Consider the following 55204-nt stretch of genomic DNA (forward strand, 5'->3'; position numbering starts at 1 on the left):
TCGATGCTGCCCGAGGTGCACGACTGCGCGGCCGATTTCGGCCAGACCAGCCTGTTTGGCGGGGCGATCCCGATTCTGGGCGTGGCCGGTGACCAGCAGGCCGCCACGATCAGGCAGGCCTGTTTCCAGCCGGGCATGATGAAATCCACTTATGGCACGGGCTGTTTTGCGCTGCTGAACACCGGCACGCAGCCGGTGGAGTCTAAGAACCGCCTGCTGACCACCATCGCCTATCAGCTGGACGGTCAGCGGACCTATGCGCTGGAAGGCTCGATCTTCATCGCGGGCGCGGCGGTGCAGTGGCTGCGCGACGCGCTGCAGATCATCGACTCGGCCCCGCAAAGCGGCGAACTGGCCGCGCAGTCCGACCCCAACCAGCATGTCGTGCTGGTGCCCGCCTTCACCGGGCTGGGTGCGCCCTATTGGAAGCCCGACTGCCGCGGCGCCATGTTCGGTCTGACCCGCAACTCGGGTCGGGCCGAGATCGCACGGGCCACGCTGGAAAGCATCGCCTTCCAGACCCGCGACCTGTGGCACGCGATGCAGGGCGATTGGGGCGCCGACGCGGACGTGATCCTGCGGGTCGATGGCGGGATGAGCGCGTCCGACTGGGCGATGCAGGGTCTGTCGGACATCCTGGGCGCGCCGGTCGACCGGCCGGTGATGCAGGAAACCACGGCGCTGGGCGCGGCCTGGTTGGCGGGGATGAAGGCCGGGGTCTATCCCGATCAGGCCGGATTTGCCGACACCTGGGCGCTGGACCAACGGTTCGAACCGATCCTGCCCGAGGCTGACCGCGAAGCGGCCTATGCGCGCTGGAAACGGGCGGTGCAGGCCACCATGGCATTCTGATCCACTCTGACCCGCGGCGCAGCCCGGGTCAGCCGTGATCCTTCAGCAGACGCTGTTTCTGGCGCGACCAGTCGCGCTTGGCCTGAGTTTCGCGCTTGTCGTGGATCTTCTTGCCCTTGGCGATGCCGATCTTCAGTTTGGCCCGGCCCTTGTGGTTGAAATACAGAACCAGCGGCACCAGCGTCATGCCCTTGCGCTGGGTGGCGGCCCACAGGTTCGACAGCTCCTTGCGGGAGACCAGCAACTTGCGCCGGCGGCGCTCGTCGTGCTTGAACGCCTTGGCCTGCTCGTAGGGCGCGATGTAGCTGTTGATCAACCACAGTTCGCCATCCTCGACAGCGGCATAACTTTCGGCGATGTTCGCCCCGCCCGCGCGCAGAGACTTGACCTCGGACCCTTCCAGCACGATGCCGCACTCGATATCCTCTTCGATCGCGTAATCGAAGCGGGCCCGCCGGTTTTCGGCGATCACCTTGTAATTGGGGTCTGTCTTCTGCTTTTGCTTGGCCATGACGCCGTGATGTATGCGGCTTCGTCAGCCCTTGCAAGATGGGCGCGTTAGGATTTGGCCGAGATGATCAGGTCGGGGCCAAAGATCGTGTCAGCGTGGTTGTGCAGGTAGATCTTCAGCCACGGGGTGAACCGTTCGGGATGACGGCGCACTTCGGCCAGCAGATCGTGATAGTCGATCCAGCGGATCTCCATCACCTCGTCGGGATTGGGCTCGATCTTCAGCGGCCCGCGCACATGCGCCAGGAACACGTCCACGACCTCGTTCTCGACCATCCCGTTGCCGACATCCGCATGATATTCCAGCCGGTGCCGGTATTCAGGATACAGCCCGGTGATGCCCAACTCCTCACGCAGACGGCGCACGGCGCAGTCCGAGGAGTTTTCGTCCCAGTCGGGATGGGTGCAACAGGTATTCGCCCACAGGCCGGGCGTGTGATATTTGCCCAGCGCGCGACGCTGCATCAGAATCTCGGTGCCCCGCACGACGAAGACCGAGACCGCCTTGTGCTTGAGCCCCTTTTCGTGGGCTTCCAGCTTGTCCACGGGTGTCAGCTCGCCATGAACCCAAGCCGGGATCATGATTCCCATCTGTCCTCTCCTGATGTGACTGCGTCGCTCTGGCGGCATCGGCGACTGGGCGCGATGCGCTGGTGGGTCGGGCGCAGCGTTGTTGGTCCGCGACGAATCTGGCGATGATCGACGTTTCAATCAAGCGCACGAAAGGCCGCAGGGCTGCGGCCTTTTGTACTTGTTCCGGTTTTTTGGCAAGTACGGCTTATTCGGCAGAAACGCTTTGCAGATAGGCAAAGACGTCTTCGCCACCCTTTTTCAACTTGAAGGTCATCTTCGACTTGGCCGAGGTTTCACCCAGGTAGTCTTTCAGGAACGCCTTGGGGTCCTGAACATAGGCGACGAAGCTTTCCTCGTCCCAGACCAGGCCTTTTTCACCGGCCGCAACCAGGCTGGCGCCGTATTTGAAGCCTTCCTCGGCGCCGGCGGTACGGCCCGCGATACCGTACAGGTTCGGCCCGGTCTTGCCGCCCTTGACGATCGTCTCGCCCTCGGGTGTTGCGATCATGTGGCAGGACTTGCACTTGTTGAAGGTCTTGGCGCCGGCTTCGGCGTCGCCTTCGGCCAGGGCCGGCACGGCCATCAGGCCGACGATGGCAGTCGCGATGATACGTTTCATTGGCGTTGCTCCGATAAGAATTGGCTGCCCTTTAACCAGTAGCAAACCCGCGCGAAGTCAATGCGCAATTTGACGCGCGGCGGTGACCTGACGCATTCGAAAGGGCTATTTTCAAGGCGTGCTTTTCAGGTCCGACCAGCACGGCAGAAGGTCGCCTGGCGCCGGTTTCGCATGGTAGACCGCGCGCGCTATGGCGCGGGTCAGGCACAGGGCAGCGGCGTGGCCCAGCAGAGCCAGATCAACATCGGCCGAAGGGGTCCGCCCCGTGCTGACGCCGAACACCAAGTCACCGTCGCCCGGCGTGTGGGCGGGCAGGATGGCGCGGGCGATACCGTCATGGGCGGCCACAGCCATGCGCTGGCACTGCGGTTTGGTCAGGGCCGCATCAGTGGCGACGATGGCGATGGTCGTGTTGGCCTTGTCGGGCGGGGGATGGCCCATTGCTCGGGCCTTGCGGCTGGGCGCGGGAACCCCCAGACCGGACGCCGCATCCGGCCCCAGCCCGCCGAACTCGGCCCCGATCTCGAACGGGGCGGCCCAAAAATGCTGGTCGCCCGGGGTGGTGACGCTGCCCAACGGGTTGGCCGCAACCAGTGCACCCACGGTCACGCCGCCCGGCAAAATCGCCGAAGCCGAGCCCAGCCCGCCCTTGCACATGGCCGTCAGCGCGCCGGTTCCGGCCCCGGCGCTGCCCAGATCGAACGTCTCCGCCGCGGCGTCAAATGCGGCCCGGCCCAAAGCGCGGTACGGGTTTTCACCCCACGCCTTGTCGCCGCCGTTCAGAATGTCGAACAGAATCGCACCGGGTACGATCGGCACCACGGCCGACCCTACCTGAAACCCACGACCTTGGGCATGCAGCCCGTCCATCACGCCCGAACAGGCATCCAGCCCGAAGGCCGAGCCACCCGAAAGCACGATCGCATCCACGCGATCGACGGTTTTGTCGGCCGCCAGCAGATCGGTCTCGCGCGTGCCGGGGGCGCCCCCCATCACATGCACCGAGGCCCGCAAGGGCTGATCCCCGGTCAGGACCGTGACACCTGATTTCAGGGCCGCGTCCTGAGCGTTGCCCACCAGCAGGCCGGGTATGTCGGTGATCAGGTTTCTGGGTCCGGGGGTCATTTGGGTTTGTCCTTTACTGCGGGAAAGCGCGCCGGTGCGCGCTGCCTCCGGCGGGGATATTTTGGGCCAGATGAAGGGGCAGTCAGATGCAGCGGCCGCCGTCCACCTCAAGCGCGGCGCCGGTGATCATGCTGGCCTCGTCCGAGCACAGGAAACAGGCGGCGTTGCCCATGTCCTGCGGGGTCGAGAACCGGCCCAACGGGATAGTCGACAAGAACCTGGCGCGGATTTCGGGCGTGTCCTCGCCCATGAAGGATTTCAGTAGAGGCGTTTCCCCCGCCACCGGGCAGATCGCGTTCACGCGCACACCGGACGGGGCCAGCTCGACCGCCATGGTCTTGGTCGCGGTGATCATCCAGCCCTTTGAGGCGTTGTACCAGTTCAGGTTCGGGCGCGGCGACAATCCGGCGGTCGAGGCGACGTTCAGGATCGCCCCCGACCCGCGCGATTTCATATGCGGCACCAGCGTCCGCGCGGTCAGAAAGACCGACTTCATGTTCACGCGATAGACGCGGTCGAAATCTTCTTCGCTGACCTCCTCCAGCGGCGTCGGCAGGTGGGTCACACCGGCATTGTTCACCAGGATGTCCAGATGGCCGTAGAGTCCCAGCGCCGCATCCGACATCGCCTGGACCGAGTCGCCGTCGGAGACATCCACCTGGCGGTGGTCGGCCAGAGGGCCCAGCGTTGCCGCCATGTGACGCGCGGCATCCCCGTTGATGTCGGCGATCATCACCCGTGCGCCCTCGGTCAGGAACTTCTGTACGATCCCGGCCCCGAACCCGGATGCGCCGCCGGTCACGATTGCGGTTTTTCCCTCCAGCCTCATGGCCTTGCCTCCCTGCCTCTTGTCGCGGTCAGACTAGCAACGGCAGGGAAAGATGCTAGATCAATCTTCCGCCACCTTGCCGCGCAGCACCTTGACGTCGGACCGGGCCTTTTTCGCCGCCAGTCGTCGCTTGACCGAGCCGTAGGTGGGTTTCGTCGCGATCCGTCGCTTGGGTTTGACCAGCGCTTTGCCGATCAACTCGGCCAGACGGGCGCGGGCGATCTCGCGGTTGCGGGCCTGGCTGCGGGTCTCGTCGCATTGGATGATTATCGCGCCATCCTTGGTCCAGCGCCGCCCGGCCAGCCGTTTCAGCCGCACCTTGACCGGATCGGGCAGCGAGGGCGAGCGCGCGGCCTCGAACCTCAGCTCGACCGCAGTCGAGACCTTGTTGACGTTCTGCCCACCGGGACCCGAGGCGCGGATGAAGCTCTCGGTCATTTCCCAATCGTACAGGGTGATATCATCGGTGATGCGCAGCATGGGCGTGACCTTACAGGCGTCACCCGAAAACAGAAAGGGCCGCCCCGGCGGGACGGCCCTTCGAAAGTTCAGGAGGTCGGGTCGGTTAGATCAATCGACCAGCCGGAGCGCGCGCTCCGCCAAGGGCTGCCCTAGCAGGCGGTCCCCCCGGTTGTTCCGACACCTCTCTCCAATCTCTTTCTCGACACTGGATCACCTCCTTTTCTATCTGTTGCGGTTGAAAAGGATGGTGACACAACTTGTGCCATTCTCAAAGCGTTTTTTTTACGCGGGCTGTGCGGTCAGGCGCGCGACGATCATCTTGAAGGGGATCAGCGCGACCAGGGCCAGCGACAGCTTCACCAGCCAGTCGGCAAAGGCCAGCGTCACCCACAGGGGCGCCTCGGGGCCCGACAGCATGAAGGGCACGGGCTCCCACGCCCAGTTGATGGCCGCATCCGCTTCGGCACCGAAGAAGGTCACCGAGGCCGAGAAGGCGATGGTGAAGAAGATCGCGGTATCCAGCGCCGATCCGACCAGTGTGGACACCAACGGCGCGCGCCACCAGCGGCCTTCGCGCATGGCGTTGAACACGGTGACGTCGGTCAGCTGCGCGATCAGGAACGCGGTTCCCGAAGCCACGGCGATGCGCAACGGCACGGCGGCGTAGGTAAACCCGTCGCCCTGCAGCATGATCTGGCTGCCGATCAGCGAGCAGATCACGCCGGTGACGAAGCCGGCAAACACGACCTTGCGGGCCGGACCCGCGCCATAGACGCGGTTCATGATGTCGGTGACAAGAAAGGCCAGCGGATAGGTGAAGGCACCCCAGGTCAGCAGCCCGTCAAAGATCAGGAACTGGACCAGGATGTTCGAGGCCACGACGATGGCGGCCATGGCAAGAATGCCGGGGAAAAAGCTGCGTTGCATGTTCTGATGCCCGTTTTGACAAGGTAGCGGCGACTTGGCCCCGGGGGTTTCCCAAAGCAAGCCGCGCTTTTAGGCCCGGGATCGGCCCGTGTCAATCCGGCAGCAGATATTCGACCAGTTCGGTGCGTTGCAGCGCCAGAAAATTATCATCCGAGATCATCGTGGCCCGCATCCGCCCCTGCCCGTCGCGCCAGACGGACAGCCCCTCGAGGTTGTCATGGGTTCCGGTTGCCGTCTGAAACAGGGTTTCTTCGGCCGTGGGTGTATCACCGTCGACCTGCCACCGACGCAGCCGCGACCGGAACCCGATCAGAGCCACCGCGCGTTCCAGCACGTAGAACCGCCCGTCCGGGCCGAAATCGGCGGCCACCGGCAGAAAGCGGCCCCGTTGCGGCAGGACGAAGGGGGTGGACCAGGCGCGCCCGTTCCAGCGATAGACCGGGATGTCGCCATTTGCCGTTCGGCTTTTCTCGGGCAGCGTGTACAGGCGGCCCTGCGCGTCGATGGCCAGACCTTCGAACGAACCGTTCCGCTCCAGCCCGTCGAACTCAGCAGGTCGCGGCAGAACGCGGCCGCGGGCCTTTGGCGTTGCGTAGTGGGCCACGCGATGCACACCTTCGAACGAGATGTAGAAGCTATCGTCGGGCGCCAGCGCCAGCCCCTCGGAATCGCCGACACCGCCGCGCAGCGCCCGCCCGCGGCTGGACTTCAGCGGTTCATGATACACGATGCGCACCCCGGCGATCCGATCGCCATCCCGGTCGAGGCGGGCCGATACCAGCATGGCCCGGTCGCTCAGCACCCAGGCCTGCTGCCCATCCTCCGAGACATGGATGGCAGAGAAACCGCCGAACCAGTCATGGCTGGCGCGCCATGCAAAGCTGCCCAGATATTCGGCCGATTTGACTTCGACCGCCCAGGCGGAACCGGCCAGAAACAGGCTGGCGATCAGTTGGACTGCAAGACGGCGGCGCATTGCTGGGGCAGATCCGCCAGAACATATTCACGCCGTTTCTTCGGAGGCGGCGCGTTGGGGTCGGGCGGCGGCGGGTTCAAGATGTTGCGCACCCACTGTTCGGCCTCAGCGCAGCCGTCGCCCTTGGGAGGCGGATCCTGATTGACGCAACCGCGCGAACCGCGCGGGCAGTTCAGCCGAACGTGGAAGTGATAATGATGCCCCCACCAGGGTCGAATCTTGCGCAGATAGGCACGGTTGCCGGTCTCGTCCTTGCACATCTGCACCTTGGCACCCGGAAACACGAAAATGCGGGCCACGCGTTTGTCCTTGGCCGCCTCGCGCAGGATGGCGTGGTGCTGTTTTGTCCAGTTGCCATTCACATAGGCGCCGTTCGCGCGGCGCAAGGAGATTGACGAGATATTCTCGCGCGCCTTGCGCGACAGGCGCATGTTGTCACCGGGCAGCATCCAAATGTCGATGTCCAGGCCCAGCTGGTGGCTGCGGTGGCCCGAGGTCATCGGCCCGCCCCGCGGCTGGCTGATATCCCCGATATACAGCCCGTTCCATCCCGGTTGCTTTGCCGCAAAACGGCTGAGGTCCTGCACGAAGTCGATGGCTTGCGGATGGCCCCAGTTGCGGTTGCGCGACAGGCGCATCGCCTGCCAGGTGGGTCCGGTCTCGGGCAGTTGCACCGATCCGGCCGCGCATCCGCGCGAATAACTGCCGAAAGCGGCCGGCTTTTGTTGCGAACTGTACTTCTGAGCCCCGAACAACTGCTTGGCCAGCGGTTGGGCCCCAGCCGCTCCGGCCAGCGCAATTCCTGCCAAAAATACCAAAAAACGTAATGAAATCATCTGCTCTGATCCCCTTCCGGTTTGACCCAGCGCATTAGGAACAATCCCAGAATAAACAACCCGACGATCGGAGACACCCCCAACCGCGCACTGCCGGTCGCGGTTGTTGCAATTCCGATCATCAATGGCGCCGCAAAAGCGGTGGCGCGGCCCGACAGACCATAAAGACCAAAGCTCTCGACCGGGGCGGTCGGGTCGGTGTGGCGCACCATCAACGACCGGCTGGCCGATTGCAGAATGCCACCCATCCCGCCGATCAGGATGCCGCAGCCAAAGAACACAATGTCCGGCAGGCCCGACCCTTGGGGCAGGGCGATCCCGAAGATCTGCGACCGGTCCATCGACACGATGGTGGTGCAAACCAGGATCAAGACCCAGATCGCAGTCAGGATCACCGGCTTGGGGCCGAATTTCCGGTCCAGCTTGCCGCCGATCCAGGCGAAGACCGCCGAAGCCAGCACGCTGATGATGCCGAAGATGCCGATCTTGATCAGGTCCCACTCCAGCACCAGCCGCGCATAGACGCCGCCGAAACTGTACAGCCCGTTCAGCGCATCCCGGTAGAACATCGATGACCCCAGATAGCTGGCCAGGCTGACCCGGTACCGCAGAGCGGCCACGGATTTTCCCAGCAGGCGCAGCGCTTCGGATACGCTGCCCTTTTTGTCGGCTGCCGGATCGTCGCGAACCCACAGGAAATACGGGACCATGAACAGGATGAACCACCCGGCGGTGAACGGCCCCACAAAGCGCGTGCCCTCGCGCGCGCCGGCGTCCAGCCCGAACAGCGGCTCCATCCCGATCAGCGTCTTGCCGTTGGGCTGCTCGACGAACAGCGCCAGCATGATCGCCAGGGAAATCAGCCCGCCGAAATAGCCGAAGGCAAAGCCCGAGCCCGAGATCTCGCCCACCTCGTTGTCATCACCCAGATCGGGCAATTGCGAGTTGATGAAGATCAGCGCGTATTCCGCCCCCACGAAGCCCAGACCGAAGGCCGACAGCATCAGCCACATGTTCGACCCGTCCGGCAGCGTGAACCACAGCGCCGCAGACCCCACGGCATACATCACGGAAAAGGCAAAGATCCATGGGATGCGCCGCCCCGAGACATCGGCCATGGCCCCCAACAGCGGCGCGCCGAAAGCGATAATCAGCCCGGTGATCGTCAGGCAGTTGGCCCAGACCGTCTGCGCCTGCGCGGCGGCAGCGTCGGCATCCATCCCTGCGGTTGCATAATATTCAGCCGCAACGCCGGCGAAATAAGGGCCAAAGACAAAGGTCACCAACAGGGTGTGATACGGCTGGCTGGCCCAGTCGAAAAACCACCAGCCCCAGATGCGCCTGCGCTTGGAAATCTCTGCCATCTCTGCCCCTTGCCTGCTTTTGATTTCATAAGACGGGCCTTCGGGCCATTTCGCAAGCGTTCTGTGACTGCGGGCTTGCCTATTGCCGCCCGGGCACTTAGGTCTCAGCCCGTACGGAAAACGAGGTGCCCATGCTGTCGCTGATCCAAATCCTGCTGCTGATCCTGGACATCGTCTGGTTCATCATCCTGGCCCATGTGATCATGAGCTGGCTGATCAACTTCCAGGTCCTGAACCTGCATCAACAGCTGGTCGCCCAGATCTGGTACGGCCTGAACCGCCTGCTCGAGCCGATCTATGGCCCGATCCGCCGCATTCTGCCCAACATGGGCGGTCTGGACTTGACGCCGCTGGTGGTGCTGATCGGGGTCTATGCGCTGCGGATCATCCTCATCAACAACGCGGTCTATTTCTACTGACCTCTTGTTCCCCGATTCCGACTGTGTGATTGTCCGTTCAAGAGCAGTCAAATCTTGAAACAGGGCACCCCCGCACATGTTCGACGCCGCGCCTCTGCTGCGAGATGTCTTTGGATTCGATGAGTTCCGCCCCGGGCAGGAAGAGATCGTCGATGCCGTGACCGCCGGCGAGAACGTGCTGGCGATCATGCCCACCGGGGGCGGCAAATCCCTGTGTTATCAGCTACCTGCCCTGCTGCGCGACGGGGTCACCGTGGTGATCTCGCCGCTGATTGCGCTGATGCGCGACCAGGTGCGAGGGCTGCAAGAGGCCGGTGTCGAGGCTGGTGCGTTGACCTCGGGCAACACGCCCGAGGAAACCGACGCCGTGTGGGAGGCGCTCGAGGCCGGGCGGCTGAAGCTGCTCTACATGGCGCCCGAACGGCTGGCGGCGGGCTCGGCGCTGGGGATGCTGCGGCGGATCAATGTCAGCCTGATCGCCGTGGACGAGGCCCATTGCGTCAGCCAGTGGGGTCATGATTTCCGCCCCGACTACCTGCGGATCGGAGAGCTGCGGCGCGCGCTGGACGTGCCGCTGGCCGCCTTCACCGCCACGGCGGACGCGGAAACGCAAGACGAAATCGTCGAGAAACTGTTCGACGGCAAGCCCCCGCGCAAGTTCCTGCGTGGCTTTGACCGCCCGAACATCCACCTGGCCTTCGCCGCCAAGGACAGCCCGCGCAAGCAGATCCTGGATTTCGCCGACGCACGCCGGGGCCAGTCGGGCATCGTCTATTGCGGCACCCGCAACAAGACCGAAGTGCTGGCGCAGGCCCTGCGCGAACAAGGCCACAGCGCCTGCCACTATCACGGCGGGATGGAGGCCGAGGACCGCCGCATCGTCGAAACCCGCTTCGCGCGCGAGGACGGGCTGATCGTGGTGGCCACCGTGGCTTTCGGCATGGGCATCGACAAGCCCGACATCCGCTGGGTCGCCCATGCGGACCTGCCGAAATCGATCGAGGCCTATTACCAGGAAATCGGCCGCGCCGGCCGCGACGGCGGGCCGGCCGAGACCCTGACCCTGTTCGGCCCCGACGACATCCGCCTGCGCCGCAGCCAGATCGACGAGGGTCTGGCCCCACCTGAACGCCGCGCCGCCGACCATGCCCGTCTGAACGCGCTGCTGGGTCTGGCCGAGGCGCTGCACTGCCGCCGCCAGACTCTGCTGGGTTATTTCGGGGAACAGGCCGAGCCCTGCGGCAAATGTGACCTGTGCGACAGCCCGCCCGAGCTGTTCGACGGCACCACGCCTGTGCGCATGGCCCTTTCGGCAATCCTGCGCACCGAGGAATGGTTTGGTTCGGGGCACCTGATCGACATCCTCTTGGGCAACGACACCGACAAGATCCGCGCGCGGCGGCATGACGAATTGCCCACCTACGGCATTGGCAAGGACTGGTCGCGCCCGCAATGGCAGGCGATCTTCCGACAGATGATGGGCCACGACCTGGTGCGCCCCGACCCCGAACGCCACGGCGCGCTGCGCATGACCGAGGCCGCCAAGCCGATCCTGAAGGGCGAGGCGCAGATCACCCTGCGCAAGGATACGCTGCGCAAGGCCACCCGGCGGCCCGCGGTCAAGATGATGGTTTCAGAGGAAGACGCGCCCCTGCTTTCGGCGCTCAAGGCCAAGCGCCGCGCGCTGGCCGAGGCCGCCCGCGTGCCCGCCTATGTCATCTTTCCCGACCGCACGCTGATCGAGATGGCGGAAAAACGCCCCATGACGCTGGACGAGATGGCCCGGATCGGCGGTGTTGGCGCGAAAAAGCTTGACCGCTATGGCGATACCTTCCTTGAGGTGATCGCGGGCGAGGCGCAGGCGCTGCATCCGGCGCGCCGCAAGCTGGCAGGGCGCGAACAGGGCGATATCTACGACCGACTGCTCGAGGTGCAGGCGCAGCTGGCCCGAGGCCCGCACGGGATCGACAAGCCGCTGAGCTGCTCTGCCGCGCAACTGGCCAAGGTGGCGCAGATGCGCCCTTGCGACGAACGCGCGCTGGAGCAGATTCTGGGCGACCGCCGCGCCGAACGTTTCGCCGCCGCATTTCTGGACGTGCTGCGCGCGGCGGGCTAGGTATCGACGGGCAGGCACGAAAAAGGGGGCAGACATGCTGGTGGTGATCTCTCCGGCCAAGCGGCTGGACTGGGCAGAGCGGGACGTGACACCGACCCAGCCCGATTTTCAGAACGATGCGATCCGGCTGGCGAAAACCGCGCGCAACCTGACGCTGGGGGATCTGAAAAAGCTGATGAGCCTCAGCGACGATCTGGCCCGGCTGAACCGCGACCGGTTCCGCGCCTTTGCCGACGCGCCGCAGCCCGAAGCCACCCGCCCGGCCGCGCTGGCCTTTGCCGGCGACACTTATCAGGGGCTCGAGGCGGCGTCGTTGGACGCCGACGAACTGGCCTGGGCGCAGGATCATCTGCGTATCCTGTCGGGGCTTTATGGCCTGCTGCGCCCGCTGGACGCCATTCAGCCCTATCGGCTGGAAATGGGCAGCCGGCTGAAAACCCGACGCGGCAAGAACCTGTATGACTACTGGCGCGACCAGCTAAGCAAGGCGCTGAACGCGCAGGCCGAGGCACTGGGCACCGATACGCTGGTGAACTGCGCCAGCCAGGAATATTTCGGCGCAGTCGATCCCACGGCCCTGAAACTGCGGGTCATCACCCCGGTCTTCATGGAGGACAAAGGCGGCGTGCCCAAGATCGTCAGCTTTTTCGCCAAGAAGGCTCGCGGCTCAATGGCGCGGTACATCATTCAACACCGACTGACCGATCCGGAGAGCCTGCAGGATTTCGACACCGGCGGCTATGTGTATCGGTCTGATTTGTCGGAACCGGACAAACCGGTATTCGTGCGCCCCTATCAGGCCTGATCCAGCATCGAGGCGTCATACGCCACCAGCTCGACCGTGTTGCCCTCGGGGTCCGTGGTAAACACGCCGCACCAACCGATCCAGCCGAACCGTTCGACGCGATAGGGCTGGCCGATTTGATCATACCAGCGCATGACGACCTCCTGTTCCGCAAACGGAAGAGACAAGGCGATATGGTGCAGCGACGATTGCGCCCCAGTCATGGGTTTGTCGGCAGCAGTGGGGTGAAAACCCGACCGCGGCGCTGCCCCATGGTGAAACAGCGCCAAAACCTGTGTGTGCCCGTCGAACCCTTCTGCAATCCGAAAGAATGCGATCGCCCTATCATGACCGCCATGCAGGCGGGTCAGCCCGATGACATTTTCATAGAAGTCAACCATCGCTGCCATGTCGGCGCAGCGTATTGCAATTTCGCCCAAGGCGCGGGGGCGAAAACCTCGTTCCTGTGACATGGCGCCCGCCTAAACCGCACCGGCTGGCTCGACAATGATGGGTTGAGCACCCGTCGGGCAATGCGCCTGGATCATTTCGCAGATCAGCTTCTTCTGCAGGGGCTTGGTCAGAAAATGATCCAAACCCGCCGCAAGGATATTTTCTCTGTCGCCCATCATCGCATGGGCCGTCAGGGCCACGATCGGGACGTGCCGGCCCGTTCCGATCTCTTTGCGCCGTATTTCCTCGGTCGTCTGCTTGCCGTCCATCTTCGGCATCGAAATATCCATGAAAATCAGGTCGGGTTCGAATTCGTCATAGGCCGCGATCGCCTCGAGCCCGTTGGCCGCCAGCCGTAGCTCGATGTTCAGGCCCTTGGTCATTTTCGTCAGGATCAGCTGGTTTGTCCGGTTGTCCTCGGCGGCCAGAACCCGCATGAGACGTCGTTTCCCGCTCGCCATGCGCACCGGGGCAGTGGCAAAGTCCGCCGCTCTGGGTCGCGGCAATACCCCACCCCCCAAATCCATCAGGCGCGAGAACAGTTCAGCCCGCGGGATCGGCTTCTTCAGAACGCCCTGGATCAGGTGGTGGTTGGGGTCAGCATGAATGATGCCCGGATTCGCCGAAATCAGCACGATCGGCACCTTGTCCCAGCCCCGGCTGCGCAACGTCGCCGCCAGTTCCAACCCATCCATGTCGGGCAGATCATGGTTGCACAGCACGAGATCCACCGACCCTTGCATCGCCGACAAGGCCTGGGTGCCGGTGGCGCAGTCCGTCACCTCGGCCCCGAGCCGTCGCAGCTGCTTGCCCAGAATCGCCCGGTTGACGGCAAGATCCTCGACCAGGACGACATGTTTCAGCCGGTCCGCAAGATCCGGCGGCGGAACGGGCTGCGCGCCCTCGACGGTGGGCAGCGTCAGGCGGAACCCGAAACAGGACCCTTTGCCAGGATCGCTTTCAACCCAGATGGCGCCGCCCATCATCGTGATCAGCCGCTTGCTGATGGCCAGCCCAAGCCCAGTGCCGTCGAACTCGCGGGATTTGGCGTCCTCGATCTGGTTGAACTCGCCGAAGATGTGGTCGATCTTGTCGGGCGGAATCCCGATGCCCGTATCCTCGATCGCGACGTGGATGTCGCAAGTCTTCCGTTCGGCATTCGGCACCCCGGTGACCCGGATCAGCACATGCCCCTGGGGCGTGAACTTGACCGCGTTTCCGACCAGGTTGGTCAGGACCTGCCGCACCCGGCCCGGATCGCCCACGAACAGCGTGGGTAGAAACAGGTCGTAGTCGACCAGAAGGGTCAGACCCTTGTCGCGCACCGTGGGTTGCAGCAACGTCGCGACCTCGAGGATGCAACGTTCCAGGTCGAATTTCTCGGGATGCAGTTCAAGCTTGTCGGCCTCGATCTTGGAATAGTCCAGAACGTCGTTGATGATGACCAGCAACGCCTCGCCCGAGGCGCGGATCGTATCGACATAGAGCCGCTGTTCGTCGTTCATCGGGGTTTCCGACAACAGGTCGGTCATCCCGACGATGCCGTTCATCGGGGTTCGAATTTCGTGGCTCATGTTGGCCAGAAAGGCCGACTTGGCCCGGTTGGCTGCCTCGGCCTTGTCGCGCGCGGCCTGCAACTGCGTCTCGTGCTGGACCGAGGCGGTGATGTTCAGCGCCAGGCTGACCACGTCGCCCCCTTGCCCACGCTGGTCGATCAGCTTGATGTACTGCCCGTTCCACAGCTGGATCACCTCGGGCGGAGGGGCCATCCGGGCCCAGCGCCGCCGCATACGGGCTTTCCACGTCTCGGCCTCTTCGTCGGCGATGATGATGATCCCCTCGTCGGTCAGCAGATCGAGTATGCGTTGATACGAGACGCCTGGCGCGACCTCATCCAGCCCTTCAAATACGCTCAGATAGGCGGTATTGGCGCTGATCAGGCGATCATTGCCGTCAAAGAATGCGAACCCGTCCTGAATGGTCTGGATCGAATGCCACAGGCGGCGCTCGGCCACTTCGATCTTGGCATGTGCGATGGTCAGGTCGGATTTGACCCTTTCATTCTCGTCCCGAACGGTCGCAACCTCGGCCTGGGTTTCGCCGATCCGCTTGGTCAGCGCCAGGGCGTATTCACCCAGCTTTTGATTGGCCGATGACAATTCGGCCTGTTTCAATGCCAACATGCGTTCGGCCGCCAACCGCGCGCGCCGTTCCTGTGCCAGTTTTTCAGCAAGGCTCATTGTTATTTTCCCGGTCCGTTCGGACACAGGATTCCGGCAGAGCGTGAAAATCTGTTTAAAACGCCTCAGCCACGCCCCTCACGCAGCCAGCCGGCCAACAGAAAGCCCCCCGCCAGCAGCAGAACCAGCCAGGGCGGGAGCAGGCCCGCCTGAGTCACGTCGCGGGTTTCATACGCCTCGCGCGGGGTCAGCCCGATCCAGCCGCGTCCGGCCGCCGGGCGTCCCGAGCGCACGTTGCGGATGGCCGGCAGCCCGTCCTCGACACGGATCGCACCGCCGCGCATGGCCGCCATGACCGGCGCAAGAATCTCGGGGGTGGCGATTGTGCGCTCGAATTCCCGCGGCGCGGCCGGGCCCAGGCCGATCACGGCAGTCAGGTCCCCTTCCTGCAAGCGGTAGAGGCCGATCTCTGGGCCGAAATACTGCGCCTCGAACCGGCCGGGCGACATCTCGCGCAGCGGCACCTCGAGCGTTTCGCCATTGGGGCGGGTGACGGTGACGGGGCCGACCTCTTCGTTCAGGGTCTGGCGGATGATGCGCATCGACTGACCGTTGGCCTCGGCCCACAGCGCCTCTTCCTCGAGCTCGGGTTCCTTCATCATCCAGTGAGCCAGACGGCGCAGCAGTTCCAGTTGCGGGCCACCGCCCTCGTATCCGCGGCTCCACAGCCAGGCGTGATCCGAGGCCAGCAGCGCCACGCGCCCTTCACCCACCCGGTCCAGCACCAGCAGCGGCCGGTCGTCGACCCCGGTCATCAACACCTCGCCCGCGCGTTGTTGGACGTCGATTTGCCGCAGCCATGCGCCCCATTCACCGTCCTCGCCCAGATCGGAGGTCACAGGGTGCCGCTGACCCAGGTCGGTCACCGTGGGCACATAGCGGTCCTCGATCACGCGGGCCGTGGGCTGTGCGGGCAGGATCGCGGACAGGGGTGAGCGGAAAATGCTGTCGGCGGTCGCGAAATCCGGCCCGGCCGCGATCAGCACCGCCCCGCCGTCATTGATATAGTTGGTCACGTTGTCCAGGTAGATCGCCGGCAGGATGCCGCGCCGCTTGTAGCGGTCAAAGATGATCAGGTCGAAATCGTTGATCTTCTCGAGAAACAGCTCACGCGTGGGGAATGCGATCAGCGACAGTTCGTCCACCGGAACCCCGTCCTGTTTCTCGGGCGGGCGAAGAATGGTGAAATGCACAAGGTCGACCGAGCTGTCGGATTTCAGCAGATTGCGCCAGGTGCGCCCGCCCGGATGCGGCGAGCCCGAGACCAGCAGAACGCGCAGCCGATCGCGCACCCCGTTCATCTGGATCAAGGCAGTGTTGTTGCGGTCGGTCAGTTCGCCATCAGCCTGCGGAACGGTGAACTGGATGACGTTGCGCCCGCCATGGGGCAGGGTCACCGGCAGCTCGACATCCACGCCGATCGGGATGCTGAATTGCTGCGGCTCGCCACCGTCCACGGCAATTTCCAACGGGGCCGAGACTGCACCGGCGGGCGCGGCGCCGCTGTCTTCGACCCGCAGGGTCAGCGTGACCGGCTCGCCGATGATGGCAAAGGCGGGGGCGTTGCGCACGATCAGGCGGCGGTCCCAATCCTGCGCGCGACCGGTCTGCAACAGGTGCATCGGCGCGGGCAGATCCGGGGCCTGATCGACGTCATGCACGATGCCGTCCGACAGGATCAGAATACCGGCGATGCGGGCGCGGGGTTCCTCGGCCAGCGCCGCATTCAGCGCTGCCATGACCTGAGTGCCTTCGTCCCCGTCGCCGTCGCCCACGGTGATGCGGCGCAGTTCGGTGTTGTCGCGGGCCTCGATCTCGGCAGCCAGGGCCTCGGCGGTCTGCGTGGTCTGTTCGGCGCGGTCAGATAGGGTTTGGCTGGCGCTTTCATCCTCGATCATCAGCACGATGTCGGTCAGCGGAGCGCGGTCCTCGATCTGGTAGACCGGGCCGGACAAGGCCGCCAAAAGTACCAGCGCCGCCAGACCGCGCAACGCCCAGCCCGACAGCCCGCGCCACAGCGCCAGGACCGTCGCGGCCAAAGCGATCGAACCAATGGCGACCAGAGCGGGCCACGGGATCAGCGGGTCAAAGATGACGGAACCGGTCATTGGCCCAACCTGTCAAGCAGAGCAGGCACGTGCACCTGATCGGATTTGTAATTCCCGGTCAGCACGTGCATGACCAGATTGACGCCGAACCGGTTGGCCAGCTCGCGCTGGCGTTCTCCGGCATAGCCGCGCCCGACCGGCAGCAACGCCTGCCCGTTCCGGTCGATTGCCCAGGCCCCGGCCCAGTCGTTGCCACCAATCACCACCGGAGTGACGTTATCGTTGAGGTTGCGGAAGGGCATGCCTTCGATCTGTTCAGCGTCTGGGGGCGCGGCCTCGACCCAGATCTCGGTTCCGGCATAGCGCCCTGGGAAATCCTGCAACAGATAGAAGGTTCGGGTCAGGACGTGATCGCGCGGAACAGGCTCTAACGCAGGGATATTCAGCGGAGTCGCCAGCTGCTGCAGCTTGCGCCCATTGGGACTGGCGGCGCCGAACCCGGCGATGTCGGCATCGCGCGTGTCGAACAGGATCATCCCTCCCGATCGCAGATAGGCGTTCAGTCTGGCATAAGCCTCAGCCGAGGGCTGGGGCTGATCCGGTGTGATCGGCCAGTAGAGCAGCGGGAAGAAGGCCAGTTCGTCACGTTCGAGGTCCACACCCATGGGCTCGGCCGGTTCGACGGATGTGCGATAGGTCAGGGTCTGCGACAGGCCGCGCAACCCGGCATGGGCGACATCATCGACCTGGGCATTGCCGGTCAGGACATGGGCCAGCACCAATTCCTTGGTCGCCCGCAGGGCGAATTCGGTCTCTTCCGGCGTCTGCGCCTTCGCCTGCGGTACGATCAGAACCGCGCCCAGCGCCACCGCCGCCGCCCGCGCCAGCCCCAGACGCCCCGACAGCGCCAGCGAGGCCACAACGTCAACCGCCAGCAGGATCAGGGCGAGGCTCAGCAGCAGACCCCCGATCGGGGTCTCGGCACTGACCTCCTGCCCCTTGATGGGCACATCCGCAGGCCAGCTTATCGGGCGCAGCGTACTGTCCTCGGTCAGCACGTTCAGGGCCAGCTTCTGCTTGCCGCTTTCATACAGACCCGGGCGCAGGTCGGGCCCCAATGCGCCGGACACCAGCGCGGGGCCATCGACACCGGCCAGATTGCCCGCGTCGGACAGGGTTCCGAACCCGTCCATCACCTGAATCGGCTCCCACGTGGTGCCTTGCAGCTGTTCGACCTGCCGCGTCTTGGCGGCCGAGGCCACGGCCAGCCGGTCGAGCATTTCGACGAACAGGCCCGACAGCGGCAGGGTCGACCATTCGGCATCGGCGGTGACATGGAACAGCACCACCTGACCCAGGCCCAGCGGCTTGCGCGTCACCAGCGGCGTGCCATCCGACAGCGCGGCGATCACCCGGTCGGCCAGGTTCGGGTCGGGCTGCGCCATCACCTGGGTGCTGACGGTCACATCGTCGGGGATGCGCAACCCGTAAAAGGGCGAGCCTTCCTGGAAAGGCGCCAACCCCTTGGCTTCGCCCCAGCTCATCGCGCCGCCGACCGAGCGGCCACCGCTGCGCAGCCGCACCGGCAGCAGGACGTCTTCGGCATCGCGGCCCAGATCACTGGCCGCCATGTGCGGACCGGCAAAGCGTAGCAGCAGCCCGCCCTGTTCGACCCATTCGACCAATCCGGCCTGTTCGGCGGGGGTCAGCTTGGCCACATCGGCCAGCACGATCACATCCGGGTTGGCAGGCAGAACCTCGGCCAGCCCGCCCTCGACGAAATCGGCAGTGGGGATCAGCACCTGCGTCAGGTAGTGCAGTGGCGAAAGCAGCTCCAGCCCCTCGCGGTTGACGGTTCCGGCGATCAGGGCGACCTCGCGCCGGCGCAGGCTGTCATCGGTCAACGACACCGCCCCGGCCGACCGCTGGCCCTGCAGCTCGAACCGAGTGATGCGGGCGCGCAGTTCGGACGGCAACGCCAGATCGGCCTGCGCCTGGGTCGTGCCGCTGTCGAAGCTGACCTCAACCGATTGCAGCAGGCGCATCACGCCCGCCGGGTCGCGCCCCTGTGCATTGATGGTGACGGTCTGCGCCGGTCCGGGTGTGGCGCGCACCGCGGTCAGCCGGATCGCCCCATCCTGATAGGTGGCCGGCAGCAGCGCCAGGGTCGGCGCCGCCGCGCGATAGACCGTGACCGCGCCCCGCGCCTGCAGCGCAGACAGTAGGGTTTCGCGGCCCGGATAGTCCAGCTTGTCCGTGAACCAGTGCGCGTCGAACCTGCCCTCGACCCCCGCCAAGTCGGCCAACGCCTGCTCGATCTGCGCCGCGTCCGGCTGCCACGGCTGCGGAACCAGCCCGGGCAGGCGGTTGCGCCAGGCCTCGGCGGTCTGGAAGACGGGCGGTTCCGGCTCGGTCAGGCGCAGGATCGAGACCGGGCGCCCGGCCCGTCCGGCTTCGGTCAGCTGCGCGTCGATCTGATCCAGTGTGGCGGGCCAGCGCGTGGCCCCGGCCCAGCTGGCATCCAGCACCAGCAGCAATGGCCCCGATCCAGTTTCGTCGCGCGACGGGTTCAGCACCGGGCCGGCCAGACCGACAATAATTGCCGCCGCCGCCAGCATGCGCAGCAGCAACAGCCACCACGGAGTGCGGTCGGATACGCTCTCGTCGTCCTTCAGGCCCAGCAACAGGGTCACCGCCGGGAACAGCCGTCGGATCGGCGCGGGCGGCACGGCGCGCAGGATCAGCCAAAGGATCGGCAGGGTCAGCAGACCCAGCAACACCCACGGCGCGGTAAAGCCGATGCCCGCCAGAACTGTCATCGCGCCCCTCCGTCCAGCGCACGATAAAGCCACAACAGGGCCGCCTGCGCGCTGTCTTGGGTGTGGTGCAGGCCCAGTTGCCAGCCAGTCACCCGGCACAGGCGGGTCAGGTCATCCTTGCGTCGCGCCAGCCGCGCCAGATAGCGATCGCGCAGGTCTCCGGCCTTGAGGGTCTCGTGCCGGACCGTGCCGCCGACGCTTTCGAAGATGGTGCGCCCGCGATAGGGGAAGCTCTCCTCGCCCGGGTCCAGAACCTGCAGCAACACGCCACGCACGCCGCGATCGGCGGCCTTGGTCAGGGCCAGTTCGACCTCGTCCAGCGGACCGAGGAAGTCAGAGATGAACACGGCGCGGGCATGGGGGATCATGGCGCGGTGTTCGGGCGGGGCGTAGTCGGCCTCGGTATCTTCGGACAGGGCCTGCGCCAGCCGGATGATCTGGGCATTGCCGCGCCGGGGCGGCAGGGTGGTTCCGGTCAGACCCACACGCTCGCCCCCGCGCACTAGCAGGATCGCCGTGGCCAGCCCCAGCAGGCGGGCCCGGTCGGCCTTGGTGGGCAGGGATTTGTCGGACGCAAAGCGCATCGAGGCACCCTGATCGACCCACAGCATGATCGACTGCGCGATCTGCCATTCGCGTTCGCGCACATATTGCTGATCGCCGCGGGCCGAGCGGCGATGGTCGATCATCCGCCGGCTGTCGCCGATCTGGGCCGGTCGGTATTGCCAGAAATCATCGCCCAACCCCGAACGCCGCCGGCCGTGATCACCCAGCAGCACGGTTCCGGCCAGGTGTTCGGCCCGCGCCAACAGCGGCGGCAGCCGGGACGCCTCGGCCTCGGATCTTTCGCGAAGGGTGCGGACCGCGTTCACGCGGCCGCCTCGGCCCGGACAAGCCCGGCCGCGGTGGTTTCGATCAGGTCGGCCAGGCTGTCACCGCGCGCCCGCGCGGCGAAGTTCAGCGCCATCCGGTGGCTCAGCACCGGGCGCGCCATGTCCAGCACATCTTCGGCATTGGGGGCCAGCCGGCCCTGCAGCATCGCCCGCGCCCGCACCGTCATCATCAGTGCCTGCGCCGCGCGCGGACCGGGGCCCCAGGCGACGGTCTCGGACACGCGCTCGGACACGCCGGGTTCTTCGGGGCGGAACGCGCGCACCAGATCAAGGATCAGTTCGACCACCGACTCGCCCACCGGCATCCGGCGCAGCAGAACCTGCGCGGCCAGCAATTCTTCCTTGGTGAAGATCTGGTGCGCTTCCTCCTCGGCCACGCCGGTGGTGGCCAGCAGGATGTCACGCTCGGTCTGGCGGTCGGGATAGTTCACGTCGATCTGCACCAGGAAACGGTCCAGCTGGGCCTCGGGCAGCGGATAGGTGCCCTCCTGTTCGATCGGGTTCTGGGTGGCCAGAACGTGGAACGGCACGCCCAACGCGCGATCCTCGCCCGCGACGGTCACCCTGCGTTCCTGCATCGCCTGCAGCAGCGCCGACTGGGTACGCGGGCTGGCGCGGTTGATCTCGTCCGCCATCAAGAGTTCACAGAAGATCGGGCCGGGAATGAATCGGAAATGGCGACTGCCATCCTCGGCGGTGTCCAGAACCTCGGACCCCAGAATGTCGGCCGGCATCAGGTCGGGGGTGAACTGGATGCGATTGCCATGCAGGCCCATGACGGTGGACAGGGTTTCCACCAGCCGCGTCTTGCCCAGGCCCGGCAGCCCGATCAGCAGGGCATGACCGCCACACAGCAGCGCGGTCAGCGTCAGGTCGACGACCCTCTCCTGCCCGATGAAGCGGCGGGTGATCGAGGATTTGGCCTGTTGCAGTTTCGCTTCCAGCGCTTCGATCTCGGACACGAGGTCGGCAGGTTCGGTCATGACTTTCCCTTCCGTGGACTTAGTATAGATGAAGTGTATCGCGCTGCGAGGAAATGGCAAAAACAATGAGCGGACAAAATCCTGTGAAACCGTCCCCTGAGGGTCTGGCGGCCTCGGTCAAGGCGGCCAAACCGCGGGGTCTGCCCCCTGTCGACAGCTGGAATCCTCCGTTCTGCGGCGATCTGGACATGCGCATCGCGCGCGATGGCACTTGGTATCATCTAGGGTCGCCCATCACCCGGTTCGAGCTTGTGAGGCTCTTTTCCTCGATTCTTAAGAAAGAAGGGGACGCCTATTTCCTGGTCACCCCGGTCGAGAAGGTCGGCATAACGGTCGAAGACGCGCCGTTTGTGGCGGTCGATTTCGACCGGACCGGCGCGGGCGAGAATCAGGTTCTGACTTTTACCACCCATGTCGGCGATACGGTGACGGCCGGGCCGGATCATCCGATCGGGGTGGTCATCGACCCCGAAACGAGTGAGCCGAGCCCCTACTTTTTGGTGCGATCGAACCTCGAGGCGCGGATCGACCGCAAAAGCTTCTATCGGCTGGTGGACATCGCCACCCATCACGACGGGCAGTTCGGCGTCTGGTCGGGCGGGCAGTTCTTTGCCATCGCGCCATCGGACATGGTGGGTGACGGCTAGGCCGTCTGCCGCCCGGGCCGGTCCTGCGCCAGCACCACGGCCAGCGCCACCACCGCCGCGCCCAGCGCACGGGTCCAGTTCCACTCTTCTCCCAACACCAGCATGATGACCATCACATAGAACGGGGCCACGTTGATGTGGAACGAGGCAAGCGCCACGCCCAGCTTGCCGACCGAGGCGATGAACAGAACCTGGCTGAGCCCCAGCGATATCAGCGCGTAGATGACCAGCATCCCGGCCTGCTGCGTGTCGATGGCACCCTGGGGCCGGAGGTCGAACCCGGCCAGGCTGGCCAGTCCGATCAGCACCGAGGCCACGATCGCGCCACCGGCCAGCGTGATCGTGGTGCGGCCGGTCTGGCTGAGGTCCGGGAAATCGCGTGCCGTGGCCATGCTGCCCCAGCAGAACAATGTCGTGGACCCGACCGCGCAGAGCGCACCCAGCCCAAGCTGCGCCGGCGCGATGGCGCTGGTGGCGATCAGCCCGCCGATGATCGAAACGACCACGCCCAGCGCGAAATTCGCGCGCAGGCGACGGGTTCCCGCGGCCAGTTCCAGCAGGGTGGCCACCAGCGGCGCGCACGAGGCGATGATGGCGACCGTCACCGGGTCGGTCAGCTTCTGCGCCAGGATGATCAGGAACATGCCCAGCCCCAGGCCAAAACCGCCGACCCGCACCGCATGTCTCCATCGGGCGCGCAGCACGGCGCCGGGTCCGTCGATCCAGATCCAGATCGGCACCATCACTGCCACCGCCAGCATCAGCCGCGCTGCCCATAGGGCGACGGGCGGCCAGGACTGCAACAGGATCTCAGCCGCCGGGAAACCGGCCGCCCAGGTCAGCATCGACGCCACCGCCAGCCCGTTTCCGGACAGGGCGGATCGCCGCGCACCGGTCGCAGTGAAACTGGGCCCGCGAACGGGGTCCGGACTCATCGCCATCGGTTTCAACCCTTTTGTTGGTGCAGCGCCACGAAAATGATTCGCTGCGACACCCCGACCCTTCACAATCGGCCCGCGCCGGTCTGGCCGATTTTCGACATATTGTCGTTTTCAAACCCTTCCTCTGCACGCCACCCGCCACTAAGGTCGGCGCGCCATCAAACCGAGAGGACAATGCCCAGATTTGCCGCCAATATCTCGCTGCTCTTTGCCGAGCTGCCCTATCTCGACCGGTTCAAGGCGACGGCGGATGCAGGGTTCAAAGCGGTCGAGATCCTGTTTCCCTACGACTTGGCGGCCAAGGAAACCCGCCGCGCGTTGCTGGCAAACGGGCTGGACCTGGTACTGATCAACGCGCCGCCGCCCAACTATACCGGCGGCCAGCCCGGCTATGCGGCCGTTCCGGGGGGCGAGGCGCGGTTCCAGTCCGACATCCGCCGCGTCCTGCGCTATGCCGAGGCGTTGAGGCCCGGCCTGATCCATGTGATGGCGGGCTATGCCTCGGGGGCGGACGCGCAGGACTGTTTCGTGCGCAACCTGCAATGGGCCGCGGATTTTGCGCCGCATCAGCAGTTCACGATCGAACCGCTGAACCCGGTCTCACAGCCCGAGTATTTTCTGAACGACTATGATCTGGCCGCCGCGTGCCTGGACCGGATTGACCGCCAGAATGTGGGCCTGCAATTCGACAGCTTTCATGCCCGGATGATCCATGGCAATGCGCAGGCCGTCTGGGACAGATTCCGCGACAGGATCGTGCATATTCAGATCGGATCGGCCCCCGACAGGTCGGAACCCGGCCGGGACGAGACCGATTTCACCGCCCTGTTCGCAGCAATCGACGACAGCGGTTATGACGGCTGGGTCAGCGCCGAATACATGCCCTCGACCCGGCGCACCGACGCCTCTCTGCACTGGATGCGATAGGCCTGTGCGCCTTCGCACTGGAAATCACATTTCGAATGCTGCATATGAAAAGGCAAATCAGCAGAGGAACAGCCGCATGATCCCAGCCCGTTTTGCCCCCGTTCTGTTCGGATTGATCCTGTCGGGGCTGATGTCCTGCATCGTGACCTGTATCGCAACAGTCAAAGAGATCGGGCTGGGGCCCGAGACCCTTGGCAGCTGGATGGGCGCCTGGAGCGTCAGCTGGCCGGTGGCCTTCGCGGTGGTGCTGTTCGTCGCCCCGCTGACCCGTCGGCTGGTGGCGCTGTTGGTCAGGCCCGAGGCCTGACCTGCCGCGAAGAGGGCCCACCGGGCCGGATGAGCGGCGCCCTGCCGCTCAATGCGCCTCCGCCCAGTTGGCGCCCTTGCCCGCATCCACCGTCAGTTTCACGTCCAGCTTCACCGCCGGATCGGGCGCGTTCTCCATCACGTCGCGCGCAATCTCGATGGTCTTGTCCACCGCATCCTCGACCACTTCGAACAGCAGTTCGTCATGCACCTGCAGCAGCATCTTGGCCGGCAGCCCGTCGATCGCCTGAGGCATCCGCACCATCGCCCGCCGGATCACGTCCGCCGCGGTGCCCTGGATCGGCGCGTTGATGGCCGCGCGGCGCGCGAACCCCGCATGCGGCCCCTTGGCGTTGATCTCGGGCGTGTGGATCTTGCGCCCGAACAGGGTCTGCACATAGCCATGCTCTTTGGCGAAGGCGATGGTGTCATCCATGTAGCGCCGGATGCCCGGGAAGCGTTCGAAATAGCGGTCGATGAAGCCCTGCGCCTCGGCCCGCGGAATGCGCAGGTTGCGCGCTAGGCCAAAGCCCGAAATGCCGTAGATCACGCCGAAATTGATCGCCTTGGCCTTGCGGCGGATTTCGGGCGTCATCTCGTTCAGCGGCACGTCGAACATTTCCGACGCGGTCATGGCGTGAATGTCCAGCCCATCGGCAAAGGCTTGTTTCAAGGCTGGAATATCGGCGATATGCGCGAGGATGCGCAGCTCGATCTGTGAATAGTCGAGCGACACCAGCACGTTGCCCGGCTCGGCGATGAAAGCCTCGCGGATGCGGCGGCCTTCTTCGGTGCGCACCGGGATGTTCTGCAGGTTCGGATCGGTCGAGGCCAGACGCCCCGTGTTCGCCCCGGTGATGGCATAAGACGTATGCACCCGCCCCGTATCGGGATTGATATGGGTCTGCAGCGCGTCGGTATAAGTCGATTTCAGCTTGCTGAGTTGCCGCCAGTCCAGCACCCGGCGCGGCAGCTCATGCTCGGTCGCCAGATCTTCCAGCACGTCGGCACCGGTCGAATACTTGCCGGTCTTGCCCTTCTTGCCGCCCTCTAGGCCCATCTTGTCGAACAGGATCTCGCCCAGCTGCGCAGGCGAGCCGACATTGAAATTCTCGCCCGCCAACTCGTGGATTTCAGCCTCTAACGCAGCCATTTTCTGGGCAAACGCGTTCGACATGCGGCTCAGCACGTCACGGTCGACCTTGATACCATGCATCTCCATCTCGGCCAGAACCGGCACCAGGGGACGCTCGAGCGTTTCATAGACGGTCGTCACCTGAACCCGGTGCAGCTGCGGCTTGAACAGCTTCCACAGGCGCAGGGTGATGTCGGCGTCCTCGGCGGCATAGGCGGTGGCCTCGTCGATTGGCACCTTGTCGAAGGTGATCGCCGACTTGCCCGAACCCAGCAACGGCTTGATCGGGATCGGCGTGTGGCCCAGATAGCGTTCGGACAGCGTGTCCATGCCGTGTCCATGCTCACCCGCATGCATGGCATAGGACATCAGCATCGTGTCGTCGATCGGGGCGACATCCACGCCGTAGCGTGCAAAGATCTTGGCGTCATATTTCATGTTCTGCCCGATCTTCAGGATCGACGGATCCTCCAGCACCGGCTTGAGCATCTCCAGCGCCTCATCCAGCGGCATCTGCCCCTCGGCCAGCGCGTCCGAGCCGAACAGGTCGTCACTGGTACCGTCGCGGTGGGTCAGCGGGATATAGGAGGCCTCGCCCGGCTCGATGCACAGCGAAATGCCGACCAGATCGGCCACCATCTCGTTCAGGCCGGTTGTCTCGGTGTCCACCGCCACCCAGCCGCGTTCATGCGCCTGATCGATCCATTTCTGCAGGGCCGCGGCATCACGCACACATTCGTATTTGCTGGCATCGAACGGCAATTCGTCAGCCGGCGGATCATCCGACGCGACCGGCGCGGGCGCATCCGCGATCACCGGCGGCTCGACCCCCAGCTTCTCGGCGATCCGCTTGGAAAGCGTGCGGAACTCCATCTCGGCCAGGAACGACAACAGCTTGTCCGGGTCGGGGTCGCGAAGCTCCAGATCGTCCAGCGTGAAATCCAGCGGCATATCGCAATCCAGCTGCACCAGCTTCTTCGACAGCTCGATCTGGTCGCGCTTCTCGATCAGGGTCTGGCGGCGCTTGGGCTGCTTGATCTCCTCGGCCCGGTCCAGCAGCGTCTCCAGGTCACCGAACTCGTTGATCAGCAGTGCCGCCGTCTTGATCCCGATCCCCGGCGCGCCCGGCACGTTGTCGACGCTGTCACCGGCCAGCGCCTGCACATCCACGACGCGCTCGGGATAGACGCCGAATTTCTCGAACACCCCCTCGCGGTCGATGCGCTTGTTCTTCATGGCGTCCAGCATTTCGACACCGTCGCCCACCAGCTGCATCAGGTCCTTGTCGGAACTGACGATGGTCACCCGCCCCCCGGCCTGGCGCGCCTGACAGGCCAGCGTGGCGATGATGTCGTCGGCCTCGTACCCCTCCAGTTCTTTGCAGGGGATGTTGAAGGCCTCGGTCGCCTGCCGGGTCAGGGGGATCTGCGGGCGCAGATCCTCGGGCATCGCCTCGCGGTTGGCCTTGTAGAGGTCGTACATGTCATTGCGGAAGGTGTGCGAGCCCTTGTCGAAGATCACCGCCAGATGAGTCGGCGCGTCCGGGCCGTGGTCGCCATCCACGTAACGCTGCAACATGTTGCAAAAGCCCGAAACGGCGCCAATCGGCAGCCCGTCCGATTTCCGCGTCAGCGGCGGAAGGGCGTGATAGGCGCGAAAGATGAAGGCCGATCCGTCGATCAGATGCAGATGGCAGCCTTTTCCGAATTTGCTCATGCGCGCTCTCCCCGTCAGTCAGGAACGGTTCTGCCACAGGGGCAGCCGGGTGACCAGTCAGGAACGCGCCCTAGCCGCCAAACAGACCGCTGAAAACATCCGAGAAACTGTTCAGCAGCGCCATGATGACCAGCGCGCCAAGGAACGCGAAAAACGCCACTGCGAAGAACTGGAACAGGATCGCGCCCGTTCCGATGACCACACCGGCAATGGCCGGGCGGCGTTTTTCGTGGCGCAGGATGCCGATGACCGAGACGACGATCGCCAACCCGCCCAGCATGGCGACGCCGATCTGCAGAAAATCATCCAGATCGCGGGTGGGCGCGACCGGCGCGGGCTGCTCCATCCCCGCAGCGGCCCGCAAGGTCGATTTTCCCAACTCGGCGGCCAGTTCGCCCAGCGTCACGCCGGTGGATTGCTGCGGCGCGAATGGCCCTGCCCAGAACACGAACAGGGCTGCGAACAGGGCCAGTGCCGCAAGGCAAAAGCCAACCCATCCAAAAACCGGACTCCCGGAATCAGCAGCAGTCATATCGGTCATCATTCACACCCACGTTTGTCACACCAACGCACTGGATGAAAATCGCGGCGAGATTTGGGCGGACTGCGGTTGGGCGGGCAATCAGTATTGCTGTGCGTCCTTCAGAACATACTTGCAGTCGCAATAGGGGCACTCGACCCAGCCCTGATCTTCGGGGATCTGCAACCAAACGCGCGGATGGCCCAGCGCGCCCTCGCCGCCATCACAGGCGACGCGGCTTGTCTCGACGATCTTGGTTTCCGGAGCTTCGATTGTCACGGCGTGCGATCCTTCACTGGTTGTCGGCCTCGCGGGCATGCATTAGGTGCGTTTATGAGCGATCAAGAAACCGGGGGCAAGAGCCAGCAATGACCGATGCAGCGATCAGCCTTCGCGGCCTGCGCAAAACCTATCGCGGCGGCAAAGGCCAGCCCGAGAAACACGCGCTGAAGGGCATCGATCTGGAGATCCCGCGCGGATCGGTCTTTGGCCTGCTGGGGCCGAACGGGGCCGGCAAATCGACCCTGATCAACATCCTGGCGGGGCTGGTGATCAAGACCGCGGGCCAAGTGACGATCTGGGGCTATGACCAGGACCGCAACCCGCGCCAGGCCCGCGCGGCCATCGGGGTGATGCCGCAGGAGCTGAACCTCGACCCGTTCTTTACCCCCCGCGGCGCGCTCGAGGTGCAGGCGGGACTTTACGGCGTTCCCAAATCGCAGCGGCGCAGCGACGAGATCCTCGAACTGGTCGGCCTCAGCGACAAGGCCGAGGCCTATGCCCGCACGCTGTCGGGCGGGATGCGGCGGCGGCTGCTGCTGGCCAAGGCGCTGGTGCACCACCCGAAAATCCTGGTGCTGGACGAACCCACCGCCGGCGTGGACATCGAACTGCGCCAGATGCTGTGGGCCAATGTGCGCAAGCTGAACCAGCAGGGCATGACCATCATCCTGACGACCCACTATCTGGAAGAAGCGCAGGAGATGTGCGACGAGATCGCCATCATCAACCACGGGGAAAAGGTGGCGCAGGACAGCACCGCCAACCTGCTGGGCCGCATGGACGGCCGCACCATGGTCATCACCCCCGAGGCCCCGGTAACCGCCCTGCCCGCCGCCCCCGGCGTTCAGGCCAGCCTGCGCGACGGCGGCAGCCTGGCGCTGCACTACCGCAGCCCGGCAACCAGCGCCGAGCAGGTGCTCGAAGCGGTCCGCCAAGCCGGTATCCGCATCCGCGACGTGCGCACCGAAGAGGCCGATCTCGAGGACGTGTTCCTGGCCCTGACCTCCGCGCGCGCCGACGATGCCCCGGCCGATGATCAGGACCAGCCGCGCCGAGGCCTGCACCGGGTCAAGCTGTGACTAGGCACCGTGCCACTTCGGTCTGGGCAGATGAGGTTTTTTGCAGAACAACCAAGACCACTCGCCACGCCGCCCTTGCATAAGCGCATTGTGGACGAAGTTGTCTTTCGCTTCGTTCACCAGGCACAACTGTTTTGCGGAAACATGGGCGAAGCACGGTGTTGGCCAGGTAACGCAAACCAGGGGCAGGTCATTTTGCCAGCCAGCGAGAGTTTGACATACCTCAATGACGGAAGCCGGAGGAACCCTATCCTGAGAAAGCTACTCGAATTGAATTTTCTGAAAGGTAGGAGTTTGCCCATTGATGACCCTAGCAAGAGTATCTCGACCTGCCTTTTTCCTGCTTTCGCTCATTTGTTTTTCGACTGTCGCGTGGGCCGATCCGGCTACCCGCAAGAGCGAAAAAGTTGAACGATTCGGGTATTGGTATGTGGTGAAGAAGCCTGCGACATTTGTCATAGCCCAAACTGGACAGAAAGGGCGCTATACGCTCTGTAGCGCGGTGCTGTTTTCCAAAGATGGATCCTTAGAGTTCGAGGCGAAGAATGATCAGGCTTGGTCGTTCTACGCATCCCAAAAGGGATGGGATTATTCCTTCGGCAGGAAAAAGTTAACGTTGAAATCCGGTTCGCGGGAAATTCGGATTCCTGAGGCACTTTATGGAGGCTCGATGATTTCCGGGATGAGCCACAACTTTCTTGCTGGCCGCCCGATCTCCATGGCCACGTTCCGCTCCTTCATCTCGCAGGGTAAGCCGATTTCTATTCATGATAACCGCGGCAGACTGCTTGTGACTTTTCCGAACGATGGAGATGATCTCTCAAAGGCGTTCAAACGGGCAATCGAATGCTCACTGTCGAACAAACCGTAGTCAGACCGGGAGCGAGGCCATGAGTTTTACTCTTTCGAAAATCGCAATCGTACTGACCCTCCTCGCCTGTTCCGTTTCAGCCACGCATGCAGAGGGGCAGTTTCTGGAAGGATGCCTCGCGCTAAAAGGCAATGAACAGCAGTTCAGAAAAACGACCGTAACGTGGCTTGCGCAGCAGAAAGGGGAAACAATAATCGCGTATGCATCAATAAATGTTGGGGGCAAGGCAGCAGTCTGTGGCTTATACGTGAACGAAGGGGTCGTGCCTCAGACAGACCTGAAGTTTATGCTCTCCAAGAGTGAGATAAAGGTCGGTCGACAGACATTGTTAAGAAATCTCTCCTTTTTTAAGAATGCGTGTAATGGTGGCGGATGCAAACTTTGCGCGCCTTGCTTTATGACAACATTGAATTGGAAACCGGCTTACGCGCGGGCGAAACTGAGTTTACACGCAACTGAAAGCTTCGAAATCAAATAGTTACATTTCGACCACGGGGCGCAAGAACAGCCATATCTCTGTGGCGAGCTGAGCCCAGATTTCGCGCTGATCGGAAGGTAGATTTCCAAGCTGCAATCCAATCGGTTCACGAATGCAGAGATAGCTTTGAAGCCAGCCAAGATGATGTTTGCTGCGAATGCACGACACGTCCGCTCAGGGCTCAAACCAGAACTTCACCACACCTGAATCGACAACCCGTTTCCTGCGCAATGCAGACAAGGACTCGAAAAAGAACAAAACAAGAATATAATGACGACTCGCCATGTATGCCGAGCTGTCGATCACGTCGAACTTCACCTTCCTCACCGGGGCCTCGCACCCCGAGGAGTACATGGAGCGCGCCGTCACCCTGGGCCTGCCCGCCATCGCCATCGCCGATGACAACTCGGTGGCCGGCATCGTCCGCGCCCACACCCAGGCGCGCGAGATCGCCCGCAAGGTGCGTGAACGCCGCGCGTGGGAGGAGCGGAACACGCCCATCGGCCCGCCCTGCCCCAATCACATCCCGAAACCGCCCTCGTTCCCGGTGCATGCGGTGCCGCGCCTGATCCCGGCGGCACGGCTGATCTTTACCGATGCCCCGCCCGTCACCGCCCTGCCCATCAACCGGCAGGGCTGGGCCAACCTGTGCCGCCTCCTGTCCACCGGACGGCTGCGCGCGGCCAAGGGCGACTGCATCCTGCACCTGTCCGACCTGCTGGAGTTTTCCGACGGTCTGCACCTGCTGCTCTGGCCACAGGCGGGCCGTCCGACCGGCGGCGCGAGCGGATGGCGGACACAGGCGCAACAGCTGACGCGCCGCTTTGCCGGGCGTATGCACCTGCTGATGCATCCCCGCTATGACGGGGCGGATACGGCATTTTTCCAAGTGTTAGAGACTGAATCGCGCCATCTGGGCCTGCCCACCATCGCCAGCGCCGCGCCGATGATGCATCACGGGTCGCGCCGCCGGCTGGCCGATGTGCTGACCGCGATCCGGCTGCGCCGCAAGGTGGACGATCTGGGCCGCCACGCGCTGGCCAATGGCGAACAGCGCCTGCGGTCCGAGGCCGAGATGCTGCGCATCTTCAAGGGGCACGAAGGCGCCGTGGCCCGCGCGTATGCGCTCAGCCAGGAACTCACCTTCTCGCTGGACGAGCTGCGCTATGAATATCCCAGCGAGGTCAGCGGCACCGAAACCCCCGCCCAGCGCCTGCATCGGCTGGCGCATGAAGGGTTGAAATGGCGCTATCCCGCCGGCGCGCCCGAAAAGGTCAAGGCGATGCTGGCGCATGAACTGACCCTGATCGGCAAGCTGAAATACGAGCCCTACTTCCTGACCGTCCGCGACATCGTGCATTTTGCCCGCGGCCGCGGGATCCTGTGCCAGGGGCGCGGGTCGGCGGCCAATTCGGTGGTCTGCTATTGCCTGGGTGTCACCTCGGTCAGCCCCGAGATGGGCACCATGGTGTTTGAACGCTTCGTCTCCGAGGCGCGGGACGAGCCGCCCGACATCGACGTGGATTTCGAACATGAACGCCGTGAAGAGGTGATCCAGCACATCTATGAACGCTATGGCCGCCACCGCGCGGGGCTGTGCGCCACGGTGATCCACTATCGCGGCAAGCGCGCCATCCGCGAGGTGGGCCGCGCCATGGGCCTGACCGAGGACACGATTTCCGCCCTGTCGTCGCAGCTGTGGGGGTTCTTCTCGACCGCGGGTCTCGAGGCCGAGCGGATGCGCGAGATCGGCCTCGACCCAGAGGATCGCCTACTAAAACAGACTCTAACACTGGTGAATCAGATCAACGGCTTCCCCCGCCACCTGTCCCAGCATGTAGGCGGGTTCATCATCACCGAGGGCCGTCTGGACGAGCTGGTGCCCATCGAAAACGCCACGATGGAGGACCGCACGGTCATCTGCTGGGACAAGGACGACATCGATTCCCTGGGCATCCTCAAGGTCGATGTCCTGAGCCTTGGCATGCTGACCTGCATCCGCAAGGCCTTCGACCTGATCGCCCAGCACCACCAGACCAGCTATACACTCGCCACCCTGCCGCCCGAAGACCCGGCGGTCTATGACATGCTGTGCCGCGCGGATTCGGTGGGCGTGTTCCAGGTGGAATCACGAGCGCAGATGAACTTCCTGCCCCGGATGCGGCCGCGCAATTTCTATGACCTGGTGATCGAGGTCGCCATCATCCGCCCCGGCCCCATCCAGGGCGACATGGTGCATCCCTATATCCGGCGGCGGAATGGCGAGGAGGAGGTCAGCTTCCCCTCGGACGCACTGGGCGAGGTGCTGGGTAAGACGCTGGGCGTGCCGCTGTTTCAGGAGCAGGCGATGCAGATCGCCATCGTCGGCGCGGGCTTCACCCCGGAACAGGCCGACCGGCTGCGGCGGTCTCTGGCGACCTTCAAGAAGCATGGCAATGTCAGCGAATTCCGCACCCTGTTCTTGCGCGGGATGCAGCGCAACGGCTATGACGCCGAATTTGCCGAGCGGTGCTTCTCGCAGATCGAGGGGTTCGGCTCCTACGGCTTCCCCGAAAGCCACGCGGCCAGCTTTGCGCTGCTGGTCTATGCCAGCGCCTGGATCAAGTGCCACCACCCGGGCATCTTTGCCTGCGCGCTGCTGAACTCGCAGCCGATGGGGTTCTATGCCCCCGCCCAGATCGTGCGCGATGCGCGCGAGCATGGCGTGCAGGTGCGTCCGGTCTGCATCAATGCCAGCTTCTGGGACAACGTGATGGAGCCCGACGGCCATGGCGGGCTGGCTCTGCGGCTGGGCTTTCGCCAGATCAAGGGCCTAAGCGAGGAGGACGCCAGCTGGCTGACCGCCGCGCGCGGCAACGGCTACCACCAGGTTGACGACGTCTGGCGCCGCGCGGGGCTTGGCCCCTCGGTGATCGAACGTCTGGCCGAGGCCGATGCCTTTGCCGCCTGCGGCCTGACCCGGCGCGAGGCGCTGTGGCAGGCCAAGGCGATCGCCACCGCCCGGCCTCTGCCCCTGTTCGCGCAGGATCTGGAAGGTGAGGCGCTGGACGAGCCCGCCGCCCATCTGCCGCAGATGTCGCTGGGCGAGCAGGTGGTCGAGGATTACGTCGCCACCCGCCTGAGCCTGCGGGCGCATCCGGTGGCCCTGCTGCGGCACCTGCTGACGCCCGGGGCAGCGCGACAATTCCGCCCCTGCATCCGGGCCGGAAAACGCGGTATCGGCTCGGAACAGAGCCTGAATTGAAAGCCCCGACCATGTCCCGGCCCGTGCTACCCCCACGTTTTCCCGCCACGTCCGACCAGATCCGGGCGCAGGTCACCGCATTCTACGCCCGCGTCCGGCAGGACGCCCTGCTAGGCCCGATCTTCAACCGTTACGTCACCGACTGGCCCGCACATGAGGACCAGATCGCCGCTTTCTGGCGCAACGCCATCCTGTTCGAGCGCGTCTACAGCGGCAATCCGCAGCGCGTGCATGTCGAGCGTCCGGACGTGAAACCCGAGATGTTCGCACATTGGCTGGACCTGTTCGAAAAGGTCGCCCACGGCACCCTGCCCCCGGAAACGGCCACTCCTTGGGTGGCGCTGGCCCGCCGTATCAGGGCGGGAATGCAGGCCGGTGTCGCGGCCGCCCGCCAACCGGCCGGGGCACCGCCGATCTTGCGCTGAACGGCCGGTCCCGCAGGAATGTTAGCGGTAAAGTTTGGGCTATCCGACTCTGCCGATTGGGTTTAATCAGGCCTCAGACACCTACCACTGCATCAAACCGCCCGGGGCCAGCCATATGAGCACACAGAACTCCACCGTTCAGGGACTTGGCTTTGCCTTTCTCGGTTTTGCCGTCTTTGCCACCCATGACGCGCTGATCAAGACGCTGGGCGGCACTTATTCGGTGCTGCAGATCATCTTTTTCGCCACGCTGTTTTCCTTTGTGCCGATGGCGGTCACGATTCTGGCGGACAAGGCCACTGGAAACTTCCTGCCTCGCCATCCATGGTTGGTCATGCTGCGCTCGGGGCTGATGGTCACGGGTATGTCCTGTGCCTTCTACGCCTTCTCAGCCTTGCCCCTGGCCGAAGTCTACTCGCTGCTGTTTTCCTTTCCGCTGATCGTCACCGTCCTGTCGATCCCGATACTGGGCGAGGTCGTGCGCGCCCAACGCTGGGCCGCGGTGGGCGTGGGCCTGATCGGGGTGCTGATCGTCCTGCGCCCCGGCGCGACCGAAATCACCCTGGGCCACATTGCCGCCCTGACGGCTGCGTTCTGCAGCGCGTTCGCATCCGTGCTGGTGCGTAAGATCGGAAACGAGGAACGCTCGGCGGTGCTGATCCTGTATCCGATGCTGCTGGCGATCGTGGTCATGAGCCTGGCCCAACCAGCCGTCTATCAGCCGCCGTCCCTGCTTCATCTGGCCATGATGGCGCTGGTCGGCGTGTTTTCGGTGATCGCCCAGCACCTGATCATCCTGGCCTATCGCGCGGCGCCCGCTGGCGTGGTCGCCCCCAGCCAGTACAGCCAGATCATCTGGGCCACGATCTTTGGTATGGTTTTCTTTGGCGAACGCCCAGATGTCTGGGTCGCAGTCGGGGCCAGTATCATCATCGCGTCCGGTGTATTCGTTGTCTGGCGTGAGAGCCGGGCCAATGTATCGCCGAACAAACCGGTTCTGCGCGTGCGTTCGCCGCGCTCTGACACCGGCGCCTCGGCGCGGCCAGGGTCCTAGAGCCGCCACGCGGCTGGGCGGTCGCGTTACCTCTCTTTGCAGCGGATCTTGATATTTCCGTTCTCGCCAGATTCTTCGAACTTTCCGATTCCACGAACCAGATCGCTCAGTCGGTTGAATCCGTAGGTCCGCGTGTCGAAATCCGGGTAATTCATGCTCAGCTGGCGGCCGACCCAGCCCAGGGTGACCCAGCCATCCGGCTCGTCGGATTTGAGCACGACATTGCGGATCAGCTGGTAGGCATGGTTCAGGTCTTTTTTCGACGGAGCCTTCTTGGTCTTTTCACCGCCGGCGCTTTCTTTCTTGATGTTTTCGATCAGAATGAACCGGTTGCAGGCCGCCACGAAAGCCTTCGGGGTCTTGCGCTCACCAATGCCGTAGACCCTCAAACCCTGCTCGCGGATGCGGCTGGCAAGCCGGGTGAAATCACTGTCCGAGGACACCAGCACGAACCCGTCGAAACGGCCCGAATGCAGAATGTCCATCGCGTCTATCACCAAGGCGATGTCTCCGGCGTTCTTGCCGGTTGTGTTGGCGAATTGCTGGTGCGGTACGATGGCGTATTCCGCCAGTTTCTCGGCGCTCCAACCCTGCGGGATACCGCCGGAAAAATCGCCGTAGATCCGGCGCAGGCTCGCCTCTCCCAATGTGGCGACTTCTTCGAAAATTTCGGCGACGTGTTTTGCCGGGACGTTTTCGGCGTCGATCAGAACGGCCAGGCGTTCCGTTGCTTCAGTAGTCAATTTAATCTCTCTATTCAGGTATTTATCAATGCTCTGAAGATAAGAGGCAAAAAGGGCGGTTTAAACCCCGCCCTTGCAATTTCCGATTGTCAGTAGATCACCACAGACCGGATGCTTTCGCCTTTGTGCATCAGGTCGAAGCCGGTGTTGATGTCGTCCAGACCCATGGTGTGGGTGATCATCGGGTCGATCTCGATTTTCCCTTCCATGTACCAGTCAACGATCTTGGGCACGTCCGTTCGGCCACGCGCACCACCAAAAGCGGTGCCGCGCCACGACCGGCCGGTGACCAGCTGGAACGGACGGGTCGAGATCTCGGCCCCCGCAGGCGCCACGCCGATGATGATGGATTCGCCCCAGCCCTTGTGCGCCGATTCCAGCGCCGCGCGCATCACCTGCACGTTGCCGGTGGCATCAAAGGTGTAATCCGCGCCGCCCTTGGTCAGGTTCACCAGATAGGGCACCAGATCGCCCTCGACCTCGGCGGGGTTGACGAAATCGGTCATGCCGAATTTCTCGGCCATCTCGCGCTTGGCGGGGTTCAGGTCGACGCCGACGATCTGGTCGGCCCCGGCCAGACGCAGCCCCTGGATCACGTTCAAGCCGATGCCACCCAGACCGAACACGATGGCGCGGCTGCCGATTTCCACCTTGGCGGTGTTGATCACCGCGCCGATGCCGGTGGTCACGCCACAGCCGATATAGCAGATCTTGTCGAACGGCGCGTCCTCGCGCACCTTGGCCAATGCGATTTCCGGCAGAACCGTGTGGTTCGAGAAGGTCGAGCAGCCCATGTAGTGCAGGATCGGATCCCCATCCAGCGTCGAGAAACGCGAGGTGCCGTCGGGCATCAGGCCCTTGCCCTGCGTCTCGCGGATGGCCTGGCACAGGTTGGTCTTGGGGTGCAGGCAGTATTCACACTCGCGACATTCGGGAGTGTAGAGCGGGATCACGTGATCGCCCGGCTTCAGGCTGGTCACGCCCTCGCCCACCTCAACCACCACGCCGGCGCCTTCATGGCCCAGAATGGCCGGGAACAGCCCCTCGGGGTCGGCCCCCGACAGGGTGAATTCATCGGTGTGGCAGATGCCGGTGGCCTTGATCTCGACCAGAACCTCACCGGCCTTGGGGCCTTCGAGGTTCACCTCCATCACTTCCAAGGGCTTGCCCGCCTGAAGGGCAACGGCGGCACGAGTACGCATGTTGCTATGTCTCCCTGTCAATTTCGCACGACCCTGCGTCAATTGCAGGGTGTTTTCAACTGCGCTTTCATGGCAGGCTCTGCAAGCCATTGATATTTCAGAAACGACATTGCCGAAAAGAGGAGCGCCAATGTACCGCATGATCCCGATCCTGATCCTGCTGACCGCCTGCGCGGAAACCGACCTGCCCGAACCGGGCTCTGCCGAGCTGGATACCGCCCCGGTGGATCTGGCCTTCTGCAAGGGCGAACCCTTTGCCCAGTCCGTGGGGCAGCCGGTCTCGACCATTCAGGCCAGCCTGCCGGAACGGAGCCGCGTTCTGGGCCCCGATGACATCGCCACGCAGGATTACCGTATCGACCGGCTGAACGTCTATGTGAACGGAGCCGGAGTCATTCAGCGGCTGACCTGCGGATAAGGGCGGACTCGACTCGGCGCATGATTCTCAGATAGGAACAAAGTAAGAACAATCTGATGTCTGCCCGATGCCCAAACGCCGAATACTCTCGTTGTGGTTTCCACGTCTGGGGGCCGAACGGCTGATCCGCGCCGCCCGCGGCCTGCAGTCCGGCCCGCTGGCGGTGGTGGCCGAACAGTCGAACATGCAGGTCATCACCTCGCTGAATACCGAGGCACAGGCCGCCGGGCTGCACGTGGGCCAGCCGGTGCGCGATGCGCATGCCATGTGCGCGGCCCTTGTCACCCGCCCCCGCAACGCCCCGGCCGAGGCTGCTTTTCTGACCGCGCTGCGCCGCTGGGCGGGCAAGTTCAGCCCCTGGGTCGCCGAAGAGGCCCCCGATGGCCTGATCGTCGATCTGTCGGGCTGCGCCCATCTGTTCGGCGGCGAAGAGGCGCTGCTGGACGTGATCGAGACCGACTGCGCCGACATGGGGCTGAGCGTGCAGATGGGTATCGCCGACACGCTGGGCGCAGCCTGGGCGCTGGCGCGCTATGCCGGGCAAGAGGCCACCTCGGACCGCAATGGCGACGCCATTTCCCAAGAGGCCCGCGCCACCCGCGCCCGGGCTGGCAAGCGGCGGCACTGGACCAAGGGCGGCGCCGCGCCGCAGGTGGTGGCCGTGGGCGGCGGGGCCCGGATCGCGCCACCGGGGCAGGCCTATGGCGCGCTCGCCCCCCTGCCCATCGCGGCGCTGCGGCTGGACGACCAGACCGTGGCGCAGCTGAACCGGCTGGGCCTGCGGCGGATCGGCGACCTGTTGGGCCAGCCGCGTGCCAGTTTGGCCCGCCGGTTCGGGCGCGGTCTGGTTCTGCGGCTGGATCAGGCGATGGGCAGCGCGCCCGAGCCGGTCTCGCCCGCGCGGCCCCCGCATCACTTTGCGGTGCGGATGACCCTGCCCAACCCGATCGGCCTGACCGAGGACGTGATGGCCGCCATCGACCGGATGCTGCCGACCCTGTGCGCGCGGCTGGAGGAAAAGGCGCGCGGGGCGCGGACCCTGCGGCTCGAGGCGCACCGCACCGATCAGGCGGCCGAGATCATCGAGATCGGGCTGGCCCGCCCAAGCCATGACAAACACCGCATTCGCCCTTTGTTAGAGATGAAAATCGATCAGATCGACGCAGGCTATGGCATCGACATGCTGCGCCTTGCGGCGGTGCAGACCGAGCCGGTGCATGCCCGCACCCTGACCGGCCATGCCGAGGCCAGCCGCGCCGTCCGCAACCGGCTGGAGGGGAACACCGCGCTGGACGATCTGATCGGCAAACTGGGCGCGCGTGTGGGGCTCGAGGCGATCACGCGGCAACACCCGGCGGCCTCGCACATCCCCGAGAAAACCGCCCAGACGCTGGCGGCGGCCTGGTCGGAACCGGCGCGCGACTGGCCCGCCCCGCCGCGCCCGCGCCCCCTGCTGATGTGGCGGCCCGAGCCGGTGATGGCCCCCGACCGCCCCGATGTGCCCGCCAATTTCCGCTGGCGCGGGCGCGACTGGCAACTGGCGCAGGCCACCGGCCCGGAACGGATCGCGCCGGAATGGTGGCTGGATGACCCCAACTGGCGCAGCGGCGTGCGCGATTACTGGGTGGTGGTGACCGAGCAGGGCGAGCGGCTATGGCTGTTCTACGGCCATGGCGGCACCATGTCGGCAGGCTGGTTCTGCCAAGGGTGCTTTAGTTAGAGTCTATTTTCCGCGATAGACCAGAAGATCCGGAAGGTAGTCGATCAGCCGGATGACCCACGAGAACGGCGCCGGAAAGTCGGTACGGAAGCGCCGGCGCGCCATTGCGCGCAGCACGCGCTGCGCGGCGTCTTCGGGCTCCATCAGCATCGGCATCTTGAAGCTGTTCTTGTCGGTCAGCCGGGTCTTGATGAACCCCGGATTGACGATGCGCACCGTCACCCCGGTTCCGGCCAGGTCATGCCGCATCGTTTCGGCCAGCGATATCAGCGCCGCCTTGCTGGACCCGTACCCGATCGCCGCAGGCAGTCCGTGATAGCCCGCCAGCGACCCGATCAGGGTAATGTCCCCGCGCCCCGCCTGCACCATGGCCGGCACGGTTTCCCCCAGAACCCGCAGCGCGCCTGAATAGTTCACGTCGCTGATGGCCAGCGCGGCTTCGGTCTGCCAGTCCTGCGCGCGCATCGGCTCATAGGCCCCGGCGTTGTAGACCAGACCGTCCACCGGGCCGATCTCGGCGACGGCGCGGCGCACCTGCGCCAGATCGGTCACGTCCAGCGGCACCGCGCGAGCATTGGGCAGCGCGGCGCAGATCTGCTCTAGCCGCTCGGCATTGCGCGCGGACAGCACAAGGTGTGCGCCCTGACCGCCCAAGGTCTCGGCGAGCGCCCTGCCCAGCCCTTCGCTGGCGCCTACGATCCAGTAGGTTTTTCGGTCAAAACTGCTCATGCCGGGCGGTTCGCATATGCCGAAGCGTGAACAGCCGCGGTTTTGGGTTGGGTTGTCTCGATCATAACATTGCTCATTACGCGGACGGGCGGGCCTCGGATCACCAACAACCGCGATTGATGCAATCCTGACGCACTGCCCACCGATCAGCGGGAATCAGGGAAAAACATGGCGCGGATTTGATCCGCTCCGGCCTACCCTGCGTATCCTATTGTAAAATGTCGCATAAAGAGGATGGCATGTTCGACGAAACCCGGGGCGTACGGAAAAAAATCGCAATTGTAGGCGCAGGCATCTCAGGATTATCAGCGGCTTATTACCTGTCAGAAAGTCACGACGTCACCCTATATGAGGCCGAACCCCGTCTGGGTGGACACGCGCGCACTGTGATGGCAGGCCGCAACGGCGACCAACCGGTCGATACCGGGTTCATCGTATTCAACTATGCCACCTATCCCTATCTGACCAAGCTGTTCGGTGAACTGGACGTGCCGGTCATGAAAAGCGAGATGAGCTTTGGCGCCACCATCGACAATGGACGCATCGAATATGGCCTGAACAACCTGCGCACCATCACCGCGCAGAAGCGCAACCTCGTGCGGCCGTCCTATTACAAGATGATCGCCGACATCCTGCGCTTTGGCAAAGAAGCGCCCGAGGCCGCTCGAGATGATGACACTACGATTGGTGAACTGGTTGACCAGATGCGATTGGGCCACTGGTTCCGCAACAACTATCTGATGCCGATGTGCGGCGCGATCTGGTCCACTCCGGTGGAGTTCGTCGATCAGTTCCCGGCGCGGTCGCTGGTGCAGTTCTTCCGCAACCACGCCTTGCTGTCCAGCAAACGCGGCGCCCAGCACCAGTGGTGGACCGTCAAGGGTGGCAGCATCGAATATGTCCGGCGGCTCGAATCCGCGTTGCGCGGCCGGGGTTGCGACATCCGCCTGGGCGCGCCGGTCTCGAGCGTCGAACGCGACGCCTTGGGCGTGACCGTTCAGGCGCAGGGACGATCGGATCAATATGACGAGATCATCCTGGCCACCCATTCCGACCAGTCGCTGGCCATTCTGGGCCAGAACGCCACCGCCGACGAGGCCGCGGCGCTAGGCGCGATCCGGTATCAGCCCAACCGCGCGGTGCTGCATTGCGATCCTAGTCAGATGCCGCGCCGCCGCGCCTGCTGGTCCAGCTGGACCTACCGCTCGCAGGCGGGGAAGGTGGGCGTGACCTACTGGATGAACCGGTTGCAGAACATCCCCGAAAGCGACCCCCTGTTCGTCACCCTGAACCCGTCCACCGACATCGCACCCGACAAGATCTATGACGAGGTGGAATTCGCCCATCCGGTGTTCGACAAGGCCGCGCTGAAAGCGCAGGGCCAGATCCGCGAGATGCAGGGCCGCAATCGGACCTGGTTCGCCGGCGCCTACAACCGGCATGGGTTCCACGAAGACGGAATCGCCAGCGCGATGCATGTGGTCGGGCTGTTGAACGGCGATCCGCAAACCATCGGAGCTGAAAATGCGAGACCTGATCCAAGCGTCGCTGTCCCAGTTACGGCCAGCCCGTAACGCAGCGATCCTGAGCCTGGTTCTGCTGGCCCCTGCCGGGCTGGCGGCCACGCCCGTCACCAACGTGCTGCCCGATGCCGAACAGCGTGGCACCGCCACCTTCCGGTTCCTCGGCCTGCCGATCTATGATGCGCAGCTGTTCACCAAAGGCGGCGGTCCGCTGAACTGGTCGCAGGATTTCGGGCTGAAGCTGACCTATCGGAAATCGCTGAAGCAAAAGGCGCTGATCGACTCCACGCTGGACGAGATGGCCCGGCAAGGCAACAGCGCCCCGATCGAGGCGCAGCTGAAAACCTGCTATCAGGCGGTCGGTGCCGGTGACAGCTATGTAGCTGTCACCAAAGGCCCCGACGCGATCGAGTTCTGGCGCAACGGGCGCAAGACCTGCACCCTGTCCCATCCGGGGATCAAGCGCAGTTTCATGTCGATCTTCCTGGGCAACAACACCCGGTCCGCCGCCTTTACGCGACAGCTGCGGGGTCAGTGATGCTGTATCCGCGTGTCAGCCTCTATGCGCTGATGCTTGCTGCGGCGGGTATCCCGCTCTACATCCACCTGCCGCGTTTCGCAGCGGTGAACCTCGGGATCGGCCTGGGCGTGATCGGCACGGTTCTGCTGCTGATCCGGCTGGTGGATCTGGTGCAAGACCCGCTGATCGGCTGGGCCATTGACCGCTGGCCCGGCGCACAGATGGGTTTTGCCGTCTTGGCCGCAGGGGGTCTGGCGGTCGGTTTTCCACTGTTGTTCTCACTGCCGCAGGGGGCGAGCGTCGGAGCCCTCGTGGCGATCCTGATCCTGCTGTTTTCCGCCTACAGCCTAGGCACCATCCTGCTTTATGGTCGCAGCGCGACGCTGGCCAAACAGGCAACGCCGCGCGAGTTGATGACCCTCGCCGCCTTTCGTGAAGGCGGGCAACTGGCCGGCGTGGTCCTGGCCGCCAGTGCTCCGGCGCTGTTCGTGGCCCTGGGCGCGGGCGCGCAGGGCTACCCGGCCTTCGGGCTGTTTCTGGGCGGGCTGGCAGTGGCCACGATGGTGCTGACATTGCCGATCTGGCGGCGCGCGCCCATCACCGGGCAGGGGCTTTCGTTCGACGGGCTGGGTCAGGCCGGGGCCCTGCGTCTGCTGGCACTGGCGCTGGTCAACAGCCTGCCGGTTGCGATCACCTCGACCCTGTTCCTGTTCTTCGTCGAGGACCGGCTACAATTGCCGGGCAAGGCCGGGCCACTGCTGATCCTGTTCTTCCTCAGCGCCGGGGCCACAGTGCCGCTCTGGGCGCGGCTCAGCAACCGGATTGGCCCGAAACAGACACTGATCATTGCGATGCCGCTGGCCATTCTGGGCTTTGTCGGCGCGGCCATGCTGGCGCCCGGCAACCTGGTCGGGTTCGCGGTGATCTGCCTGGCGTCGGGGGCGGCGCTGGGGGCGGACATGGTGGTTCTGCCGGCCATGTTCTCGGTGGTGCTGACACGCGCGGGGCTGAATGCCTCGGCCGCATTCGGCATCTGGTCTTTCGCCGGCAAACTGGGGCTGGCTCTGGCCGCATTCTTCACCCTTCCGCTGCTGGAACGCAGCGGCTTTGTGCCCGGTCAGGCGAATTCGGCGCAGGCGTTGGAAACGCTCAACCTCGCCTATGCCGTGCTGCCCTGCATCCTGAAACTCGGCGCGTTCGGAATGGTCCTGACGCTGCCTACAGAGGTACCCGCAAAATGACATTCCTCCTGATTGCCTCACTGGCCGTATTGGCCCTGATCACGGTCAAAGCCCGCCTTCTCAGCTTTCGCTCGCAATCGCCGTCGGACTATGCCGGAACCGGCCCCGATTTCTCGTTGAAGGACAATCTGAACGGGGAAATCCTGTCCGAAGGGCTGATCTATGGCCCGACTGGCAAGATGTCGAACAGCTTCGTAGCGCGGATGATCGGGGAATGGAACGGCAGTTCCGGCACTCTGACCGAGTATTTCACCTATTCGAACGGTAAGCAGATGAACCGAAAATGGTACCTGACCATGGGCGCAGGCAACAGCTTTACCGCAACCGCCGACGACATCGTCGGCGAAGGCCGCGGCGTGATCTCGGGCGCGACGGTCAAGCTGACCTATCGCATCGTTCTGCCCGAAGATGCCGGGGGCCATACCCTGGACGTCACCGACTGGATGTACCTTACCGAGAGCGGCGCGATCATGAACCGCTCGGAGATGCGCAAGTTCGGCCTGAAGGTGGCCGAGCTGGTCGCCACGATGCGCCCCGCCCCGCCAGAAAAGACAGCGCATGTGCCCGGCGCAAACGGTCATGCCCGCACCGCCGACCCGAGGACCCTGCAATGACCCGTTTCATGAAACGACTGGCCTTCGCGTGCCTGCTGCTGACGGCTGCCTGCGCCTTCAAACCAAAAGTTCCGAGCACTTTTTTGTCGGACCGCCAGCTGAACCTCGAAGAGTTCTTTTCGGGCCACACCGTGGCCTATGGGCAGTTCCAGGACGTACTGGGCAACATCCCCCGTCGGTTCACGGTCGACATCAACGGGACATGGGACGGCCAGACGCTGACCCTGGTCGAAGATTTCGTCTATGACGACGGCGCCACTGAACAGCGCATCTGGACCCTGACCAAAACTGGCGAGGATACTTGGACCGGCACCGCGCCCGGCGTTCTGGGCACCGCGTCGGGAACCGAGCGCGGCGATACGTTCAACTGGAAATACCGCATCGACCTGCCGGTGAAAGACGGAACGATGCGCGTCGATTTCGATGACTGGATGTGGCTGCTGGACGATGACCGCCTGCTGAACCGCGCCTACGTGTCGCGCTTTGGCATCCGGCTGGGCGAAGTCGTGCTGTTCTTCGAAAAGAAGTAACCACGCCACGCGGCGTCCTGGTCAGTCTTAGGAAAAAGTGGTGAGCCGTGCAGGATTCGAACCTGCGACCCACTGATTAAAAGTCAGTTGCTCTACCAACTGAGCTAACGGCCCACTCTTTTCATTGGATCGTTGTGATCCGTGGCGCTGTCTAAGGCATTTTCCCCACCGGGTACAAGCCCTTTTTTGCACCGCGTTCCGCCTGAAATCAGTGTGTTCCCGGCGTCCCGATAGGCGGCCTAATTAGGGTTGAGGCGGCGGGGGGTCAACCCCTTTTTTCAGGAATCTTCGCGCCGGGCTGGATTCATGTCTGCGGCAAGGCTATATGCCCGCCATGCAACAGCGACCCGACACTGGTTTGCCCTTCATGAAGATGCACGGGCTTGGCAATGACTTCGTCATTGTGGACGCGCGCGCGCATCCGGTGCAGATCACGCCGGCGCTGGCGCGCGGGATCGGACACCGGCAATTCGGGGTCGGATTCGACCAGCTGGCCGTCATCGAAAACGGCGAATCGGATGCGCATCTGGTGTTCTACAATGCCGACGGGTCGATCTCGGCCACCTGCGGCAACGCCACCCGCTGCATCGCCCGGTTCCTGATGCAGGAAAGCGGCAAATCCGAACTGACGCTGACCACCAGCCACGGTACGCTGCTGGCGCGGGGCGCAGGCGACGGGCTGACCTCGGTCAACATGGGGCATCCGCAGCTGGACTGGGCCGATATTCCATTGGCGGAAGAAGTGGATACGTTGGAACTGCCGATCGAAGGCGGACCGGTGGCCACCGGCATGGGCAACCCGCATTGCACCTTCTTCGTCGAAGACGCCGAGGCGATTCCGCTGGAGGAATTCGGCGCGCGCTATGAGCATCACCCGCTCTATCCGCAGCGCACCAATGTGCAAATCGCCCAGATCATCGGCCCGGATCACATCCGCATGCGGGTGTGGGAGCGCGGCGTGGGCATCACGCTGGCCTCGGGCTCGTCGTCGTGTGCCACGGCCGTGGCGGCGGCGCGGCGTGGCCTGACCGGGCGCAAGGTGCAGATCGAGCTGGACGGCGGCACCATCTGGATCGACTGGCGCGAGGACGGCGTCTGGATGACCGGCCCCACCTGCCATGTCTTCTCGGGCACGCTGACGCCCGAATTCCTGAGGACGCTGGGATGAACCCGCCGAAATTCACCACGCTGGGCTGCCGGCTCAACGCCTACGAGACCGAGGCGATGAAAGAGCTGTCGCAACAGGCCGGGCTGACGGATGCGGTGATCGTGAACACCTGCGCCGTCACCGCCGAGGCCGTGCGCAAGGCCCGGCAGGAGATCCGCAAGCTGCGCCGCGAGAACCCGAATGCGCGCCTGATCGTGACCGGCTGCGCCGCGCAGACCGAACCGCAGACCTTTGCCGAAATGGCCGAGGTCGATGCGGTGATCGGCAACACGGAAAAGATGCGCCCCGAGACCTGGAAAGGCATGGCCGCCGATTTCATCGGCGAGACCGAGACGGTTCAGGTCGACGACATCATGTCGGTCACCGAAACCGCCGGCCACCTGATCGACGGATTCGGCACCCGCTCGCGCGCCTATGTGCAGGTCCAGAACGGCTGTGACCATCGTTGCACCTTCTGCATCATCCCCTATGGCCGCGGCAACTCGCGCAGCGTCCCGGCGGGCGTGGTGGTGGACCAGATCAAGCGGCTGGTGGACCGGGGCTATAACGAGGTCGTGCTGACTGGCGTCGACCTGACATCCTGGGGGGCCGACCTGCCCGCAAGCCCCAAGCTGGGCGATCTGGTCATGCGCATCCTGAAACTGGTGCCCGATCTGCCGCGCCTGCGCATCAGCTCGATCGATTCGATCGAGGTGGACGAGAATCTGATGCAGGCCATCGCGACCGAGCCGCGCCTGATGCCGCATCTGCACCTGTCCCTGCAGCATGGCGACGACCTGATCCTGAAACGGATGAAGCGCCGCCACCTGCGCGACGATGCCATCCGATTCACCGAAGAGGTCCGCAAACTGCGCCCCGAGATCACCTTTGGCGCCGACATCATCGCGGGCTTTCCGACGGAAACCGAGGCGCATTTCCAGAACTCGCTGAAACTGGTGACCGACTGCGACCTGACCTGGCTGCACGTCTTTCCCTATTCCAAACGCGAAGGCACCCCCGCCGCGCGCATTCCGCAGCAGGTCAACGGCGCCGTCATCAAGGATCGTGCCGCGCGGCTGCGGGCGGCCGGCGACGCGCAGGTTGCCAAGCACTTGGCGGCACAGCTGGGCAAGACTCATCACATCCTGATGGAGAATCCCCACATGGGCCGGACCGAGCAGTTCACCGAGGTTTCATTCACGACTCCGCAACCCGAAGGACAGATCGTGACGGCCCGGATCACCGGACTGGATGGTCAACGGCTGACCGCCTGACCGGCGTCCCCGGTTGGGGTATCATTGGCCAGAAGCTCTTCGAAGAACACGCTGATCAACTGGGCCCGGCCATCCACACCTGCCTTGGCATAAATTGACGCGGATTGCGCGCGCACGGTTCCGACCGCTCGGTCCCGGATGCGCGCGATATCTTCGTTGTAGAACCCTTTGAGAATCAGCAGGCCAACTTCACGTTCCGCGCCGGTCAGGCCCCAGAGATCAAAGAAACCATCGATCACTTGGGCCAATTCCCCCCGTGCCACGCGCAAGCCCTGCCTTGCCTGCTCCATCCGAACCAGCAGCGCCCAGAACAACCGCAACGAAGGTTTCCAGCGCCAGATGCGTCGGGTGCCCGCCCGCATCGAAATCGAGAATGACATCGATCAGAAAGAACGTGGCACACAAGACCTGGACAATGATCATCCCGGTCAGAATCTTGGCCCGGCGCACATCCGTATCCCCGGGCCAAAGAGTTTCGAGAATGTGTTTCTTCATTTTGTCGAAATTCCATCAGGAATGTTCTTGCTTCCTGTTATCATGGCTTTGACCAAAGCAACACCGGTCCTGCGCTGGTCCAGCACAACCCCGCAGACGTGCAGTACGACCGAGACCATCAGCCAGTTGAACCCAAGCTCGTGCAGTTCTTCGACCCATTCGAACCCAAAGAACCGAACGGTGCCCATCATGATCCCCGTGATGCAGATCACAATCAGCGTGGCCCAGATGTTGTAGGCCATCCACGCCCCCAGCGGGTTGTGCGACAGGTGAACGGTCCGGTCTCCACGCAAGATCTCGCCCGTATGGGCCAGCGCGGCCCGGGGGTTGGGCGGAAACGCCGTGAACCGCGCCGTCTGGACCCCCAGAAAACCCCAGACAAGCCGCAGCAAGACAAGACCCAGGGTGGCATATCCAATGATTTCATGCAGGTCCCCTTCGGGGTCCGTGACGACCGCATTCAACAACACACCGGCCAGCACAGACCAGTGAATCACGCGCACCAACGGGTCCCAAACGTGCACCAGGCGGGCGCTGTCGCGCCCACCTTCGGCCAGGTTGAAACCGGGCATGTCCGACTTCACCCCTTGACCTTCGAGACCTTGCCGGTTGCCGGATCCACATAGACCTCGGCCATTTCGCCGTCCTTGACGACATAGGCTTCGATCTCGCCGTCTTCCTCCTCGATCTTGCGCACGTCATAGCCAAGCTCGGTCAGTGCGCTGCGCACGGCGTCTTCGGTTTTGCCAAGTTCCATGTCGGGCGCCAGATCGGCGGCCAGCGCGGGGGCGGCAACAAGCAAAGCGGCTGCGATGAAAGGGAATTTCATGTGGTGGTCTCCTCGGTTCAGGTGAACGCGCCATGCAGTCCGGCGCTAAACGGAAACTGCCGGCAGGTGGCACGCGGCACCATATTCTTTGGGCTTAGATGGCCGGGATAAGCCGACGCTGACGGCAGGAACCCGCCAACGGACCGGCAAGAAAAAGGGCCCCGCACGATGCGCGGGGCCCTTGGTGTCTTTGGTATGGTCCCTGACGGATCAGGCGGATTTCTTACCCTTGACCGGCGCCCACAGGCGCTTGTTCACCAGGTACAACAGCACCGACAGGATGGTCAGGAACAGCACGCCGACAAAGCCGGCTTGCTTGCGCTCCATCATCTTCGGCTCGGCCGTCCACATCAGGAACGCAGCAACGTCCTGTGACATGGATTCGACGGTGGCTTCGTGACCATCGGCGAATTCGACCTGATCGTCCGACAGGGGCGGGGCCATCGAGATCCAGCCGCCGGGGAAGGCAGTGTTTTCATACAGAACCGTGCCGGCCTCTTCCTTTTCCTTGCCGGTATAACCGTCCAGCAACGAGGCGATGTACTCCGCACCACCCATGCCCTTGACCAGCTGGTTGATTCCAAGACCGTAAGGCCCGTGGAAGCCCGCACGCGCCTTGGCCATCAGGCTCAGGTCTGGTGCGCCCACACCGTCATTTTCGGGGAAATGGTCTGTCGGTTTGGCCGGACGGAAATCGTCCAGCTCGGGGTCGAACACCTCAAAGGTTCCAGCCGCATAGGCGATGACTTCTTCTTCCGAGTAACCCAACGCCGTGAGATCGCGCAGCGGCACGTATTTCAGGCCGTGGCAGGCCGCGCAGACCTCGGTATAGATCTGCAGGCCGCGCTGCAGCTGGTTCTGATCCCAGGTGCCGAATGGCCCTTCGAACGAGAACGCGAAGTCTTCGATGTGCTGTTCGCCGCCCCCGGCTGCGGAAACCGCAGCAGGAGCAAGAGCGATGGCAAACGCGGCGCCGATTGCAAGTTTCTTGAACATGGTTTCCCGTCCCTCTTCTTACTCGGCCGGCGTGGCTTCGGCGTCAGCCTTGCCGTAATGCGCGTTGAAGTCTTCTTCGATGGTTTCCGGCTGCGGCTCGGGCTTCTCGATCACGCCGAGGATCGGCAGGATCACGAAGAAATAGGCGAACCAGTAGGCGGAGGCGATCAGCGAGAAGGTCGCATAGGGTTCCTCTGCGGGCATGGCTCCCAGCCACATCAGGGCGAAGAAGTCGATGACCAGAAGGTAGAACCACCATTTGAACATGGGGCGGTACTTGCCCGACCGCACACTCGAAGTGTCCAGCCAGGGCGCCAGCGCCATGGCCAGGATTGCACCGAACATCGCCAGAACACCAAAGAACTTGGCGTCGATGATGCCACCGGTGATGAAACTGGCGAACTGCACGACCCATACTTCGCTGGTGAAGGCACGCAGGATCGCGTAGAACGGCAGGAAGTACCATTCGGGCACGATGTGCGCGGGCGTAACCAGCGGGTTGGCTTCGATGTAGTTGTCCGGGTGGCCCAGGTAGTTCGGCATGAAGCCGACGATTGCCCAGAACACGACCAGCACGACGGCCAGCGCAAACAGGTCCTTGATCACGAAATAGGGCCAGAACGGCAAGGTGTCTTTCTCGGCCTCTGCTTTCGATCCACGACGAACCTCAACCCCGGTGGGGTTGTTGTTGCCGGTGGTGTGGAAGGCCCAGACATGCACGATGACCAGCCCCGCAATCACGAAGGGCAGCAGGTAATGCAGCGAGAAGAAACGGTTCAGCGTGGCGTTGTCCACGGCGGGTCCGCCCAGCAGCCAGGTCTGGATCGCGTCGCCAACGAAGGGGATCGCGCCAAACAGGCCGGTGATCACGGTTGCGCCCCAGAAGGACATCTGCCCCCAAGGCAGAACATAGCCCATGAAGGCGGTGGCCATCATCAGCAAATAGATCAGCATGCCGATGATCCAGGTCACCTCGCGCGGGGCCTTGTAGGAACCGTAGTACAGACCGCGGAAAATGTGGATATAGACGGCCACAAAGAACAGCGAGGCGCCGTTCATGTGCAGGTACCGCAACATGAAGCCGCCATTTACGTTGCGCATGATGTGTTCGATGCTGGCAAAGGCCAGATCGACATGCGGGGTGTAGTGCATCACCAGGACGATGCCAGTGATGATCTGCAGTGCCAGGCAGAAGACCAGCACAATCCCCCAGATCCACATCCAGTTCAGGTTCTTGGGTGTGGGAATCATGAGGGTGTCGTAAAGAAGCCCGACGATGGGCAGGCGGCTGTTCAGCCACTTTTCGCCCTTGGTCTTCGGCTCGTAATGGTCGTGCGGGATACCGGACATCAGCGCGCCTCCTTAACCCAGCTTGATGGTGGTTTCGTCGAGGAACTCGGCAACCGGAACATGCAGGTTCTCGGGGGCCGGGCCCTTGCGGATGCGGCCCGCGGTGTCATAGTGCGACCCGTGGCACGGGCAGAACCAGCCTTGGAAGTCGCCTGCACCGTCACCCAGCGGCACACAGCCCAGATGCGTGCACACCCCCATCATCACCAGCCATTCGCCAGCCTCGTCCAGGGTGCGGTTCTCGTCTGTGGCCGGCAGGCCCGGCTTGTTGGCGTTGCGATCGATCGGATCCGGCAACTCGTCCAGCGACACTTCGCGTGCCAGCTGGATTTCTTCTTCGGTACGGCGGCGGATGAACACCGGCTTGCCCAGCCATTTGACGGTGATCTGGGTGCCGACCTCGACACCGCTGACATCCACGCGGATCGAGGACAGCGCCTGAACGTCCGCCGAGGGGTTCATTTGGTTGATCAGGGGCCATACGGCGGCACCCGTCGCAACGACACCTGCGCCGCCGGCGGCGTAGTAGAGGAAATCTCTGCGGGTGCCTTCGTGGTCTTCTGCGTGGGACACGAGGTTTTCTCCGATTCCAGCGCCCGGCTTTCGGGCAAACATGCATCAGCACCGCATCAAAGCGGCGTCTCATCGCGGGTATCTAGCCGGGAGAAAACGGTTCGTCCAGCGGTCATAGGCGCGCACTACGCCGCATCTGGGCATTCATGTCACAATGCGGGGGTCATTTTTCAAGATCTTTGCCCCGAAACGGCGGAAATCCCTGGGTGAACGCGCGAATCACGCGGCAGGCGAATCCCGGGGCGTCGTCGCTCCGGCCGGGCGGTGATCCGGGCCCGCGCACAATGAGCGCCGGGCATCACCATACGGACCGGCAGGCCCTCAAGCATCCGGGGCAGTGGCCGACCGAGAATCCGCCAAATATTTATTTTGAAGTCATTTTTTCAACAACCATGGCGCGCATTTTGGGGTTGCGGACCAGTCAGATTTGACGCAATTCGGCGCGCGCGCGAACGCAGTGATCGAGGAGTCCCATGACATTATTCAGAACCGCCGTCCTGCTGGTCACGGTCGCCGCCACCCATCAAGCCTGGGCTGAAGGCGACCCCGCGCGCGGCGAGAAACTCTACAACCGCTGCTCGTCCTGCCACGCCATCATCAAGGATGGCGAGGTTCTGGTCAAAGGCGGCATCACGGGCCCGAATCTCTATGGCGTGGTCGGCAGAACCGCAGGAACCGAAAACGATTATCTGAACGGCAGTGAACGGCTGCCCATCGGCATGTTCACCGATGACATGATCCGCGCTGGTGAAAACGGCCTGGTCTGGACGCAAGAGAACATCGCCGCCTACGCCCGCGACCCGATCGGGTTCATCCGGGACTTCCTGAACGACGACACCGCCCGCCCGAACATGAGCGTCAAGCTGAAGCAAGGCGCCGAGGATATCGCCGCCTATCTGGCGACGTTCAGCGACTGAAACGTAATCGGATCAGACTTCGCGCATGAGGGCGGCCAGTTGACCAAGCTCGGTGCCGAACCCGGCCTGTTCGACATGCCCGGCGGCGGCCAGCCGCGCCGCCTCGGGCTTGTTCTGGTTCAGTTTCCAGGTGCCGTCGATCTGGGTGATCTGCAACCGGCAGGGCACGATCATGCGCATCATGCGCTCCAGCGCTGCCGGGTCCATCTTGTCGGCGCGCCAGAGCGGCTTGGGCTTCAGCCGCTCTTCGAAAAAGGCCGATTGCCGATCCAGAAGATCGCGCAGCCGGTCCTGGGGCTGCAATTCCAGCCGGCCAGTCAGGTGGACCGCCACGTAATTCCATGTGGGTACCTGATCCGCGACCCCGTACCAATCGGGCGAGACATAGCCGTCGGGGCCCTGAACCGCGATCCGCGCCTCCTTCGGGTCGGCCAGCGCCCGCACGATCGGGTTCGACCGCACCAGATGCAGCTCGGCCACCGCGCCATCCTCGGACAGCAGAAAGGGCACATGGCTGATCAATGGCGGGCCGTCGACCGACAGCGCCAGTACGCCGAATCCCCGACTGCGGGCAAACTCCACATGGCGCGCGCGGTCCTCGGCGCGAAAGGCTGGGTTGGGGTGCATGGCCGTCCTCCTGTCGACAGGTCTTGCAGATCGCGCGTGCGCTTGGCAAGGTCGCGCCGTTCTCAGGGCGGGGCGGAATTCCCCACCGGCGGTATGCGGGCCCAGGCCCGCCAGCCCGCGAGCGGCTCTGCCGTCCAACCGGCAGAGTGTCAGCAGATCTGGTGAGAGGCCAGAGCCGACGGTTACAGTCCGGATGAAAGAGAACGAGCAGCGCGCCCCGCCAAGGGCGCGTCTGTCCGTGATCGCCTTGGGTGACGTGTCATGCCGCGCTGGCCGCGAAACCATTCGCACCCGCCAGCAGGCCACCAAGCTGAAAGGAGATCATGATGACACACACCCGCTATGCTTTCGCCAAAGCCAACTGGCATGCCGATATCGTCGACCGCGCGCTGGACGGATTTCTGGAGTTGATCCCCGCCGATCAGGTCGATGTGTTCGACGTGCCGGGCGCGTTCGAAATGCCCCTGCTGGCCCGCGACCTGGCCCAGACGGGCCGCTATGCCGCCGTGGCCTGCGCGGCCTTTGTCGTCGATGGCGGCATCTACCGGCACGATTTCGTGGCGCAGGCCGTCGTTGACGGGCTGATGCGCGCAGGGCTCGAAAGCGGCGTACCGGTCCTGTCGGTGTCGCTGACGCCGCACCAGTACCAGGAAACCGACCATCACAACGCTATCTACCGCGCGCATTTCGTGGAAAAGGGGCGCGAGGCAGCCCGGGCGGCGCTGAAAATCATCGAAACCCGCGCCGCACTGACCCGTGCGGCCTAGGCACACTGGGTTGGGGCAGCGATGCCTCGACCGCAAATCCGCTTGAGGCGGCAGGCTCTCGCCGTTAATCACGACCCTCAAAGGAGCATGCCCCATGTCGATGAACAGCTTTGGACACCTTTTCCGCGTCACTACCTGGGGTGAAAGCCACGGCCCCGCGCTGGGCGCCACGGTCGATGGCTGCCCGCCCGGCGTCCCGATCGACGAGGGCATGATCCAGCACTGGCTGGACAAGCGCAAACCGGGCCAGAACAAGTTCACCACCCAGCGGCGCGAGCCCGATCAGGTGAGAATCCTGTCGGGCGTGTTCGAGGGCCAGACCACCGGCACCCCGGTCCAGCTGATGATCGAGAACACCGATCAACGCTCGAAGGATTACGGGGACATCATGGACAAGTTCCGCCCCGGCCATGCTGACATCACCTATTGGCAGAAATACGGCATCCGCGACTATCGCGGCGGCGGGCGCAGCTCGGCCCGCGAAACGGCGGCGCGGGTGGCCGCGGGCGGGCTGGCGCGCGAGGCGATCAAGCAGATCGCGCCCAACGTCCATATCACCGGCTACATGACCCAGATCGGCCCGCACCGGATCGACCGGACCAACTTTGATTGGGCGCAGATCGAACAGAACCCGTTCTGGACCCCAGATGCAAAAGCCGCCGAGGACTGGGCAGCCTATCTGGACGATTTGCGCAAATCCGGCAATTCGGTCGGCGCGGTGGTCGAAGTGGTGGCGCGCGGCGTCCCCGCGGGCCTCGGCGCGCCGGTCTATGGCAAGCTCGACACCGATCTGGCCGCGGCGATGATGTCGATCAACGCTGTCAAGGGCGTGGAAATCGGCGAAGGCATGGCCGCCGCCGAGCTGACCGGTGAGGCCAATGCCGACGAGATCTTCATGGGCCAGGACGGCCCGCAATACAGCTCGAACCACGCGGGCGGCATCTTGGGCGGCATCTCGACCGGGCAGGACATCGTGGTACGTTTCGCGGTCAAGCCCACCTCGTCGATCCTGACCACGCGCAAGACCATCACCAAATCGGGCGAAGAGACCGAGATCATCACCAAGGGCCGCCACGACCCCTGCGTCGGCATCCGCGCCGTGCCGGTGGGCGAAGCGATGATGGCCTGCGTGATCTTGGACCACCTGCTGCTGCATCGCGGCCAGATCGGTGAAAACCGTGGACGGATTGGCTGAGCTGCGCGACCGTCTGCGCGCGGTCGTCGCGCAGCGGATGATCACCGACCCGGCCCATGACCTGGCCCATCTGGACCGTGTCTGGGTCAATGCCCGCGCCATCGCCGATGTGCAAACCGACAGGACCGTGCTGCTAGCGGCCTGCTATCTGCACGATCTGGTCAACCTGCCCAAGAACGATCCCGACCGACACCTGGCCTCGCGCCAGTCGGCTGCGGACTCCGAGCCTGTTTTGCGGGATCTGGGCCTGAGCGATGCCCAGATCGCCGCCATACGCCACGCGATCGAGGCGCACAGTTTTTCCGCCAACATCCCGCCCGAGACGCCCGAGGCGCGCATCC

The 55204-nt window shown here is 64.0% G+C and carries 56 protein-coding genes, 1 tRNA gene and 1 riboswitch (1 of these 58 cut by a window edge); of the genes, 26 read left to right on the forward strand and 31 right to left on the reverse strand.

Going from position 1 to position 55204, the window contains the following annotated elements; genetic code table 11:
- Positions 1–852 (forward strand): FGGY family carbohydrate kinase (locus AC2FMD_RS17465; protein ID WP_496795292.1); only part of this gene is annotated, 852 nt, incomplete at its 5' end.
- Between the two features lie 28 nt (positions 853–880).
- Here the strand turns inward: AC2FMD_RS17465 and smpB are convergent.
- From smpB to AC2FMD_RS17515, 10 genes are all read right to left on the reverse strand, one after another.
- Positions 881–1363 (reverse strand): SsrA-binding protein SmpB, encoded by a 483-nt coding sequence (smpB, locus tag AC2FMD_RS17470; RefSeq protein ID WP_496680035.1) that lies wholly within the window; start codon positions 1361–1363, stop codon positions 881–883.
- A 47-nt stretch (positions 1364–1410) separates the two neighbouring features.
- Positions 1411–1953, reverse strand: a complete 543-nt coding sequence (idi, locus tag AC2FMD_RS17475) for an isopentenyl-diphosphate Delta-isomerase (RefSeq protein ID WP_093964071.1) — start codon at positions 1951–1953, stop codon at positions 1411–1413.
- Between the two features lie 187 nt (positions 1954–2140).
- A complete protein-coding gene (locus AC2FMD_RS17480) occupies positions 2141–2554 on the reverse strand; it encodes a c-type cytochrome (RefSeq protein ID WP_496713695.1) in 414 nt (137 codons plus the stop codon).
- 111 nt (positions 2555–2665) lie between these two features.
- Complete coding sequence (locus AC2FMD_RS17485; protein ID WP_496742511.1) at positions 2666–3679, reverse strand: P1 family peptidase; 1014 nt, start codon at positions 3677–3679, stop codon at positions 2666–2668.
- Positions 3680–3761: 82 nt separating this feature from the next.
- Complete coding sequence (locus AC2FMD_RS17490) at positions 3762–4508, reverse strand: SDR family oxidoreductase (protein WP_496713699.1); 747 nt, start codon at positions 4506–4508, stop codon at positions 3762–3764.
- Positions 4509–4568: 60 nt separating this feature from the next.
- On the reverse strand, positions 4569–4988 hold the full coding sequence (arfB, locus tag AC2FMD_RS17495; protein WP_496742510.1) for an alternative ribosome rescue aminoacyl-tRNA hydrolase ArfB: 420 nt from the start codon (positions 4986–4988) through the stop codon (positions 4569–4571).
- A 264-nt stretch (positions 4989–5252) separates the two neighbouring features.
- A complete protein-coding gene (locus tag AC2FMD_RS17500) occupies positions 5253–5897 on the reverse strand; it encodes a queuosine precursor transporter (protein WP_496742509.1) in 645 nt (214 codons plus the stop codon).
- A gap of 91 nt (positions 5898–5988) precedes the next feature.
- Positions 5989–6873, reverse strand: a complete 885-nt coding sequence (locus AC2FMD_RS17505; protein ID WP_496742508.1) for an esterase-like activity of phytase family protein — start codon at positions 6871–6873, stop codon at positions 5989–5991.
- Positions 6846–7709 (reverse strand): penicillin-insensitive murein endopeptidase, encoded by an 864-nt coding sequence (gene mepA / locus AC2FMD_RS17510; RefSeq protein WP_496742507.1) that lies wholly within the window; start codon positions 7707–7709, stop codon positions 6846–6848. Before mepA ends, AC2FMD_RS17505 begins: the two co-directional genes overlap by 28 nt.
- A complete protein-coding gene (locus AC2FMD_RS17515; protein ID WP_496742506.1) occupies positions 7706–9073 on the reverse strand; it encodes an MFS transporter in 1368 nt (455 codons plus the stop codon). The genes mepA and AC2FMD_RS17515 overlap by 4 nt, the downstream gene beginning before the upstream one ends.
- Before the next feature lie 131 nt (positions 9074–9204).
- Here AC2FMD_RS17515 and AC2FMD_RS17520 point away from each other — a divergent pair, with 131 nt between their 5' ends.
- The 3 genes from AC2FMD_RS17520 (at position 9205) to yaaA (ending at position 12413) form a co-directional block, all read left to right on the forward strand.
- Positions 9205–9492, forward strand: coding sequence for a YggT family protein (locus tag AC2FMD_RS17520; protein ID WP_005980077.1), 288 nt, complete (start codon positions 9205–9207; stop codon positions 9490–9492).
- Between the two features lie 76 nt (positions 9493–9568).
- A complete protein-coding gene (gene recQ, locus AC2FMD_RS17525; RefSeq protein WP_496742505.1) occupies positions 9569–11608 on the forward strand; it encodes a DNA helicase RecQ in 2040 nt (679 codons plus the stop codon).
- Positions 11609–11642: 34 nt separating this feature from the next.
- On the forward strand, positions 11643–12413 hold the full coding sequence (yaaA, locus tag AC2FMD_RS17530; RefSeq protein WP_496742504.1) for a peroxide stress protein YaaA: 771 nt from the start codon (positions 11643–11645) through the stop codon (positions 12411–12413).
- Here the strand turns inward: yaaA and AC2FMD_RS17535 are convergent.
- The 6 genes from AC2FMD_RS17535 to AC2FMD_RS17560 form a co-directional block, all read right to left on the reverse strand.
- Positions 12404–12865 (reverse strand): VOC family protein, encoded by a 462-nt coding sequence (locus AC2FMD_RS17535; protein ID WP_496742503.1) that lies wholly within the window; start codon positions 12863–12865, stop codon positions 12404–12406. The two genes, yaaA and AC2FMD_RS17535, sit on opposite strands and share 10 nt — an antisense overlap.
- 9 nt (positions 12866–12874) lie before the next feature.
- Entirely contained in the window at positions 12875–15085 is a 2211-nt protein-coding gene (locus AC2FMD_RS17540; RefSeq protein WP_496742502.1) for a response regulator, read from the reverse strand.
- Between the two features lie 65 nt (positions 15086–15150).
- Positions 15151–17193 (reverse strand): hypothetical protein, encoded by a 2043-nt coding sequence (locus AC2FMD_RS17545; protein WP_496742501.1) that lies wholly within the window; start codon positions 17191–17193, stop codon positions 15151–15153.
- Positions 17190–19952, reverse strand: coding sequence for a DUF4159 domain-containing protein (locus AC2FMD_RS17550; RefSeq protein ID WP_496795293.1), 2763 nt, complete (start codon positions 19950–19952; stop codon positions 17190–17192). Before AC2FMD_RS17550 ends, AC2FMD_RS17545 begins: the two co-directional genes overlap by 4 nt.
- Positions 19949–20824: a DUF58 domain-containing protein gene (locus tag AC2FMD_RS17555; RefSeq protein WP_496680059.1), complete on the reverse strand. Its 876-nt coding sequence runs from the start codon at positions 20822–20824 to the stop codon at positions 19949–19951. The genes AC2FMD_RS17550 and AC2FMD_RS17555 overlap by 4 nt, the downstream gene beginning before the upstream one ends.
- Positions 20821–21828, reverse strand: a complete 1008-nt coding sequence (locus AC2FMD_RS17560) for an AAA family ATPase (RefSeq protein WP_496742499.1) — start codon at positions 21826–21828, stop codon at positions 20821–20823. The genes AC2FMD_RS17555 and AC2FMD_RS17560 overlap by 4 nt, the downstream gene beginning before the upstream one ends.
- 65 nt (positions 21829–21893) lie before the next feature.
- On the opposite strand from AC2FMD_RS17560, the gene AC2FMD_RS17565 reads away from it, so the two are divergent.
- Positions 21894–22475 carry a DUF1285 domain-containing protein gene (locus tag AC2FMD_RS17565; protein WP_496742498.1) on the forward strand — a complete coding sequence of 194 codons (582 nt, stop codon included), beginning with the start codon at positions 21894–21896 and terminating at the stop codon, positions 22473–22475.
- On the opposite strand, the gene AC2FMD_RS17570 is transcribed toward AC2FMD_RS17565, so the two are convergent.
- Positions 22472–23410 (reverse strand): DMT family transporter, encoded by a 939-nt coding sequence (locus AC2FMD_RS17570; RefSeq protein ID WP_496795294.1) that lies wholly within the window; start codon positions 23408–23410, stop codon positions 22472–22474. The two genes, AC2FMD_RS17565 and AC2FMD_RS17570, sit on opposite strands and share 4 nt — an antisense overlap.
- 180 nt (positions 23411–23590) lie before the next feature.
- Between AC2FMD_RS17570 and AC2FMD_RS17575 the strand changes: the two genes are divergently transcribed.
- Together AC2FMD_RS17575 and AC2FMD_RS17580 are read left to right on the forward strand one after the other, a co-directional pair.
- Positions 23591–24343: a hydroxypyruvate isomerase family protein gene (locus tag AC2FMD_RS17575; RefSeq protein WP_496742496.1), complete on the forward strand. Its 753-nt coding sequence runs from the start codon at positions 23591–23593 to the stop codon at positions 24341–24343.
- Positions 24344–24419: 76 nt separating this feature from the next.
- A complete protein-coding gene (locus AC2FMD_RS17580) occupies positions 24420–24650 on the forward strand; it encodes a DUF2798 domain-containing protein (protein ID WP_490362085.1) in 231 nt (76 codons plus the stop codon).
- 48 nt (positions 24651–24698) lie between these two features.
- On the opposite strand, the gene polA is transcribed toward AC2FMD_RS17580, so the two are convergent.
- The 3 genes from polA to AC2FMD_RS17595 form a co-directional block, all read right to left on the reverse strand.
- Positions 24699–27500, reverse strand: coding sequence for a DNA polymerase I (gene polA, locus AC2FMD_RS17585; protein ID WP_496742495.1), 2802 nt, complete (start codon positions 27498–27500; stop codon positions 24699–24701).
- Positions 27501–27570: 70 nt separating this feature from the next.
- Positions 27571–28041 (reverse strand): hypothetical protein, encoded by a 471-nt coding sequence (locus tag AC2FMD_RS17590; RefSeq protein ID WP_496712391.1) that lies wholly within the window; start codon positions 28039–28041, stop codon positions 27571–27573.
- An 81-nt stretch (positions 28042–28122) separates the two neighbouring features.
- Positions 28123–28299: a zinc-finger domain-containing protein gene (locus AC2FMD_RS17595; protein WP_496795295.1), complete on the reverse strand. Its 177-nt coding sequence runs from the start codon at positions 28297–28299 to the stop codon at positions 28123–28125.
- An 89-nt stretch (positions 28300–28388) separates the two neighbouring features.
- Here AC2FMD_RS17595 and AC2FMD_RS17600 point away from each other — a divergent pair, with 89 nt between their 5' ends.
- From AC2FMD_RS17600 to AC2FMD_RS17625, 6 genes are all read left to right on the forward strand, one after another.
- On the forward strand, positions 28389–29381 hold the full coding sequence (locus AC2FMD_RS17600) for an ABC transporter ATP-binding protein (protein ID WP_496742494.1): 993 nt from the start codon (positions 28389–28391) through the stop codon (positions 29379–29381).
- 304 nt (positions 29382–29685) lie between these two features.
- Complete coding sequence (locus AC2FMD_RS17605; protein ID WP_496742493.1) at positions 29686–30252, forward strand: hypothetical protein; 567 nt, start codon at positions 29686–29688, stop codon at positions 30250–30252.
- Between the two features lie 19 nt (positions 30253–30271).
- On the forward strand, positions 30272–30730 hold the full coding sequence (locus AC2FMD_RS17610; RefSeq protein ID WP_496742492.1) for a hypothetical protein: 459 nt from the start codon (positions 30272–30274) through the stop codon (positions 30728–30730).
- A gap of 283 nt (positions 30731–31013) precedes the next feature.
- Complete coding sequence (locus AC2FMD_RS17615; RefSeq protein WP_496795296.1) at positions 31014–33974, forward strand: error-prone DNA polymerase; 2961 nt, start codon at positions 31014–31016, stop codon at positions 33972–33974.
- A gap of 11 nt (positions 33975–33985) precedes the next feature.
- Entirely contained in the window at positions 33986–34399 is a 414-nt protein-coding gene (locus AC2FMD_RS17620; RefSeq protein ID WP_496680080.1) for a group III truncated hemoglobin, read from the forward strand.
- A 115-nt stretch (positions 34400–34514) separates the two neighbouring features.
- Positions 34515–35453 (forward strand): DMT family transporter, encoded by a 939-nt coding sequence (locus AC2FMD_RS17625; RefSeq protein WP_496742490.1) that lies wholly within the window; start codon positions 34515–34517, stop codon positions 35451–35453.
- A gap of 26 nt (positions 35454–35479) precedes the next feature.
- Here AC2FMD_RS17625 and AC2FMD_RS17630 read toward each other — a convergent pair whose 3' ends face one another.
- Both AC2FMD_RS17630 and AC2FMD_RS17635 read right to left on the reverse strand, forming a co-directional pair.
- Positions 35480–36196 carry an NYN domain-containing protein gene (locus tag AC2FMD_RS17630; protein ID WP_496689477.1) on the reverse strand — a complete coding sequence of 239 codons (717 nt, stop codon included), beginning with the start codon at positions 36194–36196 and terminating at the stop codon, positions 35480–35482.
- Positions 36197–36285: 89 nt separating this feature from the next.
- Entirely contained in the window at positions 36286–37398 is a 1113-nt protein-coding gene (locus tag AC2FMD_RS17635) for an S-(hydroxymethyl)glutathione dehydrogenase/class III alcohol dehydrogenase (protein WP_496680086.1), read from the reverse strand.
- Positions 37399–37528: 130 nt separating this feature from the next.
- On the opposite strand from AC2FMD_RS17635, the gene AC2FMD_RS17640 reads away from it, so the two are divergent.
- Both AC2FMD_RS17640 and AC2FMD_RS17645 read left to right on the forward strand, forming a co-directional pair.
- The gene (locus AC2FMD_RS17640) at positions 37529–37816 is read left to right on the forward strand and encodes an I78 family peptidase inhibitor (protein ID WP_496742489.1); all 288 of its coding nucleotides are present in this window, start codon (positions 37529–37531) and stop codon (positions 37814–37816) included.
- 67 nt (positions 37817–37883) lie between these two features.
- A complete protein-coding gene (locus tag AC2FMD_RS17645) occupies positions 37884–39536 on the forward strand; it encodes a DUF6504 family protein (RefSeq protein ID WP_496742488.1) in 1653 nt (550 codons plus the stop codon).
- 3 nt (positions 39537–39539) lie between these two features.
- On the opposite strand, the gene AC2FMD_RS17650 is transcribed toward AC2FMD_RS17645, so the two are convergent.
- Positions 39540–40265, reverse strand: a complete 726-nt coding sequence (locus AC2FMD_RS17650) for an SDR family NAD(P)-dependent oxidoreductase (RefSeq protein ID WP_496742487.1) — start codon at positions 40263–40265, stop codon at positions 39540–39542.
- 239 nt (positions 40266–40504) lie between these two features.
- Between AC2FMD_RS17650 and AC2FMD_RS17655 the strand changes: the two genes are divergently transcribed.
- The 5 genes from AC2FMD_RS17655 to AC2FMD_RS17675 are packed head-to-tail and all read left to right on the forward strand — an operon-like array spanning position 40505 to position 44693.
- Positions 40505–41839, forward strand: coding sequence for an NAD(P)/FAD-dependent oxidoreductase (locus AC2FMD_RS17655; RefSeq protein ID WP_496712382.1), 1335 nt, complete (start codon positions 40505–40507; stop codon positions 41837–41839).
- Positions 41790–42326, forward strand: coding sequence for a hypothetical protein (locus AC2FMD_RS17660; RefSeq protein WP_496680094.1), 537 nt, complete (start codon positions 41790–41792; stop codon positions 42324–42326). The genes AC2FMD_RS17655 and AC2FMD_RS17660 overlap by 50 nt, the downstream gene beginning before the upstream one ends.
- Entirely contained in the window at positions 42326–43549 is a 1224-nt protein-coding gene (locus tag AC2FMD_RS17665) for an MFS transporter (RefSeq protein WP_496742486.1), read from the forward strand. Before AC2FMD_RS17660 ends, AC2FMD_RS17665 begins: the two co-directional genes overlap by 1 nt.
- Positions 43546–44163: a DUF3833 domain-containing protein gene (locus AC2FMD_RS17670; protein ID WP_496742485.1), complete on the forward strand. Its 618-nt coding sequence runs from the start codon at positions 43546–43548 to the stop codon at positions 44161–44163. Before AC2FMD_RS17665 ends, AC2FMD_RS17670 begins: the two co-directional genes overlap by 4 nt.
- 8 nt (positions 44164–44171) lie before the next feature.
- Positions 44172–44693: a DUF3833 family protein gene (locus tag AC2FMD_RS17675; RefSeq protein ID WP_496742520.1), complete on the forward strand. Its 522-nt coding sequence runs from the start codon at positions 44172–44174 to the stop codon at positions 44691–44693.
- Between the two features lie 38 nt (positions 44694–44731).
- On the opposite strand, the gene AC2FMD_RS17680 is transcribed toward AC2FMD_RS17675, so the two are convergent.
- Positions 44732–44807, reverse strand: a tRNA-Lys gene (locus tag AC2FMD_RS17680).
- Between the two features lie 211 nt (positions 44808–45018).
- Between AC2FMD_RS17680 and dapF the strand changes: the two genes are divergently transcribed.
- Both dapF and mtaB read left to right on the forward strand, forming a co-directional pair.
- Positions 45019–45861 (forward strand): diaminopimelate epimerase, encoded by an 843-nt coding sequence (gene dapF / locus AC2FMD_RS17685; RefSeq protein ID WP_496742484.1) that lies wholly within the window; start codon positions 45019–45021, stop codon positions 45859–45861.
- Entirely contained in the window at positions 45858–47114 is a 1257-nt protein-coding gene (mtaB, locus tag AC2FMD_RS17690) for a tRNA (N(6)-L-threonylcarbamoyladenosine(37)-C(2))-methylthiotransferase MtaB (protein WP_496742483.1), read from the forward strand. The genes dapF and mtaB overlap by 4 nt, the downstream gene beginning before the upstream one ends.
- Here mtaB and AC2FMD_RS17695 read toward each other — a convergent pair.
- The 6 genes from AC2FMD_RS17695 to petA all read right to left on the reverse strand — a co-directional run bounded on the left by AC2FMD_RS17695 (position 47096) and on the right by petA (position 51357).
- Entirely contained in the window at positions 47096–47494 is a 399-nt protein-coding gene (locus tag AC2FMD_RS17695; RefSeq protein ID WP_496795297.1) for a helix-turn-helix transcriptional regulator, read from the reverse strand. The two genes, mtaB and AC2FMD_RS17695, sit on opposite strands and share 19 nt — an antisense overlap.
- Before the next feature lie 111 nt (positions 47495–47605).
- A complete protein-coding gene (locus AC2FMD_RS17700) occupies positions 47606–48181 on the reverse strand; it encodes a cytochrome b/b6 domain-containing protein (RefSeq protein WP_496712372.1) in 576 nt (191 codons plus the stop codon).
- 8 nt (positions 48182–48189) lie between these two features.
- Complete coding sequence (locus AC2FMD_RS17705; RefSeq protein WP_496689457.1) at positions 48190–48438, reverse strand: PepSY domain-containing protein; 249 nt, start codon at positions 48436–48438, stop codon at positions 48190–48192.
- Between the two features lie 210 nt (positions 48439–48648).
- The gene (locus AC2FMD_RS17710; protein ID WP_496680110.1) at positions 48649–49434 is read right to left on the reverse strand and encodes a cytochrome c1; all 786 of its coding nucleotides are present in this window, start codon (positions 49432–49434) and stop codon (positions 48649–48651) included.
- Positions 49435–49452: 18 nt separating this feature from the next.
- Entirely contained in the window at positions 49453–50784 is a 1332-nt protein-coding gene (gene petB, locus AC2FMD_RS17715) for a cytochrome b (protein ID WP_496689455.1), read from the reverse strand.
- 12 nt (positions 50785–50796) lie between these two features.
- Positions 50797–51357, reverse strand: a complete 561-nt coding sequence (petA, locus tag AC2FMD_RS17720) for a ubiquinol-cytochrome c reductase iron-sulfur subunit (RefSeq protein ID WP_496680112.1) — start codon at positions 51355–51357, stop codon at positions 50797–50799.
- Between the two features lie 473 nt (positions 51358–51830).
- On the opposite strand from petA, the gene AC2FMD_RS17725 reads away from it, so the two are divergent.
- A complete protein-coding gene (locus tag AC2FMD_RS17725; RefSeq protein WP_496711062.1) occupies positions 51831–52274 on the forward strand; it encodes a c-type cytochrome in 444 nt (147 codons plus the stop codon).
- Between the two features lie 12 nt (positions 52275–52286).
- On the opposite strand, the gene AC2FMD_RS17730 is transcribed toward AC2FMD_RS17725, so the two are convergent.
- Positions 52287–52901 carry an FMN-binding negative transcriptional regulator gene (locus AC2FMD_RS17730; RefSeq protein ID WP_496742481.1) on the reverse strand — a complete coding sequence of 205 codons (615 nt, stop codon included), beginning with the start codon at positions 52899–52901 and terminating at the stop codon, positions 52287–52289.
- 54 nt (positions 52902–52955) lie between these two features.
- Positions 52956–53110, forward strand: a riboswitch (FMN riboswitch).
- 117 nt (positions 53111–53227) lie between these two features.
- Here AC2FMD_RS17730 and AC2FMD_RS17735 point away from each other — a divergent pair.
- The 3 genes from AC2FMD_RS17735 to AC2FMD_RS17745 form a co-directional block, all read left to right on the forward strand.
- Entirely contained in the window at positions 53228–53668 is a 441-nt protein-coding gene (locus AC2FMD_RS17735) for a 6,7-dimethyl-8-ribityllumazine synthase (protein WP_496742480.1), read from the forward strand.
- 94 nt (positions 53669–53762) lie between these two features.
- Positions 53763–54863: a chorismate synthase gene (gene aroC / locus AC2FMD_RS17740; RefSeq protein ID WP_496742479.1), complete on the forward strand. Its 1101-nt coding sequence runs from the start codon at positions 53763–53765 to the stop codon at positions 54861–54863.
- A protein-coding gene (locus AC2FMD_RS17745; protein WP_496742478.1) for an HD domain-containing protein crosses the window boundary here: on the forward strand, positions 54847–55204 show its 5' portion. 317 nt of this gene lie beyond the right edge of the window; 358 of the gene's 675 nt are visible here — the first part of the coding sequence; the start codon lies at positions 54847–54849; its stop codon lies off the right edge, out of view. Before aroC ends, AC2FMD_RS17745 begins: the two co-directional genes overlap by 17 nt.

This window comes from Ruegeria sp. BHSC276 (genome assembly GCF_059612945.1).

Excerpts from the sequence above, each read along its gene's own strand:
- smpB (WP_496680035.1), bottom strand. The coding sequence starts at position 1,363 with ATGGCCAAGCAAAAGCAGAAGACAGACCCCAATTACAAGGTGATCGCC.
- idi (WP_093964071.1), bottom strand. The coding sequence starts at position 1,953 with ATGGGAATCATGATCCCGGCTTGGGTTCATGGCGAGCTGACACCCGTG.
- AC2FMD_RS17480 (WP_496713695.1), bottom strand. The coding sequence starts at position 2,554 with ATGAAACGTATCATCGCGACTGCCATCGTCGGCCTGATGGCCGTGCCG.
- AC2FMD_RS17485 (WP_496742511.1), bottom strand. The coding sequence starts at position 3,679 with ATGACCCCCGGACCCAGAAACCTGATCACCGACATACCCGGCCTGCTG.
- AC2FMD_RS17490 (WP_496713699.1), bottom strand. The coding sequence starts at position 4,508 with ATGAGGCTGGAGGGAAAAACCGCAATCGTGACCGGCGGCGCATCCGGG.
- arfB (WP_496742510.1), bottom strand. The coding sequence starts at position 4,988 with ATGCTGCGCATCACCGATGATATCACCCTGTACGATTGGGAAATGACC.
- AC2FMD_RS17500 (WP_496742509.1), bottom strand. The coding sequence starts at position 5,897 with ATGCAACGCAGCTTTTTCCCCGGCATTCTTGCCATGGCCGCCATCGTC.
- AC2FMD_RS17505 (WP_496742508.1), bottom strand. The coding sequence starts at position 6,873 with ATGCGCCGCCGTCTTGCAGTCCAACTGATCGCCAGCCTGTTTCTGGCC.
- mepA (WP_496742507.1), bottom strand. The coding sequence starts at position 7,709 with ATGATTTCATTACGTTTTTTGGTATTTTTGGCAGGAATTGCGCTGGCC.
- AC2FMD_RS17515 (WP_496742506.1), bottom strand. The coding sequence starts at position 9,073 with ATGGCAGAGATTTCCAAGCGCAGGCGCATCTGGGGCTGGTGGTTTTTC.
- AC2FMD_RS17520 (WP_005980077.1), top strand. The coding sequence starts at position 9,205 with ATGCTGTCGCTGATCCAAATCCTGCTGCTGATCCTGGACATCGTCTGG.
- recQ (WP_496742505.1), top strand. The coding sequence starts at position 9,569 with ATGTTCGACGCCGCGCCTCTGCTGCGAGATGTCTTTGGATTCGATGAG.
- yaaA (WP_496742504.1), top strand. The coding sequence starts at position 11,643 with ATGCTGGTGGTGATCTCTCCGGCCAAGCGGCTGGACTGGGCAGAGCGG.
- AC2FMD_RS17535 (WP_496742503.1), bottom strand. The coding sequence starts at position 12,865 with ATGTCACAGGAACGAGGTTTTCGCCCCCGCGCCTTGGGCGAAATTGCA.
- AC2FMD_RS17540 (WP_496742502.1), bottom strand. The coding sequence starts at position 15,085 with ATGAGCCTTGCTGAAAAACTGGCACAGGAACGGCGCGCGCGGTTGGCG.
- AC2FMD_RS17545 (WP_496742501.1), bottom strand. The coding sequence starts at position 17,193 with ATGACCGGTTCCGTCATCTTTGACCCGCTGATCCCGTGGCCCGCTCTG.
- AC2FMD_RS17550 (WP_496795293.1), bottom strand. The coding sequence starts at position 19,952 with ATGACAGTTCTGGCGGGCATCGGCTTTACCGCGCCGTGGGTGTTGCTG.
- AC2FMD_RS17560 (WP_496742499.1), bottom strand. The coding sequence starts at position 21,828 with ATGACCGAACCTGCCGACCTCGTGTCCGAGATCGAAGCGCTGGAAGCG.
- AC2FMD_RS17565 (WP_496742498.1), top strand. The coding sequence starts at position 21,894 with ATGAGCGGACAAAATCCTGTGAAACCGTCCCCTGAGGGTCTGGCGGCC.
- AC2FMD_RS17570 (WP_496795294.1), bottom strand. The coding sequence starts at position 23,410 with ATGAGTCCGGACCCCGTTCGCGGGCCCAGTTTCACTGCGACCGGTGCG.
- AC2FMD_RS17575 (WP_496742496.1), top strand. The coding sequence starts at position 23,591 with ATGCCCAGATTTGCCGCCAATATCTCGCTGCTCTTTGCCGAGCTGCCC.
- AC2FMD_RS17580 (WP_490362085.1), top strand. The coding sequence starts at position 24,420 with ATGATCCCAGCCCGTTTTGCCCCCGTTCTGTTCGGATTGATCCTGTCG.
- polA (WP_496742495.1), bottom strand. The coding sequence starts at position 27,500 with ATGAGCAAATTCGGAAAAGGCTGCCATCTGCATCTGATCGACGGATCG.
- AC2FMD_RS17590 (WP_496712391.1), bottom strand. The coding sequence starts at position 28,041 with ATGACCGATATGACTGCTGCTGATTCCGGGAGTCCGGTTTTTGGATGG.
- AC2FMD_RS17600 (WP_496742494.1), top strand. The coding sequence starts at position 28,389 with ATGACCGATGCAGCGATCAGCCTTCGCGGCCTGCGCAAAACCTATCGC.
- AC2FMD_RS17605 (WP_496742493.1), top strand. The coding sequence starts at position 29,686 with ATGACCCTAGCAAGAGTATCTCGACCTGCCTTTTTCCTGCTTTCGCTC.
- AC2FMD_RS17610 (WP_496742492.1), top strand. The coding sequence starts at position 30,272 with ATGAGTTTTACTCTTTCGAAAATCGCAATCGTACTGACCCTCCTCGCC.
- AC2FMD_RS17615 (WP_496795296.1), top strand. The coding sequence starts at position 31,014 with ATGTATGCCGAGCTGTCGATCACGTCGAACTTCACCTTCCTCACCGGG.
- AC2FMD_RS17620 (WP_496680080.1), top strand. The coding sequence starts at position 33,986 with ATGTCCCGGCCCGTGCTACCCCCACGTTTTCCCGCCACGTCCGACCAG.
- AC2FMD_RS17625 (WP_496742490.1), top strand. The coding sequence starts at position 34,515 with ATGAGCACACAGAACTCCACCGTTCAGGGACTTGGCTTTGCCTTTCTC.
- AC2FMD_RS17635 (WP_496680086.1), bottom strand. The coding sequence starts at position 37,398 with ATGCGTACTCGTGCCGCCGTTGCCCTTCAGGCGGGCAAGCCCTTGGAA.
- AC2FMD_RS17640 (WP_496742489.1), top strand. The coding sequence starts at position 37,529 with ATGTACCGCATGATCCCGATCCTGATCCTGCTGACCGCCTGCGCGGAA.
- AC2FMD_RS17645 (WP_496742488.1), top strand. The coding sequence starts at position 37,884 with ATGCCCAAACGCCGAATACTCTCGTTGTGGTTTCCACGTCTGGGGGCC.
- AC2FMD_RS17650 (WP_496742487.1), bottom strand. The coding sequence starts at position 40,265 with ATGAGCAGTTTTGACCGAAAAACCTACTGGATCGTAGGCGCCAGCGAA.
- AC2FMD_RS17655 (WP_496712382.1), top strand. The coding sequence starts at position 40,505 with ATGTTCGACGAAACCCGGGGCGTACGGAAAAAAATCGCAATTGTAGGC.
- AC2FMD_RS17660 (WP_496680094.1), top strand. The coding sequence starts at position 41,790 with ATGCGAGACCTGATCCAAGCGTCGCTGTCCCAGTTACGGCCAGCCCGT.
- AC2FMD_RS17665 (WP_496742486.1), top strand. The coding sequence starts at position 42,326 with ATGCTGTATCCGCGTGTCAGCCTCTATGCGCTGATGCTTGCTGCGGCG.
- AC2FMD_RS17670 (WP_496742485.1), top strand. The coding sequence starts at position 43,546 with ATGACATTCCTCCTGATTGCCTCACTGGCCGTATTGGCCCTGATCACG.
- AC2FMD_RS17675 (WP_496742520.1), top strand. The coding sequence starts at position 44,172 with ATGAAACGACTGGCCTTCGCGTGCCTGCTGCTGACGGCTGCCTGCGCC.
- dapF (WP_496742484.1), top strand. The coding sequence starts at position 45,019 with ATGCCCGCCATGCAACAGCGACCCGACACTGGTTTGCCCTTCATGAAG.
- mtaB (WP_496742483.1), top strand. The coding sequence starts at position 45,858 with ATGAACCCGCCGAAATTCACCACGCTGGGCTGCCGGCTCAACGCCTAC.
- AC2FMD_RS17695 (WP_496795297.1), bottom strand. The coding sequence starts at position 47,494 with ATGTCATTCTCGATTTCGATGCGGGCGGGCACCCGACGCATCTGGCGC.
- AC2FMD_RS17700 (WP_496712372.1), bottom strand. The coding sequence starts at position 48,181 with ATGCCCGGTTTCAACCTGGCCGAAGGTGGGCGCGACAGCGCCCGCCTG.
- AC2FMD_RS17705 (WP_496689457.1), bottom strand. The coding sequence starts at position 48,438 with ATGAAATTCCCTTTCATCGCAGCCGCTTTGCTTGTTGCCGCCCCCGCG.
- AC2FMD_RS17710 (WP_496680110.1), bottom strand. The coding sequence starts at position 49,434 with ATGTTCAAGAAACTTGCAATCGGCGCCGCGTTTGCCATCGCTCTTGCT.
- petB (WP_496689455.1), bottom strand. The coding sequence starts at position 50,784 with ATGTCCGGTATCCCGCACGACCATTACGAGCCGAAGACCAAGGGCGAA.
- AC2FMD_RS17725 (WP_496711062.1), top strand. The coding sequence starts at position 51,831 with ATGACATTATTCAGAACCGCCGTCCTGCTGGTCACGGTCGCCGCCACC.
- AC2FMD_RS17730 (WP_496742481.1), bottom strand. The coding sequence starts at position 52,901 with ATGCACCCCAACCCAGCCTTTCGCGCCGAGGACCGCGCGCGCCATGTG.
- AC2FMD_RS17735 (WP_496742480.1), top strand. The coding sequence starts at position 53,228 with ATGACACACACCCGCTATGCTTTCGCCAAAGCCAACTGGCATGCCGAT.
- aroC (WP_496742479.1), top strand. The coding sequence starts at position 53,763 with ATGTCGATGAACAGCTTTGGACACCTTTTCCGCGTCACTACCTGGGGT.